At 39.4% G+C, this 57,671-nt stretch carries 50 protein-coding genes, 3 tRNA genes and 1 pseudogene (2 of these 54 cut by a window edge); 23 read left to right on the forward strand and 31 right to left on the reverse strand.

Going from position 1 to position 57,671, the window contains the following annotated elements; genetic code table 11:
- A protein-coding gene (locus AACH28_RS19805) for a LysM peptidoglycan-binding domain-containing protein (RefSeq protein ID WP_313532266.1) crosses the window boundary here: on the forward strand, window positions 1–1,154 show its 3' portion. 313 nt of this gene lie to the left of the window's left edge; the window shows 1,154 of its 1,467 coding nt (coding positions 314–1,467); the start codon falls outside the window, past its left edge; its stop codon occupies window positions 1,152–1,154.
- A 9-nt stretch (window positions 1,155–1,163) separates the two neighbouring features.
- Here AACH28_RS19805 and AACH28_RS19810 read toward each other — a convergent pair whose 3' ends face one another.
- A complete protein-coding gene (locus AACH28_RS19810; RefSeq protein WP_070563077.1) occupies window positions 1,164–1,676 on the reverse strand; it encodes a phosphoribosyltransferase family protein in 513 nt (170 codons plus the stop codon).
- Between the two features lie 105 nt (window positions 1,677–1,781).
- Window positions 1,782–2,363, reverse strand: a complete 582-nt coding sequence (locus AACH28_RS19815) for a C40 family peptidase (RefSeq protein WP_046671999.1) — start codon at window positions 2,361–2,363, stop codon at window positions 1,782–1,784.
- 537 nt (window positions 2,364–2,900) lie between these two features.
- Here AACH28_RS19815 and thrA point away from each other — a divergent pair.
- The 3 genes from thrA (at window position 2,901) to thrC (ending at window position 7,834) form a co-directional block, all read left to right on the forward strand.
- Entirely contained in the window at window positions 2,901–5,348 is a 2,448-nt protein-coding gene (thrA, locus tag AACH28_RS19820) for a bifunctional aspartate kinase/homoserine dehydrogenase I (RefSeq protein ID WP_341831294.1), read from the forward strand.
- 87 nt (window positions 5,349–5,435) lie between these two features.
- Entirely contained in the window at window positions 5,436–6,374 is a 939-nt protein-coding gene (locus AACH28_RS19825) for a homoserine kinase (protein WP_046672011.1), read from the forward strand.
- Window positions 6,375–6,526: 152 nt separating this feature from the next.
- A complete protein-coding gene (gene thrC / locus AACH28_RS19830; protein WP_312194917.1) occupies window positions 6,527–7,834 on the forward strand; it encodes a threonine synthase in 1,308 nt (435 codons plus the stop codon).
- 15 nt (window positions 7,835–7,849) lie between these two features.
- Here thrC and AACH28_RS19835 read toward each other — a convergent pair whose 3' ends face one another.
- Window positions 7,850–8,791 carry a hypothetical protein gene (locus AACH28_RS19835; RefSeq protein ID WP_341831295.1) on the reverse strand — a complete coding sequence of 314 codons (942 nt, stop codon included), beginning with the start codon at window positions 8,789–8,791 and terminating at the stop codon, window positions 7,850–7,852.
- A 58-nt stretch (window positions 8,792–8,849) separates the two neighbouring features.
- Between AACH28_RS19835 and AACH28_RS19840 the strand changes: the two genes are divergently transcribed.
- Together AACH28_RS19840 and AACH28_RS19845 are read left to right on the forward strand one after the other, a co-directional pair.
- Complete coding sequence (locus AACH28_RS19840; RefSeq protein WP_312194920.1) at window positions 8,850–10,037, forward strand: class I SAM-dependent rRNA methyltransferase; 1,188 nt, start codon at window positions 8,850–8,852, stop codon at window positions 10,035–10,037.
- 65 nt (window positions 10,038–10,102) lie between these two features.
- Window positions 10,103–11,299, forward strand: a complete 1,197-nt coding sequence (locus tag AACH28_RS19845; protein ID WP_312194922.1) for an MFS transporter — start codon at window positions 10,103–10,105, stop codon at window positions 11,297–11,299.
- A 69-nt stretch (window positions 11,300–11,368) separates the two neighbouring features.
- On the opposite strand, the gene AACH28_RS19850 is transcribed toward AACH28_RS19845, so the two are convergent.
- The 7 genes from AACH28_RS19850 to AACH28_RS19880 all read right to left on the reverse strand — a co-directional run bounded on the left by AACH28_RS19850 (window position 11,369) and on the right by AACH28_RS19880 (window position 17,193).
- The gene (locus AACH28_RS19850; RefSeq protein ID WP_312194924.1) at window positions 11,369–12,130 is read right to left on the reverse strand and encodes an SGNH/GDSL hydrolase family protein; all 762 of its coding nucleotides are present in this window, start codon (window positions 12,128–12,130) and stop codon (window positions 11,369–11,371) included.
- Window positions 12,131–12,164: 34 nt separating this feature from the next.
- Window positions 12,165–13,352: an aspartate aminotransferase family protein gene (locus AACH28_RS19855; RefSeq protein ID WP_112375506.1), complete on the reverse strand. Its 1,188-nt coding sequence runs from the start codon at window positions 13,350–13,352 to the stop codon at window positions 12,165–12,167.
- A 61-nt stretch (window positions 13,353–13,413) separates the two neighbouring features.
- A complete protein-coding gene (locus tag AACH28_RS19860; protein ID WP_231585177.1) occupies window positions 13,414–13,833 on the reverse strand; it encodes a hypothetical protein in 420 nt (139 codons plus the stop codon).
- Window positions 13,833–14,789, reverse strand: coding sequence for a hypothetical protein (locus AACH28_RS19865; RefSeq protein ID WP_341831296.1), 957 nt, complete (start codon window positions 14,787–14,789; stop codon window positions 13,833–13,835). The genes AACH28_RS19860 and AACH28_RS19865 overlap by 1 nt, the downstream gene beginning before the upstream one ends.
- 33 nt (window positions 14,790–14,822) lie before the next feature.
- Window positions 14,823–15,368 (reverse strand): RNA polymerase sigma factor, encoded by a 546-nt coding sequence (locus tag AACH28_RS19870; RefSeq protein WP_046671841.1) that lies wholly within the window; start codon window positions 15,366–15,368, stop codon window positions 14,823–14,825.
- A 21-nt stretch (window positions 15,369–15,389) separates the two neighbouring features.
- Window positions 15,390–16,343 (reverse strand): transketolase C-terminal domain-containing protein, encoded by a 954-nt coding sequence (locus AACH28_RS19875; RefSeq protein WP_333577649.1) that lies wholly within the window; start codon window positions 16,341–16,343, stop codon window positions 15,390–15,392.
- A gap of 1 nt (window position 16,344) precedes the next feature.
- Window positions 16,345–17,193: a transketolase gene (locus AACH28_RS19880; RefSeq protein ID WP_070563052.1), complete on the reverse strand. Its 849-nt coding sequence runs from the start codon at window positions 17,191–17,193 to the stop codon at window positions 16,345–16,347.
- Window positions 17,194–17,548: 355 nt separating this feature from the next.
- Here AACH28_RS19880 and AACH28_RS19885 point away from each other — a divergent pair, with 355 nt between their 5' ends.
- Window positions 17,549–19,780: a glycoside hydrolase family 3 N-terminal domain-containing protein gene (locus AACH28_RS19885; RefSeq protein ID WP_341831297.1), complete on the forward strand. Its 2,232-nt coding sequence runs from the start codon at window positions 17,549–17,551 to the stop codon at window positions 19,778–19,780.
- Between the two features lie 124 nt (window positions 19,781–19,904).
- Here the strand turns inward: AACH28_RS19885 and AACH28_RS19890 are convergent, their stop codons facing one another.
- The 4 genes from AACH28_RS19890 to AACH28_RS19905 all read right to left on the reverse strand — a co-directional run bounded on the left by AACH28_RS19890 (window position 19,905) and on the right by AACH28_RS19905 (window position 22,581).
- Window positions 19,905–20,459, reverse strand: a complete 555-nt coding sequence (locus AACH28_RS19890; protein WP_341831298.1) for a NifU family protein — start codon at window positions 20,457–20,459, stop codon at window positions 19,905–19,907.
- 72 nt (window positions 20,460–20,531) lie between these two features.
- Window positions 20,532–21,881, reverse strand: coding sequence for an adenylosuccinate lyase (gene purB, locus AACH28_RS19895; protein WP_341831299.1), 1,350 nt, complete (start codon window positions 21,879–21,881; stop codon window positions 20,532–20,534).
- Between the two features lie 125 nt (window positions 21,882–22,006).
- The gene (locus tag AACH28_RS19900; protein WP_088162907.1) at window positions 22,007–22,210 is read right to left on the reverse strand and encodes a hypothetical protein; all 204 of its coding nucleotides are present in this window, start codon (window positions 22,208–22,210) and stop codon (window positions 22,007–22,009) included.
- Window positions 22,211–22,356: 146 nt separating this feature from the next.
- Window positions 22,357–22,581 carry a hypothetical protein gene (locus AACH28_RS19905; protein ID WP_046671848.1) on the reverse strand — a complete coding sequence of 75 codons (225 nt, stop codon included), beginning with the start codon at window positions 22,579–22,581 and terminating at the stop codon, window positions 22,357–22,359.
- A 354-nt stretch (window positions 22,582–22,935) separates the two neighbouring features.
- Between AACH28_RS19905 and AACH28_RS19910 the strand changes: the two genes are divergently transcribed.
- Window positions 22,936–24,285, forward strand: a complete 1,350-nt coding sequence (locus tag AACH28_RS19910; RefSeq protein WP_341831300.1) for an acyl-CoA dehydrogenase family protein — start codon at window positions 22,936–22,938, stop codon at window positions 24,283–24,285.
- A gap of 115 nt (window positions 24,286–24,400) precedes the next feature.
- Here the strand turns inward: AACH28_RS19910 and AACH28_RS19915 are convergent, their stop codons facing one another.
- From AACH28_RS19915 to rplS, 5 genes are all read right to left on the reverse strand, one after another.
- Window positions 24,401–25,186 (reverse strand): META domain-containing protein, encoded by a 786-nt coding sequence (locus tag AACH28_RS19915; protein ID WP_341831301.1) that lies wholly within the window; start codon window positions 25,184–25,186, stop codon window positions 24,401–24,403.
- 118 nt (window positions 25,187–25,304) lie between these two features.
- Window positions 25,305–27,131 carry a membrane protein insertase YidC gene (yidC, locus tag AACH28_RS19920; protein ID WP_341831302.1) on the reverse strand — a complete coding sequence of 609 codons (1,827 nt, stop codon included), beginning with the start codon at window positions 27,129–27,131 and terminating at the stop codon, window positions 25,305–25,307.
- 39 nt (window positions 27,132–27,170) lie between these two features.
- Window positions 27,171–28,781 (reverse strand): CTP synthase, encoded by a 1,611-nt coding sequence (locus AACH28_RS19925; RefSeq protein ID WP_088162903.1) that lies wholly within the window; start codon window positions 28,779–28,781, stop codon window positions 27,171–27,173.
- A gap of 123 nt (window positions 28,782–28,904) precedes the next feature.
- Window positions 28,905–29,990: a carbohydrate-binding family 9-like protein gene (locus AACH28_RS19930; protein ID WP_341831303.1), complete on the reverse strand. Its 1,086-nt coding sequence runs from the start codon at window positions 29,988–29,990 to the stop codon at window positions 28,905–28,907.
- 297 nt (window positions 29,991–30,287) lie between these two features.
- Window positions 30,288–30,635: a 50S ribosomal protein L19 gene (gene rplS / locus AACH28_RS19935; RefSeq protein ID WP_075994123.1), complete on the reverse strand. Its 348-nt coding sequence runs from the start codon at window positions 30,633–30,635 to the stop codon at window positions 30,288–30,290.
- A gap of 342 nt (window positions 30,636–30,977) precedes the next feature.
- On the opposite strand from rplS, the gene AACH28_RS19940 reads away from it, so the two are divergent.
- Window positions 30,978–31,051, forward strand: a tRNA-Pro gene (locus tag AACH28_RS19940).
- Between the two features lie 46 nt (window positions 31,052–31,097).
- Here AACH28_RS19940 and AACH28_RS19945 read toward each other — a convergent pair.
- On the reverse strand, window positions 31,098–33,473 hold the full coding sequence (locus AACH28_RS19945) for an ABC transporter permease (protein WP_341831304.1): 2,376 nt from the start codon (window positions 33,471–33,473) through the stop codon (window positions 31,098–31,100).
- Window positions 33,474–33,909: 436 nt separating this feature from the next.
- Between AACH28_RS19945 and AACH28_RS19950 the strand changes: the two genes are divergently transcribed.
- The 5 genes from AACH28_RS19950 (at window position 33,910) to AACH28_RS19970 (ending at window position 36,522) form a co-directional block, all read left to right on the forward strand.
- A tRNA-Pro gene (locus AACH28_RS19950) sits at window positions 33,910–33,983 on the forward strand.
- A 137-nt stretch (window positions 33,984–34,120) separates the two neighbouring features.
- Complete coding sequence (locus tag AACH28_RS19955) at window positions 34,121–34,474, forward strand: transposase (protein ID WP_070569066.1); 354 nt, start codon at window positions 34,121–34,123, stop codon at window positions 34,472–34,474.
- Window positions 34,467–35,450, forward strand: a complete 984-nt coding sequence (locus AACH28_RS19960; protein WP_236586037.1) for a transposase — start codon at window positions 34,467–34,469, stop codon at window positions 35,448–35,450. The genes AACH28_RS19955 and AACH28_RS19960 overlap by 8 nt, the downstream gene beginning before the upstream one ends.
- A 302-nt stretch (window positions 35,451–35,752) precedes the next feature.
- A tRNA-Pro gene (locus AACH28_RS19965) sits at window positions 35,753–35,829 on the forward strand.
- Window positions 35,830–36,138: 309 nt separating this feature from the next.
- Window positions 36,139–36,522, forward strand: a complete 384-nt coding sequence (locus AACH28_RS19970; RefSeq protein ID WP_341831305.1) for an Arm DNA-binding domain-containing protein — start codon at window positions 36,139–36,141, stop codon at window positions 36,520–36,522.
- On the opposite strand, the gene AACH28_RS19975 is transcribed toward AACH28_RS19970, so the two are convergent.
- A protein-coding gene (locus AACH28_RS19975; RefSeq protein ID WP_140938745.1) for an IS3 family transposase occupies window positions 36,511–37,673 on the reverse strand; the annotation gives its coding sequence in 2 pieces (ribosomal slippage) (window positions 36,511–37,436 and window positions 37,436–37,673; 1,164 coding nt in all). The two genes, AACH28_RS19970 and AACH28_RS19975, sit on opposite strands and share 12 nt — an antisense overlap.
- Before the next feature lie 465 nt (window positions 37,674–38,138).
- On the opposite strand from AACH28_RS19975, the gene AACH28_RS19985 reads away from it, so the two are divergent.
- From AACH28_RS19985 to AACH28_RS20010, 6 genes are all read left to right on the forward strand, one after another.
- Window positions 38,139–38,519, forward strand: a complete 381-nt coding sequence (locus AACH28_RS19985) for a MobC family plasmid mobilization relaxosome protein (RefSeq protein ID WP_407073623.1) — start codon at window positions 38,139–38,141, stop codon at window positions 38,517–38,519.
- Window positions 38,509–39,465, forward strand: a complete 957-nt coding sequence (locus tag AACH28_RS19990; protein ID WP_341831307.1) for a relaxase/mobilization nuclease domain-containing protein — start codon at window positions 38,509–38,511, stop codon at window positions 39,463–39,465. The genes AACH28_RS19985 and AACH28_RS19990 overlap by 11 nt, the downstream gene beginning before the upstream one ends.
- 12 nt (window positions 39,466–39,477) lie before the next feature.
- Window positions 39,478–40,113, forward strand: coding sequence for a hypothetical protein (locus AACH28_RS19995; RefSeq protein WP_341831308.1), 636 nt, complete (start codon window positions 39,478–39,480; stop codon window positions 40,111–40,113).
- Between the two features lie 193 nt (window positions 40,114–40,306).
- Window positions 40,307–40,516, forward strand: a complete 210-nt coding sequence (locus tag AACH28_RS20000) for a SymE family type I addiction module toxin (RefSeq protein ID WP_341831309.1) — start codon at window positions 40,307–40,309, stop codon at window positions 40,514–40,516.
- Window positions 40,517–40,617: 101 nt separating this feature from the next.
- Complete coding sequence (locus AACH28_RS20005) at window positions 40,618–41,295, forward strand: hypothetical protein (protein ID WP_341831310.1); 678 nt, start codon at window positions 40,618–40,620, stop codon at window positions 41,293–41,295.
- Window positions 41,296–41,379: 84 nt separating this feature from the next.
- On the forward strand, window positions 41,380–42,009 hold the full coding sequence (locus AACH28_RS20010) for a hypothetical protein (RefSeq protein WP_341831311.1): 630 nt from the start codon (window positions 41,380–41,382) through the stop codon (window positions 42,007–42,009).
- A 275-nt stretch (window positions 42,010–42,284) separates the two neighbouring features.
- Here the strand turns inward: AACH28_RS20010 and AACH28_RS20015 are convergent, their stop codons facing one another.
- The 6 genes and pseudogenes from AACH28_RS20015 to AACH28_RS20040 all read right to left on the reverse strand — a co-directional run bounded on the left by AACH28_RS20015 (window position 42,285) and on the right by AACH28_RS20040 (window position 48,178).
- Window positions 42,285–43,313, reverse strand: coding sequence for a tyrosine-type recombinase/integrase (locus AACH28_RS20015; protein WP_070568781.1), 1,029 nt, complete (start codon window positions 43,311–43,313; stop codon window positions 42,285–42,287).
- Window positions 43,300–44,304: a tyrosine-type recombinase/integrase gene (locus AACH28_RS20020; protein WP_070568342.1), complete on the reverse strand. Its 1,005-nt coding sequence runs from the start codon at window positions 44,302–44,304 to the stop codon at window positions 43,300–43,302. Before AACH28_RS20020 ends, AACH28_RS20015 begins: the two co-directional genes overlap by 14 nt.
- Window positions 44,297–45,529, reverse strand: coding sequence for a tyrosine-type recombinase/integrase (locus AACH28_RS20025; protein WP_312339883.1), 1,233 nt, complete (start codon window positions 45,527–45,529; stop codon window positions 44,297–44,299). The genes AACH28_RS20020 and AACH28_RS20025 overlap by 8 nt, the downstream gene beginning before the upstream one ends.
- A 123-nt stretch (window positions 45,530–45,652) precedes the next feature.
- A pseudogene (istB, locus tag AACH28_RS20030) lies at window positions 45,653–46,365 on the reverse strand (IS21-like element helper ATPase IstB).
- A 26-nt stretch (window positions 46,366–46,391) separates the two neighbouring features.
- A complete protein-coding gene (gene istA / locus AACH28_RS20035) occupies window positions 46,392–47,687 on the reverse strand; it encodes an IS21 family transposase (protein WP_341833131.1) in 1,296 nt (431 codons plus the stop codon).
- 23 nt (window positions 47,688–47,710) lie between these two features.
- Window positions 47,711–48,178 carry a helix-turn-helix domain-containing protein gene (locus tag AACH28_RS20040; protein ID WP_341831312.1) on the reverse strand — a complete coding sequence of 156 codons (468 nt, stop codon included), beginning with the start codon at window positions 48,176–48,178 and terminating at the stop codon, window positions 47,711–47,713.
- A 69-nt stretch (window positions 48,179–48,247) separates the two neighbouring features.
- Here AACH28_RS20040 and AACH28_RS20045 point away from each other — a divergent pair, with 69 nt between their 5' ends.
- Complete coding sequence (locus tag AACH28_RS20045; RefSeq protein WP_341831313.1) at window positions 48,248–49,870, forward strand: ISL3 family transposase; 1,623 nt, start codon at window positions 48,248–48,250, stop codon at window positions 49,868–49,870.
- 336 nt (window positions 49,871–50,206) lie between these two features.
- Here AACH28_RS20045 and AACH28_RS20050 read toward each other — a convergent pair whose 3' ends face one another.
- Window positions 50,207–50,710 (reverse strand): helix-turn-helix domain-containing protein, encoded by a 504-nt coding sequence (locus AACH28_RS20050; RefSeq protein ID WP_341831314.1) that lies wholly within the window; start codon window positions 50,708–50,710, stop codon window positions 50,207–50,209.
- A gap of 29 nt (window positions 50,711–50,739) precedes the next feature.
- Here AACH28_RS20050 and AACH28_RS20055 point away from each other — a divergent pair, with 29 nt between their 5' ends.
- Complete coding sequence (locus tag AACH28_RS20055; RefSeq protein WP_341833120.1) at window positions 50,740–52,365, forward strand: ISL3 family transposase; 1,626 nt, start codon at window positions 50,740–50,742, stop codon at window positions 52,363–52,365.
- 295 nt (window positions 52,366–52,660) lie between these two features.
- On the opposite strand, the gene AACH28_RS20060 is transcribed toward AACH28_RS20055, so the two are convergent.
- A complete protein-coding gene (locus AACH28_RS20060; protein WP_341831315.1) occupies window positions 52,661–54,238 on the reverse strand; it encodes an LTA synthase family protein in 1,578 nt (525 codons plus the stop codon).
- A gap of 305 nt (window positions 54,239–54,543) precedes the next feature.
- On the opposite strand from AACH28_RS20060, the gene AACH28_RS20065 reads away from it, so the two are divergent.
- Window positions 54,544–55,437 carry an IS1595 family transposase gene (locus AACH28_RS20065; RefSeq protein WP_341831316.1) on the forward strand — a complete coding sequence of 298 codons (894 nt, stop codon included), beginning with the start codon at window positions 54,544–54,546 and terminating at the stop codon, window positions 55,435–55,437.
- On the opposite strand, the gene AACH28_RS20070 is transcribed toward AACH28_RS20065, so the two are convergent.
- A complete protein-coding gene (locus AACH28_RS20070; RefSeq protein ID WP_341831317.1) occupies window positions 55,427–57,046 on the reverse strand; it encodes a glycosyltransferase in 1,620 nt (539 codons plus the stop codon). The two genes, AACH28_RS20065 and AACH28_RS20070, sit on opposite strands and share 11 nt — an antisense overlap.
- Window positions 57,043–57,671, reverse strand: the 3' portion of a protein-coding gene (locus tag AACH28_RS20075) for a hypothetical protein (protein WP_341831318.1). It continues 439 nt past the right edge of the window; the window shows 629 of its 1,068 coding nt (coding positions 440–1,068); its start codon lies off the right edge, out of view; the stop codon is at window positions 57,043–57,045. The genes AACH28_RS20070 and AACH28_RS20075 overlap by 4 nt, the downstream gene beginning before the upstream one ends.

The raw sequence follows: 57,671 nt of genomic DNA on the forward strand, positions 1-57,671 counted from the left end.
ATAATTATAATCCCTATATGTGTAGGATGATGGGACTAGGACAATACTATTTCCCATTGTTTGATAAAATCATGGATGAAGTAGGAGTGCCGCGGGAACTCAAATATCTAAGTGTAGTCGAATCATCATTAAATCCACGTGATATCTCTAGTGCCGGAGCAACAGGATTATGGCAATTGATGTATTATGAAGCCAAAACTTATCATCTTACGGTGGACAGTTATACCGACCAACGTATGGATCCGATCGCTTCGAGCTATGCTATTGCAAAAATCCTAAAAGAAGCTTATGATGAATATGGCGATTGGTTGTTAGCGATAGCATCCTATAATGGCGGTAAAGGAGCGGTTAGCCGTGCGATCCAACGTTCGGGAAAGGAGAATGCTACTTTTTGGGATATCGCTCCATATCTAACGCAACAGACCCAAAACTATATCCCTAAGTTCATCGCAATGACCTATGCGATGAAATACGCAGACGAAAATGATATCAATGCTGCGGATACCGAACTTTCACTGAGAACTCAAGCATTGGATATCAATAAGCGTATTTCATTGAACCAAATAGCGGATGCTTTACAGGTGTCAAAAGAGACATTACGTGCATTGAATCCTAGTTTTAAAAGAAACGTGTTAAATGGCACTGAAGAGTCCCCATTGCGATTAGTTTTACCTGTATTGGATAAAAAGATTGCCGCAGAGGAATTGTATGCAGCGCTCAATACGCCAATATCTTCGGCAAATCCTAGTCAGACAGAAAATCCAAGCGAGCCTTTACAGAATGGGAAATATAAAGTGAAAGTTGGTGAGACATTCGCTTCCATTGCTGACAAGTTTGAAGTAACCGTACAGGATATAAAATCTTGGAATAACCTGCGTGGAAATCAGATTGTCCCTGGACAAAACTTACTGATAAAAAAGGAGGATGATTTCGTCAATGCGAAATTAGCTCGTAACACAGAAAGGTCTTCAAAGAAAAACCAACAACGTGCCGCTAGCGCCACGCGTACAGCTTACTATGTCGTTAAGAAAGGTGATACATTATCTGAGATCGCAGATAAAAATAGCACATCAGTCGGTCGACTTAAAAGTGAAAATGATTTAAATGGAAGCCGGATAAAACCGGGGATGAAATTGAAAGTCTCAAAAAAATAACAGCATGGTTTAAATTAACCATGCTGCATCTTCTTCTTTGTCAAATTCTTCAAGAGTAACGGTGACATGTTCTCTTAATATCGTTGAAAGCTTCGTACCATAGTAGTCACTAAATATAGGGAACTTATGGTGGCTTCTATCAATTAATACAGCCGTTCTCATTTTCTTCAATGGAACGTTTAAGAATACACCTAGTCCATAGGCTAAGGCTCTACCACTATTCAGTACATCATCGACTAAGATGATGGTCTTATCTTTTGCAATATCAACAGGTATGTCTGTGCTTGCACTCAACGATCTACTCGTTTTCTTCATAGTAACTTTAATCAGCAGGATTTCCTTCGTTGAAATCTCCTGTAAAATCGCCTGAAGGCGTTGTGCAAATACATAACCCCGGTCAGCAATTCCTACCAATACAAGTGTTTCATCTTCAAAATTGTCTTCCAAAATTTGATAGGCAATCCGAATAGATTTTTGTTTTATTTGTTCTTTATTTAAGATGAGCGTTTTCTTTGAAGACATAATAGTATTCCAATGATTATGGGGTAAAAATAGGATATTATATTGTATAAAAAAAGTCCAAAACGAGTTAAACGCTTTGGACTTTTCGAGACTGAATCAATCTTATTAATTCAATTTATTATCTTTTTCCGCTTTTAATATTTCAGCTGTAAGCGATCTATTATCTTCTGGTAAACGACCACCATTGTAATAATAACGTCGCCAGTATGGCTCATCTAAATTGCTAATCATAACTCCTTTACTGGACGAGGCATGTGCAAACTTATTATCGCCGATATAAACACCTACATGGGTAATACTTTTACTTCTAATTTTGAAGAATACCAAATCACCTGCTTTTAGCTCATTTTTTTCGACAGTTTTGACTTGAGAATATTGATTTCTGCTATTATATCCTAACGAAGTGTTAAATACTTTGTCGTATAATTCATAAGAAAATTTAGAACAATCAATGCCTCTTTTTGAATCTCCTCCTAAGCGGTATGGAGTTCCCAACCATTCGTAAACAAATTGATAAAGTTTGGTATTTGTTGTTGCTGAGACTGCAACTCCCATGATTTGTGAAAAGTATTCTTTCGCTAGATTATCAGGATCTGATTCTGGTTTGGAGTTTCTGTTGGTTTGTGCCTGCGACACTAGACATAAGCCGATAAATAGCATTGACGCTATAAATTTCTTTGTTTTCATTAAATCGCTTTTTTGTACAACATTTAACTTTTAAAAATTTAACACTGTCATCTATTTTGGACAGGACTGTTGCGAATATAATACAATATCAGTTTAGGGTCAAATTTATTTTAAGGTATTTAACGAAATTTTAACAATTTTAACATCTTCATAACGCCCATTTGGGCATATTGTACTTTAATAATTCTGTCAACGATCAACGACAGTGCCTCGACCACCTGTTCGAGTAAAAAACGGTCCCCTAATGTCAGAATGCCACTTGATTATATGTCTCATTGTGAATCTTAAAAAAAAATATTAATTTTCTTTGGTAAAGTGATAATATTTGTTCTATATTTACAAAACATAAGCAAAAGCAATGAACACAAATACAATTATTACATCGATTATTATTACCACCGGGATAAAACTCAGGAGGAAGTAGTTTCGTTGTATATAATTGTAGACACAATATTTAGAAGCGCTTTCCTCGACAAAGGAAAGCGCTTCTTTTTTTAGCATAAAAATCATCAATCTAAACAAACAGTATAAAACAGTATGAAAGTTTTAAAATTTGGAGGCACATCGGTCGGGACGGTAGAAAGTCTAAAGGCGGTCTTAAACATTGTAAAAAAATCTTACGATGCAAAGGAAAAACCATTGGTTGTGTTGTCAGCTATGTCAGGTGTAACAAACTTACTTACCCAACTGGCGGAGGACGCTGCCGAAGGAAAGTCCTTTTCGGATGGTCTAAAGTCCTTGGAAGATAAGCATTTTACGGTTGTCAAAGAGCTCTTGGCTGTGAAATATCAAAATCCTGTATTTACAAAGCTAAAGTTGTTTTTTAATGAGATAGAAGATCTCCTGCAAGGAATTTCTGCACTAAAGGAGCTGAGTAATCAAAGTAAAGATTTGATCCTTAGCTACGGTGAGCGTTGCTCAAATTATATGGTATCTAAGGTGATGGAACAATATATTCCCGAGTCTCTATTTGTAGATGCATCCCATTATGTGAAAACTGATTCAAATTTTGGTAATGCACATTTAAATGAAATGCTAACGGAGCAATTGGTGAAATCATTGTATATCACGCATGGTGATAAACTACTGTTTGTCACCGGTTTTATCGGAAGTAATGAAAATGGACGTATTACCACCTTGGGAAGAGGTGGATCAGATTATACCGCAGCGATCTTCGGGTCGATACTGGACGCAACAGCCATTGAAATTTGGACAGATGTGAATGGGATGTTAACTGCCGATCCACGTATTGTGAAGAAAGCGTTTTCCTTGCCTGTATTATCATACACAGAGGCAATGGAGTTATCTTACTTCGGTGCTAAGGTGATTTATCCTCCAACGATGATTCCGGCTTTCTTAAAGAAAATACCGATAGTTATTCGAAATACTTTTGAGCCTGATTTTTCAGGGACAGTGATTCAGTTTGATAGTGGAAAAACTGCGCTGCCAATCAAGGGGATTTCTTCGATCTCGGATATTTCTGTCATCAACCTGAGTGGATCAGGGATGATCGGTAAATCGGGTTTTAGCGGACGGCTTTTTACGCTATTGGCTCGAGAGCAGATCAATGTTGTGCTAATCACGCAATCATCTTCCGAACACAGCATCACATTTGCTGTCAATCCATCGGATGCCAAACGCGCTATACAATTGATCGAAGTGGAGTTTGAGCTTGAAATCCAGGCAAATAAACTGGTCGTTCCTGCGATCGAAGAAAACCTGTCGGTCTTAGCTATCGTTGGTGAAAATATGAAAAAAACTCCCGGCATGGCCGGTCGGTTATTTGCAGCATTAGGACGCAACGGTATCAACGTCCGTGCTATTGCACAGGGATCATCCGAATACAATATATCTGTAATTATTGGTAAAGAAGATTTAGCGAAGGCACTTAATGCCGTACATGATGCGTTTTTTGCAGAGCTAAAGAAAACGCTGCATGTATTTAATATCGGTACCGGTAACATTGGTGCAACTTTATTTAAACAATTGGAAAATCAACATGACTTCCTATTGGATAAAAATGATATCGAAATTAAAGTTGTTGGAATTTCCAATAGCCGTAAAATGCTTTTCAATACCGAAGGTGTTGATTTAAATAATTGGTCGGATGAACTTGCTAAAAATGGAACTGAATCAGACCTGGCATTGTTTATAGATCGAATGAAAGCGCTGAATTTGCCGAACTGTGTATTTATCGATAATACTGCAAGCAAATTACCTGCAACCTACTACGAAGATATCTTTAAATCCAATATTTCAATCGTCACCTGCAATAAAATTGCGAATTCAGGTAAATTCGAGCAATATAAAACATTACGCGATACTGCTCATCGACACGGTGTAGATTTCTTTTATGAAACAAATGTAGGTGCAGGATTGCCTATCGTCAGGGTGCTCAAAGACTTGATGCTGAGCGGTGACCGTATTCTGAAGATAGAGGCTATTCTTTCAGGGACAATCTCGTATATTTTCAACAATTTTAAAGCAGATGCTTCTTTTTATGATATCGTCAAACAGGCTCAGGAGCTGGGATACACCGAGCCAGATCCAAGGGATGATTTAGGTGGTGTAGATTTTATGCGTAAAATGCTCATCCTGGCGAGAGATGCGGGGTATGCTGTTGAGGCCGAAGATGTAGACCTCGGTGCAATATTACCTCCAGCATGTTTGAAAGCAGATACAGTAGATTCTTTTTATACAGAATTGCAACAGGAAAATGAATATTTCGAAGCAATGAAGAAGAAAGCAGCCAATGAAAATAAAGTAATCCGCTACATCGGGAAATTGGAAAATGGAAAGGTATCCATTGCGATTCAGTTTGTTGATGAAAACCATCCTTTTTATGCTTTATCAGGCAGCGATAACATTATATCGTTTACAACAGAGCGTTATAAAGAACGTCCCCTTGTCGTAAAAGGTCCTGGTGCGGGAGCTGAGGTGACAGCTGCCGGTGTATTTGCAGATTTGGTAAATGTTGGAGCATAAAAACTATTCAAGGAAAATAAAAATTACGTGATGGCCAATAATTTAAATGTGGAGTATCTGAAAGATAAGGTGATAAATTTAGACAGCATGCTGTCGGAAGTTCGTGTTTTTGCACCTGCAACTGTCGCAAATATGATCTGCGGTTTTGATATATTGGGTTTTGCTGTTGAGCAACCCGGTGATGAGGTGGTGATGCGACGTACGCAACAACCTGGAGTAACGATTCGGGAAATAACTGGAGACGATGGAAGACTGCCGCTCGATCCCGGTAAGAACACCGTATCTGCCTGTGTGCAATATCTATTACAAGCCCTGAATATCTCATCAAAGGTAGGTGTCGAAATCGAATTGCATAAACATATGCCAATTGGATCTGGACTAGGTTCCAGCGCAGCAAGCACCGTAGCTGGGCTTTTTGCCATCAATACCATGCTCGGAAACCCTTTGACAAAAGAAGAATTATTACCATTTTGTGTTGAAGGTGAGCGTTTGGCTTGCGGTACAGGCCACGCCGATAATGTTGCTCCAGCGCTTTATGGAGGCATCACATTAATCCGGGGAAATGAACCTTTGGATGTTATTTCTATCCCTTCCCCAAAAGAACTCGTAGCAGCAGTGGTTTTTCCACAGGTCGATGTTCCCACACGTGACGCAAGACAACTCATAAAGGATAAAGTGCTGTTGAAAGACGCCGTGACACAATGGGGAAATATCGCGGGATTGGTCGCTGCATTGTTCAAAGAAGATTACGATCTCATTGCACGAAGCATGAAAGATATCCTCATTGAACCAACACGTGCAATTTTAATTCCCCAGTTTTATGAAATGAAGGAGATTGCTTTGAAAAATGGTGCCTTGAGTTTTGGTATTTCTGGCTCAGGCCCCTCTGTCGTTGCAATAACACGGGACGAAAAAATAGCAAAGGATATCGCCGACAAAATTCAAACTCATCTCAAAGAAAATGAAATTGACAGTTTTGGCTATGTTTCCCGTGTCAATGTCGAAGGACCCAGGGTTTTAGATTAAAAATTATTTACGGACAGAAACGAGGTTTATAAATCTCAGGTCAATTGATAATTGGCTCAGAAAAGATAATAAAATGAAATATCCGCATTCTAAAGTGAATACGAATCAAAATAACAGGATATTTTATATGGCCTTGACAAAATTATTTACATATGAAATTTTATAGTACAAATAATAAAACATTAGAAGTCTCCTTTAAAGATGCGGTCTTCAATTCTCTCCCTGCAGACAAAGGATTGTATATGCCTGAAGAGATTCCACAATTGGACCCGCTATTCATTAAGAATATTCAACAGTATTCCTTGCAGGAGATTGCTTTCGAAGTAGCTTCTACACTATTGGGAAAAGATATTCCCAAAGGCGATTTAAAACAGATTGTGAACGATGCCATCAATTTTGATGCTCCTGTAAGATTCTTGACCGACAGCACGGCTGTGCTCGAACTATTTCATGGGCCGTCTTATGCTTTTAAAGATTTCGGAGCTCGGTTTATGAGCAGGGTTATGGGCTATTTTTCAAAGACTGACGATAAATTACTGGACGTGCTTGTTGCGACGTCAGGCGATACAGGAGGAGCTGTTGCATTGGGCTTTTTGGGCGTAGAAGGAACACGTGTGACGATCTTATATCCTAAAGGTAAAGTCTCGGAAGTTCAGGAACTACAATTGACCACCAATGGACAAAATATTCGTGCTATTGAAGTTGAAGGAACTTTTGACGATTGTCAGGCATTAGTAAAGCAAGCTTTTAGTGATGCAGAACTCAATGCTGTATTGCGTTTGACCTCCGCTAATTCAATCAATATAGCACGGCTGATCCCACAGACATTTTATTATTTTTATGCGTATGCACAATTGAAGTCACAAGGAATCAATGAGGCCGTGTTTACAGTGCCGAGTGGTAATTTTGGTAATATCGGGGCTGGTTTATTGGCCTATAAAATGGGACTTCCAGTGAAGCATTTTGTAGCTGCAACAAACGTCAATGATACCGTTCCTCGATTCCTTTCTTCCGGCAAATATGAACCACTGCCTTCTGTTCAAACCTTAAGCAACGCCATGGATGTTGGGAATCCCAGCAACTGGGTGCGTATACAGGATCTTTTTGGCGGAAATGTGGAGGAATTAAAAAATATGCTCTCTTCTTATACATTTACGGATGAAGAAACAAAAGAAGGAATGCAAAAATTATATGAAGAATCGAACTATATCGCCTGTCCGCATACAGCAATCGCCTGGCTTGGCGCTCGTGCTTATGCAAAGGAGCATCCAGGTCATTACGCTTCGGTTTTCTTATCGACAGCACATCCCTGCAAATTCCCCGACGCAATAGCAGCAGATGTATTTGGAAAAATAGTGTTGCCTGCCGGTGCAGAAACATTGCAAGGAAAAGAAAAATTAGCGGAACCTTTAAAAGTTGATTTCGAAGCCTTCAAAAAATATTTAATCAACCATAACTAAACACCGAGGGCTCCTTTAGGAGCCCTTTTTTATACCAAGATAGGCATCGATATAGTTCTTTAATTCAAGTTTTTTATCCTTATCTAAGATTAAGTCATAGATGGGGATAGGTTGCTCTCGCCCAAATCTTATGAAATCTCCATTTTCTTCCGTCAATGAACTTAACCATGCACTGACATCAATGGTATTTTTTATCGGGTGCATATCAAATAATCGGAGATTGGCACCTGAAACAAACGCTACAATTTTCCAATCTTTTATGACTTTGTCATCAAGCACAGTTTTTTTATCCAGGTATTTTATAAGATTTACGGACGCCCCTTTGGTGCAGCTCAAAATGAGATGTGTGCCATACTTTTTTACAATAAGTTCTGAACTGTTGTTCTGAACAAAATTAATGAAGTCTTGATTTTGAAATTTCGGATCTTTTACTGCAAAGAAAAGCATGCTGTATTGAAATCCTTCAGAATAATAGTTGGTTAGTTGCATTTTCTGGTCCGAGGGAATGCGTGCCAATGCATCTGTTTCCGTTGTAACGAGTTGCTCCCCGTAATGATCAAATTGTATTCTCAGACTTCTCAATAGTCCCTCCTTATTAATATCTTCGCTAAATGCACCACCACTTGAAAAGCCCGTTGTTCTAGAAATATAGGAAGATTCCTTTAATTTTTCGGTATCAATGATTTTTGCACGTAGCCCCTTATTGACAAAAAGTAGGTTTTCTTTTGCATCATATCCATAGCCGACCATAAAATATGGCTCAGCTTTAATTGCTTGGCTGACTTTCATTTCTGTTTTTTCAAATCTAGACAACTCGACAAGCTCAAGATCTTCCTCATTTTTAATTGTGAGTTCAGAATCTGATTTTTTACACGAAAAAAGCGAACAAATAAATGTTGTGGTTAATAATAAGTGTTTTAAATTCATTTTGTAAATATGCAAGAATAATTTTTTCATTTATTTTTTGACAAATAAAGAAGCAGGGTTTTACAATTAATACGTTAATTTTGCAACAATGAAATCAGTTTATTTGAATAAGGGTAAGGATAAAGCTGCCTGGCAATTGCATCCTTGGGTATTTTCTGGAGCAATTAAATCATTGTCCGATAAGATTGAAGATGGCGAAGTTGTTGGCGTTTACAATGCTGAACGTGAATTTATTGCCTATGGTCTATTTCACAATAGCTCGCGTGTAGCCATTCGTTTATTGGAATGGAACCCTCAAGCACAGATTGATGCAGATTGGTGGCGTGCCCGCGTTCAGAAGGCTGTAGCAGCAAGACAGCATCTGTTGCAAGAAGGTGTCACCAATACGGTTCGTTTAATCTTTGCTGAAGCAGATTTTCTTCCTGGACTTATTGCAGACAAATACGCGGATTTTATATCCATTCAGGTTCATTCAGTTGGGGTGGAAAAAGTCAAATCAGTTATTATCGATGAATTGAATGCTTTGCTGCAACCCAAAGGAATTTATGAGCGTAGTGATCTGAAATCTCGCGAACATGAAGGTTTACCTGATATCAATGGGCTTTTGTTTGGAGAACTTCCATCTGAATTTGTCGACGTTATCGAAAATGGCATTCATTATAAGGTGAACATTATTGATGGACAAAAATCGGGATTTTATTGCGACCAACGTGAAAATCGCCAGCTGACGGCCAATTACGTTTCAAATAAACGCGTCCTAGATTGTTTTTGCTATTCCGGTGGTTTTACGTTAAATAGCTTGAAAAGTGGGGCGGCAGAAGTCATATCTGTAGATAGTTCTGCACTTGCTATTGAAACCCTGGAAAAGAATATCATTGAAAATGGTTTTGAACCTAGTCGACATAGCGCAATATTGTCTGATGTAAACAAGCAATTGCGTAAATTCATTGATGAAGGGGAAAAATTTGATCTTATTGTCTTGGATCCACCGAAATATGCGCCCTCTCGATCTGCATTGGAAAGAGCGTCAAGGGCGTATAAAGACCTCAATCGCCGCGGATTGATGTTGTTAAATAGTGGTGGTTTATTAGCGACATTTTCTTGCTCAGGTGCGATGGACATGGATACGTTCAAACAAGTGCTCGCTTGGGCTGCACTGGATGCCGGTAAGGAAATTCAGTTTATCAGACAATTTCATCAACCTGAAGATCATCCTGTCCGGGCATCGTTCCCAGAAGGCGAGTATCTGAAAGGATTGTTGGTGCGCGTATTGTAATTATTATATGAAGATAGTTTAGGTTGATTTTAACAAATCAACCTTTTTAATTTTTGAACAACGTCATGATACAAGAGAAGACGAGTAGACCTATTTTTTCTATTTTGTTTGCCGTAAGCATGGTGCATCTTTTGAACGATATGATTCAGGGAGTGATACCGGCAACCTATCCCTTGCTCAAAGAAGAGCATCATCTAAGCTTTTCTCAGGTTGGGATGATTACAATGGTTTATCAGATAGCAGCTTCAATATTCCAACCCGTTGTAGGCTCATTTACGGACAAACATCCTGTACCATACTCTCAGATCATTGGGATGTCTTTTTCCCTTCTCGGTATGCTTTTGTTTTCGAAAGCACATAGTTATGAATGGATCTTATTTTCTGTTTTTCTGGTAGGGATTGGTTCTTCAATCTTTCACCCTGAATCTTCTCGTGTAGCTTATATGGCATCGGGAGGGAGAAGAAGTATGGCACAATCTATTTTTCAGATTGGAGGAAATGCAGGGACCGCAATGGCCCCAATCATTGTCGCTTTTTTGGTATTACCGAGAGGGCAGCAGGCGATCGCCTGGATGTGCTTATTTACGATTCTCGGCCAATTTATATCTTATTATATTGGTAGTTGGTATAAAAAGAGACTTCAAAGCTTTGCCAAATCAACGAAGAAAACAATACGCGTGCCTGATCTACCCCATAGCCGAATCGTCGTGACCGTTATTATACTCCTCTTACTGATTGTTTCAAAATACTTCTATATAGCAAGTATTACAAACTATTTCCAGTTTTATACCATCAAGAAATTTGGGATTAATGAAGTGGAAGCACAAGTCTATCTATTTTATTTTCTGATAGCTGTTGCGGTGGGAACATTACTGGGCGGAGTATTCGGGGACCGATTTGGTCGCAAATATGTCATTTGGTTCTCCGTCTTGGGCGTTGCACCATTTGCATTAGCATTACCCTATGTCGGACTTACGATGACGGGAATACTAATCGTGATTATTGGATTGATTTTATCATCAGCTTTTCCAGCAATTATTGTTTATGCACAAGAACTATTGCCTAAGAAGTTGGGCATGGTTTCAGGTTTATTTTACGGCTTTGCATTTGGAATGGGAGGGATTGGATCCGCTGTACTTGGCTGGCAGGCAGATCATACGTCCATCGAGTTTATTTATCACCTATGTTCCTACCTGCCATTGATGGGTATTGTGGCTTATTTTCTTCCCAATCTACAAAAAACACCTTACAAAGAAATCTAGATTTGGCATATAGGCGCATGTTAAACAAGAAAGAGCGGATTTCAATAAAATATCCGCTCTTTTTTGTTATTATTTGATGCAGTCCATCCAGGCTGAGGCCATCATCTGTGCGCCGGCAAGGGTAGGGTGTACACCATCTGCCGCCCAGTAGGCACCAGGAGCATTCTTTTGGGCATTGTCGAATATTTTTTGATAGGGAATTAGAATTGCGCCAAATTCTTTGGCGACCTCACGAGCGGATTCTTGGTAGGCCAAAAATTTTGGATACCACGCTTCAGTAATGTGACCTACGCCCTTTACTGCAAAAGGTTCTCCAATGATCAATTTGACATTTGGAAGCTTTTGTAAAGTCTCCTGCAATAGCTGTTGGTACTGGGATTTGTACTCTTCAACCGTAGTCTGTGCTCCTTGATCGATCGTGCGCCAGAAGTCGTTTACACCAATCAGAATACTTAATACGGTTGGTTTAATCGCTAGTGTATCTTCTGTCCAGCGCTTTTGAAGATCGGGTACACGGTTTCCACTAATACCTGTATTATATACCTTTAGTTTTTTTGCCGAATATTTATTTAAGAGCTGGCTGGCAGCCAATAGAGCATAACCATGTCCAAGTGCTGCGGTATCATTGGCATTTCTATTGTTTCTATCTCGGCCCACATCCGTAATGGAATCGCCCTGAAATAAAATGATGTCGTCGTTATTTAAACTGATTTTTGAGGAACTGGCGGTGGATTCGTGAGCGAATACATCGTTTCCCAGTATATTGGCACCAGTCAATAGACCGGAACCAATAATGCTTTTTTTGATAAATGATCTGCGGTTTGTGTTCATTATTAGGTTTTTGTTATGTTTAAAGTTACATACTTTAAGCATACTTTTCCAAACCTTTTATAATGATGTTACACGCTTTTTCAATTTCCAGATCTGTAATAGTCAATGGAGGAGCGACACGCAGTGCTGTTTCACAATGCAGATACCAATCGATCATAACCCCGTTTTCAGCACAATACTTACTCACGTTGTAAACCTGATCAAAGGAATCCAATTGCAGACACATCATAAGACCTAATCCTCGAATTTCTTTAATTGCAGGGTGTCGGAGTTTTTCTTTAAATAAAAGCGATTTTCGCTCGACCTGTTCTACCAATTTTTCTTCCTTGATAACAGCCAGTGAAGCCCGTGCTGCGGCACAACTTACGGGGTGGCCCCCAAAAGTCGTGATATGCCCAAGCATGGGATTATCCTTAATAACATCCATCACTTCTTTGGCTGCAACAAATGCGCCTAGGGGCATGCCACCACCGATTCCTTTGGCAAGCATCAGGATATCTGGGACGATAGCAAAATGCTCAAAAGCAAAGAGACGGCCTGTGCGGCCAAAACCAGTTTGGATTTCATCAAAGATCAGTAGGGTACCTGTTTCATTACAGCGTTTTCTGACGGCTTGCATGTAAGCGATATCCGGGACTCGGACACCCGCTTCCCCCTGAATAGCTTCGAGGATGACAGCAGCAGTTTGTTCCGTAATCTTTGTTAGATCGTCCAGATCATTAAACTCGATAAAATCTATTTCGGGAAGGAGGGGGGCATACGCTTTACGGTACGCATCGTTTCCGATAAGACTGAGCGCGCCTTGTGTACTGCCGTGGTACGCCTTTTTTGCAGCGATAATCTGCCTGCGACCGGTATATTTCTTTGCTATTTTCATTGATCCCTCTACGGCTTCCGTTCCACTGTTGGTGAGGTAAACCGATTGAAAATTAGGAGGAAGTTCTGCTAATAATTCTGTAGCAAATTGCACCTGTGGGGCCTGCACAAATTCACCATAAACGGTGACATGTAGGTACTGGTCCAATTGTGATTTTATAGCTTCCAAAACCTTCGGGTGACGATGGCCTATATTGCTGACATTGAAGCCAGAGACCAAATCCATGTATTCTTCTCCATTTGGGCCATAAAGGTAGACACCTTCAGCCTTAACTACTTCAACCAATCTAGGTGAGCTAGATGTTTGAGCGGTATTCATTAAAAATAATTCTCTGTTGCTTAACATGATCTTACAAATGTCCGAAAATAAAAAAGAAGTCTTCAAGACTTCTTTTTTATTTTCGAGATTATTTTCTTCTATTCTGCAGGGATTTGTATAGATGTTCCCTGAATTCCTGTTCTACTTCAAAAAATTGCGATGCTCGCGCATTGCCAATAACTTTGGCAAATTTGGCCCGATATTCTTTTTTGATCTCCACTTCTTTAGCATCATACTGTAAGACGTCTCTGGAGCCACCTCTAAAACTATTTTTTGGAGCACCATTCAATTTTTCTTTCCTGATATCCCAAAGCGTTTGGCTGTACTCATTATAGAGCGGGAAGAATTGCTGAGCCTCTCTCGGAGTTAAATCCAGTTCTTTAGTAATGTAAGCTATTTTTTCATTTTCTATAGCTTGAAATCGATTTTTGTCTTGCGCAAAGCCCAAGGCAATAGAAAATATACTAAAGAACAATGTTATCCATATGTATTTTTTATTGAACATCATTATAAGGTATAATTTAGATAATCTTCTATTTCTTGTTTAGATATATTACTTCCAAATCCCTTAGTAGGGAGATTTGCTTCGTCAGTATACTGGGCCATATAGATCATATCGTCACCAGAAGCCGACTCCGCAAGGTAATTAATGATTTCCTGCTTAGGAATTTCTGACAAATGCTGGCTTAACTGCTCTTCTGCAACAGCTTCTACAGGAGTCGTATTTTGCTGTTGATATTGATAACCCCAATATCCGCCTATACTCAACATAGCCGCAAAGGATGCCGCAACCGCATAACGAGCGTACCATTTTTTAGGTTTCCCAATCTGACGGATCGGTGTATTATCCTTTTCAAGCATTTGAACACGATCAATGATGCTGTCCGAAAGAATCTCAAAATAATGTTGTGGTACATCAAAACCTGCAGTCACAATCGTTTCTTTTAGTTTTTCTTCAGCAATACGAGCAAAAATTGTCGATTCAACTATTTCTTCGTAGCCAACAGGAGCTGTAAAACCATCTGTCGGAACTGTTTCCTTCAATTTCTCCGCCGCTAAACGGGCGAAGATGGAGTCTTCAAGGGTTTGATTATAAGCAGAAGGCATGGTAAAGCCATCCGATGCAATCGTTTCTTTTAATTTGTCTTCTAAAATTCGGTTGAAGATAGTTGAAGATAGTTCAGAAGCATAATTTTCAGGAATTTCAAAGCCGTCTGTAGTAACCTGATTTTTTAAACTATCTTCCGCAACCTTACACATTATGGCGTCAGATAAGCTATTAAAATATCCTTCTGGAACCTCAAAGATGGATTCTTCCTTGCATTCAACCAATTTGACTTGCGTAATTATTTTTGATTCTAAATCACTGAAATAATTTTCAGGTAAGCCAAATGGATTTTCACGCAACGATGCTGGAAGATTTGTAGGCTCCAGCCCATCATGATATGTGCCATTTTTCTTCATAGTATCTGTTAGAACCTAATTTCGCTAAAAGGTTTAATCGTTGTTGTTAAAAAATGCCTCTATTTTTTTGACAGCTAAATGATAAGAGGCTTTAAGCGCTCCGACACTTGTTCCGAGTACTTCTGAAATTTCTTCGTATTTCATATCTTCAAAATATTTCATATTGAAGACCAATTTTTGCTTTTCTGGCAAAGTCAACAAAGCCTGTTGTAATTTCATTTGAGCTTTATCACCGTTAAAATAATTGCCATCAGCAAGCGTTTCTGCCAAATAAGCAGTCGTGTCGTCATCCAACGACACGTTCTGCTTTTGCTTTTTCTTATTTAAGAAGGTAATACATTCATTTGTTGCGATACGATAAAGCCAAGTGTATAATTGTGAGTCTTCACGGAAATTCCCAAGGTTTTTCCATACTTTGACAAAGATATCTTGAACAACATCGTCCGCATCGTCATGATCGATGACCATTCTTCGCACATGCCAATAAATCTTCTGTTGATATTTCTTCAACAATAAACGGAAAGCTTCTTCTCGCGTACTCTCTTCGGCGAATTTTGCTATAATTAAAGCGTCATCCATATATTGACTTGCGTAGTTTTGTTATTTTCTTTTGATTACTTTTTGAACCGCAGCCACAATAGCCGCAGCATTCAAACCGTATTTTTCCATCAATTGAGCAGGAGTACCTGATTCTCCAAAACTATCATTTACGGCAACGTACTCTTGTGGAGTAGGTAACTCTCTTGTTAACACTTGAGCAACGCTATCACCTAAACCGCCAAGACGATTATGCTCTTCTGCCGTTACGACACATTTGGTTTTCGCAACAGATTTTAAAATAGCTTCTTCATCCAAAGGTTTGATGGTATGGATATTGATAATCTCAGCGTTGATACCCAACTCAGCTAATTTCTCGCCAGCTTGGATAGCTTCCCATACTAAATGACCTGTAGCAATGATCGTAACATCCGTTCCTTCATTTAATAATACCGCCTTACCAATCACAAATTCTTGATCAGCAGGAGTGAAGTTAGGAACTACGGGACGGCCAAAACGCAAATAAACCGGTCCATCATATTTGGCTGCTGCAATCGTAGCGGCTTTTGTTTGATTGAAATCACAAGGATTGATCACTGTCATTCCTGGCAACATTTTCATCAAGCCGATATCTTCTAAGATTTGGTGAGTTGCACCATCTTCACCTAAGGTTAGGCCAGCATGCGACGCTGCAATTTTTACATTTTTGTCCGAGTATGCAATCGATTGGCGAATCTGATCATAAACACGTCCTGTTGAGAAATTTGCGAATGTACCAGTGAATGGTATTTTACCACCGATCGTAAGTCCGGCAGCAATTCCCATCATATTAGCTTCCGCGATACCGATTTGGAAAAAACGTTCTGGAAATTCTTTGATAAAATCGTTCATTTTTAACGAACCAATTAAATCAGCACATAATGCAACTACATTCTCATCTTGCTTTCCTGCTTCTAGTAATCCCGCACCAAATCCTGAACGTGTATCTTTTGACTCTGTATAAGTATATTTTTTCATTCTAGTAATCTCCTAAAGTTTCTGTAAGCTGATTCAATGCCGACGCCAATTGTTCGTCATTTGGAGCAACACCATGCCATTTATGAGAACCCATCATAAAATCAACACCGTTACCCATTTCAGTATGCATCAGAATAATGACTGGTTTACCTTTTCCTGTGCGTGACTTAGCTTCTGCTAAACCTGCAACAACAGCATTCATATCATTGCCTTTAGCAATTTCCATCACATCCCAGCCAAATGCTTCCCATTTTGCACGAAGATCCCCAAGAGATAATACTTGATCTGTAGATCCGTCAATTTGTGCTTTGTTATAGTCAACAGTAGCAATTAAATTGTCAATCTTGTTGTGTGGCGCGTACATTGCAGCTTCCCAAACTTGGCCCTCCTGCAATTCTCCATCACCCATTAATACATAAACTAGATTATTGTCTTTATTCAATTTTTTTGCCTGTGCGGCTCCAATTGCAACAGATAATCCTTGTCCCAATGATCCCGAAGCAATACGAATACCTGGAAGGCCTTCGTGTGTTGTTGGGTGACCTTGAAGTCTGGAATTGATTTTTCTGAACGTTGCTAATTCGCTCACTTCAAAATATCCCGCACGTGCCAATGTACTGTAAAATACAGGAGAGATATGTCCGTTTGACAGGAAGAATAAATCTTCTCCTTTTCCATCCATGTCAAAGGAAGGATTGCGTTTCATTGCATTGAAATAAAGCGCCACAAAGTAATCTGTACAACCTAACGAACCACCTGGGTGTCCTGATTGACAAGCGTGTACCATACGTACGATATCACGTCTTACCTGTGATGCAATTTGTTCTAGTTTGTTAATATCTGCACTCATTTTTTTTGTTGGTTTCACAATTGGTCGTAAAGTTAACTATTTTTAAGCTAGATGCTTGTTAAAAAATGAATTTATATTGACTTATCCCAGATTGAAGAAATGTTTGATCTGCGAATTTTTATTTTTTTTGTACCTTGGTTCACTTTATAAAACCAACAATTTTCAGCATAATGCCTAATCAACTCAAAAGCTGCTTTATTATTTCAGCGCTCTCAGCCCTTTATTTACATTCTTCAGCCCAGCACATCAACATTTATCATAAGGATTGGATCGACTTTAACAAAAATGGGAAAAAGGATATTTATGAAGACTCCAAACAGAAAATAGCCAGTCGCGTGGGGATCTGTTGCGTCAAATGACTGTTCAAGAAAAGGCCAATCAGACGGTTACGCTCTACGGCTATGGGCGTGTTTTGACAGATGAGCAGCCTACTGCCGCTTGGGACAAAGAGATTTGGAAACACGGCTTGGCCAATATCGACGAAATGTTGAATAGCCTGGCGTATAATAAATCGGCAAGAAGTTCATTTTCGTATCCTTTCAGCCGCCACGCGCAAGCCTTAAATAATGTTCAAAAATGGTTTGTGGAAAATACACGACTTGGTATTCCTGTTGATTTTACCAATGAGGGGATTCATGGACTCAACCACGATCGGGCGACCTCCTTGCCGGCACCAATCAATATTGGAAGTACATGGAATACTTCACTGGTACGTAAAGCTGGCAATATAGTTGGTAGGGAAGCCAAATATCTTGGATATACCAATGTCTATACGCCTATTCTTGATGTTTCTAGAGATCCACGCTGGGGAAGAGTGGTTGAAACCTATGGCGAAGATCCGTTTCATATTGCCGAGATGGGGAAACAGGTTGTTTTAGGGATTCAACAAAATGGCGTCGCCTCCACATTGAAACATTATGCGGTCTATTCTGTACCCAAAGGGGGAAGAGATGGCAATGCACGAACGGATCCGCATGTTGGCTTTCGTGAGATGCATTCGCTTCACCTGTATCCATTTAAAAGGGTCATAAAGGAAGCCAAACCTTTGGGAGTCATGAGTAGTTATAATGATTATGATGGCTTGCCTGTAACTGCAAGTAGCTATTTTTTACAGGACTTACTCCGAAAAGATTATGGTTTTGAAGGGTATGTGGTGTCTGACAGTGAGGCCCTAGAGTTTATTTACAACAAACATCACGTTGCTGCAAACTATAAAGATGCTATTAAACAGGCATTAGAGGCGGGTTTGAATGTGCGGACAAATTTTGATCCACCGAGTACATATCTAGCGCCATTAATGGAACTCATCGAAGGGGGAGGTTTGGATACCAAAATATTGGATCAGCGGGTTCGCGAAGTCCTGACCGTGAAATTTAAACTGGGTTTATTTGATCATCCATTGATAGAAGATACGGCGATAGCCGATAAAAAGGTGCATACCCCTGCAGATGAAGAAGTATCTCTTCAAATGAATAGGGAGTCTATTGTTCTGTTGAAAAATGAACAGAATCTTCTTCCAATAGACGTGAATAAATACAAACGAATTTTGGTTACGGGACCAATGGCAGAGGCAACAAATTATACGACAAGTCGCTATGGACCTTCCAATAATCCGATCACAACCATCAAAGATGGGATTATAAACTATGCAAAAACAAAGGCACTTCGGGTTGATTATGCCAAAGGGGTAGATGTCGTGGATAAAAACTGGCCTGAAAGTGAGATTATTCCAACAGACTTGTCCGGCGAGGAGCTGGAAAAGATGGCCGAAGGTGTTCGTCTCGGTAAAGAATCCGACCTAATTATAGCCGTAATGGGCGAGTCGGAACGGGAAGTCGGTGAAAGTCGGTCGCGATCAGATCTAAATTTGCCCGGCAAGCAACGCGACTATTTGATGAAATTGAAGGAAACAGGCAAACCTATTGTGCTGGTACTTGTCAATGGCCGTCCACTTACTGTCAATTGGGAAAATAAGTATCTACCTGCAATTGTGGAGAGTTGGTTTCTTAGCAATCAGTCGGGAAATGTTCTTGCCGAAATGCTGTTTGGAGCGTATAGCCCTAGTGGAAAATTGCCCATTTCATTTCCAAAGTCTGTAGGACAGGTTGAAATGAATTTTCCGACCAAGCCCGCTGCACAGGCGGGGCAACCCGGGGTCGGACCCAATGGTTGGGGGAATAGTCGGGTTGTCGGATTCTTATACCCCTTCGGATATGGATTAAGCTACACAGATTTTAGCTTTTCAAATTTACAACTCACTAAGAAACAGATCAGGCCAACAGATTCTCTTACAGTTACGGTTGATATTGAAAACATAGGGAAGAGGAAAGGCGCCGAAGTTGTTCAGCTTTATATCAAGGATGTGCTTTCTTCGGTAACAACGTATGAAATGGATTTGCGTGGATTCGAAAAAGTTGAACTTAATCCAGGGGAGAAGAAGACCTTACAGTTTACGATCTTACCCGCCCACCTGGAACTTTTGGATCGCAACAACAACTGGACAGTTGAGCCCGGCAAATTTGAACTATTTATCGGTAATTCTTCTGTTAATCTCCCGCTTAAAGATTCATTTGAAGTGGTCAATTAGGTTTAAAATTGCCAGACCAAATAGATGACGGATGGCAATCCTTCCTTAGGACTTAGGGGATAAAAAAAAGGATTCAGCAAAATTAACTACTGAATCCTTTTTTTATTGTATCGAATAGCTGTGATTACATGGCCTCTGCCACTACTTCAGTCACTTCTGGAACCATGCGTTTCAACAAGCCCTCAATTCCTGCTTTTAATGTAATTGTCGAAGATGGACAACCACTGCAAGAACCTTTTAGTTCAACTGTCACAATACCTTCGTTGAAGGATTTATAATGGATTGCTCCACCATCTTGTTCAACAGCAGGTCTTACATAATCATGTAATACTTGTTGTATCTTCACTTCAGTTTCAGTACCTTCAAAATTGACCTCGTTATCGTGGTGTACCGTTTTTACAGCAAGTTCAGACTCTACAGCACCTTTTACAAAGTCTTTTAGCAAGGCTTCAATGTCTTCCCATTCCGCATCTTCTGTTTTGGTAATGGTCACGAAGTTACTTGCAAAAAATACCCCATTTACAAAATTAAATTTGAATAATTCAAGTGCAAACGGTGAATCTTGTGCTGCTTCTTTATTTGGATAATCCACACTACCGTTGATCAATAATTTATTGACCAAGAACTTCATTGTAGAAGGGTTGGGTGTAGACTCTGTATATACGTTAATCGTAGCCATGTAGTATCTATTTTTATTCCAAGCAAATATAGGTCAAAAGAAGCTTTGTTAAGGTCATCTATAAGTAAAAGCTTATAAAGTAACACCTGTGTAGTTCGAAGGGCTGATCGCTTTCAGTTCCTCTTTAACTTCCGCTGATACATTTAGATTATCAACAAATGTTGCTATCGTTTCTTTTGTAACATGTGTGTTGGTACGTGTTAGGTCTTTTAAAGCTTCATACGGCTTTGGATAGCCCTCCCTTCTCAAAATAGTTTGAAGTGCCTCGGCAACAACAGCCCAATTATTTTCAAGATCATTGGCCAATGCCTGATCGTTTAAGATCAATTTGCGTAACCCTCTCAAAGTCGATTTAAAAGCGATCAAGGTATGTGCAAATGGAACACCAATATTACGTAATACGGTAGAATCTGTTAAATCTCGTTGAAGACGGGAAACTGGTAACTTAGCCGCAAGGTGCTCAAAAATTGCATTTGCAATACCTAAATTTCCTTCTGCATTTTCAAAGTCAATTGGGTTGACTTTATGTGGCATAGCCGAAGAACCGATTTGACCAGCAGTGATTTTTTGTTTAAAATATTCCATCGAAATATATGTCCAAATGTCACGGCATAAATCGATGACAATATTGTTTATCCGTTTTAAAGCATCACAGCTTGCCGCAAAGTTATCGTAATGCTCAATTTGCGTGGTGGTTTGTGAACGGTCTAAGCCCAAGATATTGTTGACGAAATTATTTCCGAAATCGACCCAATTTGTTGCCGGATAGGCAACGTGATGTGCATTAAAATTACCAGTTGCACCACCAAATTTAGCCGAATACGGTACTTGGTGTAATAGTTGCAATTGACGTTCTATGCGTTCAATGAAAACATAAAGCTCTTTGCCCAAGCGAGTTGGGGAGGCCGGCTGTCCATGGGTACGAGCCAACATTGGGATGTCTGACCACGAAGTTGCCAAAGATTTCAATTCATGAAGCAACTCTTCAATTGCAGGCGTATAGCTCTCTTTAATGGCTTCTTTCCAGGAAAGTGGAATGGCTGTATTATTGATATCTTGTGAAGTCAAACCAAAATGAATGAATTCAAGGTAGTCTTGTAATCCCAATTTTTCAAATTGATCCTTTAGAAAATATTCAACAGCTTTAACATCATGGTTCGTAACTTTCTCTGTGTTTTTGATCCAAATGGCATCTTCTTCAGAAAAATTCCGGTAGATATCCCGCAATTTTTCATTGAGCGTTTTGTCAAACTGTTGCAATTGAGCAATGCCCGATTCACTTAATGCAATAAAATATTCGACTTCTACGCGTACACGATATTTTATTAAAGCAAATTCGGAAAAAAATGCTGAAAGTTCATTGGTATTATTGTAATAGCGTCCGTCAATAGGCGTAACTGCTGTTAAAGATGATAAAGCCATAGATTGAATGATTTTTGGCAAAGGTAAAAAAATGCTTGGAGCTTAGCAATTTAATTGGTGTAGATATAAAAAAAGCTTCCTTGTTGAAGGAAGCTTTCTATACGATGTAAATTCTTTTCAGAGAATTAGTGAGCAGCTTTAGTTGAATCAACTTTAGCAGCAGCTGAATCTACAGCAGTTTTTGCTGAATCCAATTGGGTGTTAGCTGAATCTAAAGCAACGTTAGCTGAATCAGTAGCAGCGTCAGTTTTTTTAGCAGTTTCACCACATGATGCGAAAGCCAATGTTAAAGCTAAACCTAAGAAACCGAATTTGAATGCGTTTTTCATTTTATTAAAATTAAAATATTTTTAAATCTTGTTATTTAGGAGTTAATACCACTAAACCAGAAAGGTAACCCCTGTATTTATTTTTTTTGAAAAAAAGAAAGGCCTTTCGTAAAAAAGGCCTTCCAAAAGCTCTATTCAGTTCTAAATTATTTTTTAGTAGCAGCTGAATCAACTTTAGCAGCAGCTGAATCAACTTTAGCAGCAGCTGAATCAACTTTAGTAGCAGCTGAATCTAATGTGTTAGCAGCTGAATCAACTAAAGCAGAAGCTGAATCTGCAGCACCTTCAGCTTTTTTCTCTGAATTGTTACAAGATGCGAAAGCTACAGTTAAAGCTAAACCTAAGAAACCGAATTTTAATGCGTTTTTCATTTTCTAATTTTCTAATTTAAATTGAAATAATTTTCTTTTTCATCTCTTAATACACGTAACCAAAAAAGGTAACCCAAAAAATATGTTTTTTTTAAAATATTATATAAATAGCTGATTTTAAGTTGTTTAATTTATTTAAAATAAAATGTTATCCCACAAGTCTCGGCTTGTGTCATCCTTTAGCTTAACAAGGGCTAAGAAAGGGTGATCGTTGTGCCGTTCTTGTGTGTTTGTTGTGCTGAGCTTGTGTGAACTTATTTTTAGCCAATCTGGGGATAAGATGGTACTGATAACAAACAATTTTCGATTATTTTGCTTATTTTAAGAAGTAAACGCTTAAAAAGAATTCGCAATATGTTTGATAAAGTAAAGAATATAATGGATTTGGCAAAATCAATAGACTTTGGCAAATTGGAAGAAATATCGAAGAAAGTGGATTTGGGAGCAGTAATGGATGCTGTATCAAAAATGGATGATAAACAGCTTCATGGTTTAATGAAAATGCTGAGTGCAGGAAAAGAAAAAAAAGAATTACCTCCTATTAATGGTGACTTCTATGCTATGGATAGCAAATTAAACGATGTAGACCGTGCATTGCAATTGAAAGTAAGGGATTTTATGGAGACAGAAGTCAAGCCAATTGTCAATAAATATTGGCTAAGGGATGAATTCCCTTTTGAAATAGTACCTAAACTTGCGGCTTTAAATATTTGTGGCTATACCTACGATGGATATGGTTGCATGGGGGGAAGTTCCTTGATGGAAGGAATTATAGCGGCGGAGATAGCACGGGTAGATGCTTCTGTAGCGACTTTCTTTGGCGTACAGAGTGGTTTGGCCATGGGATCAATTTATATTTGCGGATCCGAAGAGCAAAAACAGGAATGGTTGCCCAAAATGCAGCAGATGCGAGTGATCGGTGCTTTTGGTTTAACAGAGCCTGAAGTAGGGTCGGGAGCAGCGGGCGGATTGACAACAACCTGTAAGAAGACTGCCGAAGGCTGGGTGTTAAATGGTCAGAAAAAATGGATCGGGAACTCCACCTTTTCGGATATCACCATTGTTTGGGCTAGGGATCTTGATGATGGCGAAGTGAAAGGTTTTATTGTACGAAAGGATAATCCAGGTTTTTCAGTTGAGAAAATTAAAGATAAGATGGCTTTGCGCATTGTGCAGAACGGCCTTATTACTTTAGCGCATTGTATCGTTCCAGAAAGTGATCGCCTGCAACATGCGAATTCCTTTAAAGATACAGGAAAGGTTCTTCAGATGACGCGAGCTGGTGTCGCTTGGATGGCCGTAGGATGTGCGCGGGGTGCCTACGAAAATGCCTTGGATTATACGCGGAAAAGGAAGCAATTTGGTAAACCAATCGCTGCTTTTCAGCTTATTCAAAATCACCTGGTTGAAATGTTGTCCAATTTAACAGCTATGCAAACGCTTGTCTTCAGATTATCTGAATTACAGGATAAAGGTGAACTAAAAGATGAACATGCCTCGCTGGCTAAAGTCTTCTGTTCTTTACGTACGAGAGATATTGTTTCCAAGGCTCGAGAGGTCATGGGTGGAAACGGTATTCTGTTGGAGTATAATGTCGCACGGTTTTTGGCCGATGCCGAAGCAATTTATTCCTATGAGGGGACAAAAGAAATCAATTCACTCATAGTTGGTAGAAGTATAACTGGATTTAGTGCCTTTGTTTAGGCGAGATCCGGCTGGTTTTTGACTTCCTGTTGCCAAATATCGATTAATACATAAAAAGGGCGTTGTTTTTTAAACAATGCCCTTTTTACTTCAGTTGGAGCAAAAAAGCAATTTTCTATTTCCGTTTAAATCGCATAATAGCAATATCTCCCATGATAAATGTCAAGGTATTCTCGCTTACACTATAGGTGTTTACCTTTTCCAATGTCGAAAAGAAAGTTGCTTCACCATTACCTTCGCAGGCCATCTTTGTCGACATAATGGGGCCAAAATTAATGGTGTTTCTATTCGTTTTAAAAGTCATATTGTAGTTATTACAGCTGCTATTTCCGTTTATTTTACCACTGGAAACATCAAATATCATGGTTGGTTTACGATTGGGATATAGGCCATCGAAAGCAATCCGTGGGCCGGATATATAATCAAGTTCCCAAGTTCCACTAAGTTGTTGCTTATTGTCCTGAATCAACTTAAATTTTGCCAGGGGAGCCATTTTCGCTTTGTTCAAGCTAAGAATATCATCCTTAACCGTATAGTTATCTGCAGCAATCAGGTTTTTGGATAAGGCTTGTTCAATAGACATATCCGGACAGGCCATCATCGTAGACATACCCTGAGCAAATTTAACCTTTCCATTCTTTGATAAAGTCAATTCTCCACCGATGCCATTACATCCCCCACTTGCACTGTAACTTTTTTCGTCCAGCTGGAGGTAAGGCATTTTACCGTTGATTTGATCTGCTACTGGCTGTCCATTGATTTCAATCAATTGCCATTTTTTTCCAATTACTGACGACAGGCTACTTTCTGTGTTCTGCTCATTCGCGTTTTTCTTCATCACAGAGCAACTTCCAAGACTAACGATTAAGATGGCCAGTATGGCGATGTTTTTAAAGTTCATATTCTAAATTTTAACCTATTAACACCCTTTTTAACGTTTGGTTTGACGAAATGCTACAAAAGTTCACAAACAAAGAAGGCTTCCAATTTGGAAGCCTTCTTTATCAGTAGGATAAATCTTACGATTTGTTTTTATTTTGTTGTGCTTGTTGTTGTGCACGCATCATCTCTTCCATTTTCGTTTGGAAGCTCGATTTTTTATCTGCTTTTGGATTCCTTTTATTTTCCTCCAATTTAGCTAAGATTTTCTCATCATTCACCATGGTGCGAATAACCAACTGAGTCAAGAACGTAAATAATGCACTTAAGAAATAGTAGTAGTTCAAACCTGCTGGGAAGCTATTCAAAACAAAGAAGAAAATCAAAGGCATGATATAGCCCATGTATTTCATTTGTCCTGTAGCACCAGATGTAGCGTTGTTATACCAAGTCGTTAACAATGTTGTCAATGTCATCAAGATACACATCAACGAGATGTGGTTGAATGATCCAAAAATAGGTGCAAATGTAAACAGCGTATCATAGGTTGACATATCCTTCATAAACAAGAAGCTTTGTCCTCTCAATTCAAATAAATTTGGAAAGAAGTAGAAGAACGCAATTGTAAATGGCATTTGTAGGACAAGAGGAAGACATCCACCAAGTGGATTTACACCAACCTGTTTGTACAATTTCATTTGTTCCTGCTGCATCAACATTTGATTGTCTTCACCCACTTTTGCTTTGATCTCATCCAGCTGCGGTTTTAATACACGCATTTTTGCCATAGAGACATAAGACTTGTAGGTCATTGGTGAGAGGATCAGCTTCAACATCAATGTTAATAAAAGGATAACGATACCGTAGCTCATATGGAAACCATCCAGGAAGTTAAATACAGGTACTGTAATCCATTGGTTGATCCAACGCATAGGGCCCCAACCCATATTGATGATCGATTGGTAGTCATTACCCTCGGCCTTCAATACATTGTATTGATTTGGTCCAAAGAAGAAGTTTAAGGAATAGTTATTGTCCTTATGATTATCAAATGCCAATTCTGCGTTTGTATTATAGAATTTGACGATGTCGGTTTCTGACGCATGTTTTACATCCACTTTTGCATTGACAAAGCCATCTTTAGTGCTGAGGATATTAGAAAAGTAATGCTGCTTGAATGCAATCCATTGTACTTTTTTCTCCAATGCTTCATCCGCATCTTTTGATTCTGAAAGATGATCTACTTTATTATCTTCTTTATAATAAAGTGTAGATTTCTGTCTTTCAGATTCTATGTTTTGCTCTTTTTGTCTCAACGCGGTGTTCCAGTTAAGGGTCAACGTTTTTTGACTCTGCGGAATTAAATTCTGTATCCCTTTTGTGTTAATATCCAGTCCAACATTATAGCCTTTACCAGCAATCGAGTACACATATTCAATATACTGTTCGGCACTGTAATTTAGTCGGAATTTTACAGATTGTTTACCTTCACCAGAAACTTGGATATCCGAAGATTCTGTATTGAAGTATAAATCATTTGTTGATACGTTTTGACCAGCTGCGTTAAATTGAAAACCAAACTTATTGTCCTCACCATCAAAAAGCATCAAAGGTTTTCCATTGAAATTCTTTTCGCCTTTTAGTTCTACGGATTTAACCTTACCACCTTTTGTACTGATTTTGGCAATGATTTTCTCGTTTTCAATCGTAATGACTTTCTCCGTTCCAAATTTTGTCGCACCAAAAGGCTTTTTCAATTCCGCCGAATCAGCAATCACTGCTGTTTGTGCTGCTTTGGCTTTAGCGGTAGAGTCACTTTCGGCAGGCAGTCCTTTTTCTGCACGAGCTTTAGCCTCTTGTCTCGCTTGTTCTTGTTTGATTTCCGATTCTGAAGGCTTCATCAGGTAAAATGAACCAGTGATGATAGCAAACATCAGGACCAAACCAATTAGGGTATTTCTATCCATTTTTAATAATTAAACTTAATTAATTGTATCCTTCTATTACTACTTTGATTTTTTGTTGGCCAAAGCAGCGGCTACAAAGCTAACAAAAAGTGGGTGAGGATTTGCAACAGTTGACTTTAATTCTGGATGAAATTGTCCGGCAACGAAAAATGGATGGTTTTTCAATTCGACAATTTCAACTAATCCAGTCTCCGGATTGAATCCTGAAGCAATCATTCCAGCTGCTTCATATTGTTTTAAATAGTCATTGTTAAATTCGTAACGGTGACGGTGTCTTTCGGAGATTTTTGTTTTACCATAAATGGCAAAGGCCTTGGTTCCTTTTTTAATTTCACAGTCGTAAGCACCTAAACGCATTGTACCGCCCATATTGGTGATATTTTTTTGTTCTTCCATCAAATTGATGACCGGATTGCTGGTATTGGCATCCATTTCAAAACTGTTGGCATCTTTTAATCCCAATACGTTTCTTCCGAATTCGATGACCGAACATTGCATACCTAAGCAGATACCAAAGAACGGAATATTATTTTCACGAACATACTGAATAGCATTTAGCTTACCATCCAAGCCGCGTTCACCGAAACCCGGAGCAACCAAAACTCCATCCATACCTTTCAGCTTTTCAGCAACATTTTCTTTTGTAACACTTTCAGCAGCAATATAGCTCACTTTTACTTTACATTCGTTTGTTGCGCCCGCATGGATAAATCCTTCGATAATAGACTTGTAAGCATCTGGAAGCTCAACATATTTTCCGACCAAAGCAATATTAACTTCACTTGTCGGGTTTTTGAGCTTACCTAAAAAGTTTTTCCAGTTTTCTAGATCAGGCTCATTTTTGTTGGAAAGTTTTAGCTTTGTTAATGCTGTTTTATCAAGATTCTCCTTCAACATCAATAATGGGACATCATAAATCGTCGACGCATCGATAGATTCTACGACGGCGTTGATGTTGACATTACAGAATTGCGCTAATTTTTTACGGATTTCTTGCGATAATTTATGTTCAGTACGACATACTAGAATATCAGGTTGTACACCATATTCCAATAATGTTTTTACGGAATGCTGGGTAGGTTTTGTTTTAAGCTCACCAGCAGCAGCCAAATAAGGGACTAAAGTCAAATGGATAACCAGTGAATTATTGGCTCCTAATTCCCAGCGAAGCTGTCTTACGGCCTCCACAAACGGTAAGGACTCAATATCGCCTACAGTTCCGCCCAATTCAGTGATGATAATGTCATATTTGCCGGACTCACCCAACAGTTGCATTCTGCGTTTTATCTCATCGGTGATATGGGGAATCACTTGAACGGTTTTTCCTAAATATGCACCTTCACGTTCTTGTTGGATAACGTGTTGATAGATGCGGCCTGTCGTGACGTTATTTGCTTGTGAGGTAGGGACATTCAGGAAGCGCTCGTAATGACCTAAGTCAAGGTCTGTTTCAGCGCCATCTTCTGTAACATAACATTCTCCATGTTCATATGGATTTAATGTTCCTGGATCGATGTTAATGTAAGGGTCGAATTTTTGAATGGTAACTTTATAGCCACGCGCTTGGAGAAGTTTAGCAAGGGAGGCAGCAATAATACCTTTCCCCAACGACGAAGTAACGCCGCCCGTAACAAAAATATATTTAGTCATAACAATTAAAGGATTTTCAATTTTATGTGGTCAAAATGACCAATAATAGTTGCTCTATGTACGGGATACAAAGATAGCAATTTTTATTCAAAATCAGAATTGAAGATGGCTCGATTAATTAAATTAAAAATAGATATTACCTTGGCTATCTATTGTTGTCTTTAATGTAGGCTGTGCTTTTGACTTGATTTCAATGCGATAGAAATTATTACTGTTTGAAAATACAATCTCATAATTTTTGTGCTCATTTATAATTTCAGGATATAATTTGCTTAGCTCCTGAATTGACGTTGCATAGCGTTTTTTATCCTTTCTATAGATCTGTTGCAGGTAAAAGATATTCCAGGTAACTTTTTCGAGTGCGAGGAATTGCTCATCGATAGGTTGATGGTCTGTGTCGTTAACAAATTTTATATGTCCCCATCGCTCAGGGTAATGCATATTAACGAGGCCGATTGGAGACCATACCCAGTTCTCTTCAGCGAGCGTCTTACCCGTGTTGTCTTTTCTCTTGCTGTAGGTTGTTTCGGTGTTGTCATAATGCCACTGAACACGTGAGAAGTTTATCTTCCAGGTTTCATTTGCGTTAATCTGATTTCCTTCGCCAAAGTATTTTAGACTTTTTACAGGTATTTTCATTTCCACAGTCCAAAATTCATCCTTGTCTTGAGGATTGTTGATGGACCCAGCATGATAGACTGCACTTTCCATATCTTTTGTGTCCCAATTTAGATTAGCCCTGCCGCCAAAGCGATAACGTTTAGTCATCAAAAGATCCATTACGGTATTTAATGCGTTTATTTCAATCTCTATATATTCTGGCGATAATAGATTTGGCTTGAGAAAGATCTCAAAATCATTGTCATGATAGATGATTGTATCTTTTTGTCTTAAATATCCCTTGATATGGGGTTCTTGAAGCTTAGCAAAAATGTAAAGATTTTCTTTGTCCCAAAGCATCTTGACTTGTGTCTTAAAAGTAGGGGCAGGTTTATTTGATCCCTCAATATCCTTAAAAGAATCTGTCCATATCGCTTTTGACCAGGAAGCTTCACTGTCCTTTCCGTCAATCGTGATCGCATCTGTTACTGGAAGTACATAATACGTTTGAGGGCGCGACTGTAGCTGAAGAAATTCATTCAGATTTCGTTGTGCAAAAATAAAGGTCGGATAGATGATAAAAGTAAGGATAAAAGCTATAGTTCTCATCAAGATACAGTTTGATTTTTAGCGGTAGCCAAGTTGGGATGAAACAATACCAGTTTGTTTTCCGCTATTGTAATCATCTACGATTCTACCTTTCAGATACGGTGCTAAAAGTAAGTAAAATGTTTTAGCGCGGCAAAAAGAGGGTTGGGATTTTGAAGGACATTATCTAATTGTCCTAAATTTATTACAGAAGGAAGTTGGTTGTGCTGTCTGCGTTTGAGAAGCCAGGGCAATATAGTCAATAAAAAAAGGCTTTGAATATATTCAGAGCCTTTTTTTATGCTGTAATAGTCGTAATTAGATTCTTTTCGATTTAATACGAGCAGCTTTACCAGTAAGGCCGCGTAAATAGAATAATTTCGCGCGACGAACTTTACCGTAGCTGTTTACTTCAATTTTTTCAATGTTTGGTGAGTTTACAGGGAAAATACGTTCAACACCTACACCGTTTGAGATTTTACGAACGGTAAAAGTAGCGTTAGCACCTTCGCTGTTTAATTGAATTACTACACCTTGGTACACCTGTACACGCTCTTTATTTCCTTCGCGAATTTTATAATGAACGCTGACGGTATCTCCAGCTTTGAAAGCGGGAATTTCATTCTTTACTACCGCTTGTTCTTCTACAAATTTTACTAAATCCATGATTTCGAGTAATTATTAACGATTTATATCCTGTAAAAATCGGAATGCAATATTACGACTTATTTTCTGAATATAAAAATACTTTTTTAAAAAACTATTGACTGATATTCAAATCGGATGCAAAGATATGAAAATGAAATGGATAATCTAAAGATATTTTGAATATTCCTTTGTAGGCTATATGGAGAGGGTTTTTAATTACTAAATTCAATAGAATATGTGCTTTGTGTAAAAATATTGTGCAATCAATCAGCTATTTAGTGATTAATTTTCTGCAGGGTGTTGACAAAGTCAAAAAATGATTCGATATTTGTGCCACACAAAACAAAGGTGATACCTTTTCGGGGTGTAGCGTAGCCCGGTATCGCGCCACATTTGGGATGTGGAGGTCGTAGGTTCGAATCCTGCCACCCCGACTTAAAAGCTCTAACGAACGTTAGAGCTTTTTTTGTTTCCTTCCTTTTATTCGTCCCGCAAGCTGTTTACAGGATTAGCTATGGCTGTTCTGATAGCCTGCCAGCTTACCGTAATTAATGCGATACCTATTGTTACCAGTCCCGCTAGCACAAACATCCACCATTGGATCTCGATGCGGTAAGCAAAGTCTTCCAGCCATTTGCTCATGGTTAGCCAGGCGATCGGCGAGGCGATTATCAAAGCAACTAATACGGGTTTTATAAAATCTCTGGACAATAATGTAGTAACGCCCGATACCGAAGCGCCAAGCACCTTGCGGATTCCGATCTCTTTGTTTCGTTTGGCGGCCGTAAATGAAGCTAAACCATATAGACCTAGGCAAGCGATAAATATGGCTAATCCAGAAAAAAGACTGAGTATGCGTTGTTGCCTAAGGTCCGTTTTATACAGCGTATCAAATTTTTGGTCTAGAAAACTGTATTCAAACGGATATAATGGAGCTGCTTTCCCAAATGCGGCTTTAATAGTTTTTAACGCTGTGGGAAAATCTTTTGTGTTTAATCTAATAAGGGCTACTCTCAGGTCAGTAGAAGGGGCAATAACTAATGCATCCATGTTTTCTTTTAGGGATAGGAAGTTAAAATCGTCTACTACCCCAATGATTGTCCGGGGGGATTGATCGCGGATCGTATTTTTTATCCATTTGCCAATGGCCTGTTCGGGAGTAAATCCAAGCATCGATGCTGCGGTACGATTAACTAATACAGCGCTAGTGGAGTCGGTCGGGTGTTGTGTTGAAAAGTTTCGGCCTGCTATTAGTTTAAGTTTCAGTGTGCTTACATAGTCAAAATCGGTGAATTCCGTTCTTGATTTCCACTTCTCAGCATTTTTTCCTTCGATCTCAAATGTGTGACTATCGAAGAAGCCCCCTGGTTCACCGGACATAAAGGAGACGGACGCAATGTCACTGCTCGCAGATAATTCATTTTTGAATGTACGGAGGTTGTTGTACAGTTCTTCACTGTCTATTGGAATAACCACAGTCTGTTGGTTGTCATACCCGAGCCACAGTTCTTTTACATATTTCATCTGTTTGGAGATAATCAGTGTACCGATGATAAGTAAAATAGATATGCTGAACTGGAACACAACTAGCGCATGCCGGAACAATGTACCGCTCTTGCCTAAGCGCAATTTACCTTTTAATGCCTGTATTGGGGAAAAGGTTGAAAGGTATAGGGCTGGGTAACTTCCGGCTAATAGGCCTACTATAAAGATAATTGCAATCAAAAAAATATAGATCGGCCAAGAATTCCATGGGACTGTAAGGGTGTATCCCAGTAGTTGATTGTATACAGGCATGAGTAGGTGCAATAGACACATGGCAAGTATACAGGATATGGTCGTTAATAAAATGGATTCTCCGATAAACTGCCCCATTAATTGGATACGTTGTGCTCCAAGTACCTTTCTTAGGCCAACTTCTTTCGATCGGTCAACTGCACGTATTGTTGAGAGATTCATGAAATTGATGCAAGCGATAACCAATATAAGTATGGCGATGGAGAGAAAAATGTAAATAACTTTTTTGTCACCATGTTTTGCGCTGTCAAATGCGCTGTGGGATTCAAGATAGACGTCTCGTAGCGGTGTAAGCGCAAGATCAAAATGAATGCCCATATTGGTAGAAACTGCTTTCATATGCCTATTCATGAAATCAGGAAACTGCTTTTCCAATTGCCTAGCATCCTTATGTTCGTCAAGTAAGATGTAAGTGAATAAATTGTTGTTTTGCCAGGCTTTAAATGGTTCGGTATTGAGATAATTGGATAAGGGGATAATGAGATCAAAATCCAGATGTGAATTGACCGGAAGATCTTTAGCGATCCCAGTAACGGTTAATTGTTTATTTTTATCAAGCTGCAGTATTTTACCGATAGGATTTTCATTTCCAAAATATTTCTTCGCAGTTGTTTCCGTGAGCACAACACTTGTTGGATTTTTTAAAACAGTCGTTGGATTCCCTTTGATTAGCGAAAAACTAAATAGTTCAAAGAAATCGTCATCTGCAATAAAGAGTTTCTTTTCATTGAATGCAATGTTGCCAACAGAGAATAACCCATTGGCAGGCATTACCCGTACAGCTTTTTTGATATCATCGGGATAATCGGTTAATAAGGCCGTGGCATAGGGTGCAGATAAATAAGGGGCGCGGTCCTTGGTGTTGTCAAAACCTCGCATCACACGATAGATGTGATCGCCTTGGTTGTGAAACTTGTCAAAACTAAACTGATTGGCGATAAACAGGAATATCATTGCACAGACCGCGATGCCTATGGTTAAGCCTAGGATATTGATAAAGGAAAAGACCTTGTTTTTCATGAGGTTTCTCCAGGCGATTTGGAAATAGTTCTTTATCATACTTTTAGTTATAAGTGTTTGTTTCGACCTTATTTAGTAATCAATCAGATAGAAGGTCCGTCTAATTTTTTTGAAAAAACACGTTCAATGCAGGTTAATTCCAAAAAAACTGCCAAATGGCTAATATGTTTATAGTCAGTGTTTTATGTAGTGTTTTTGTTGTGTAAGTGTTTGGATTCGAACACTTTGTGTTCATATTCGAACATCCTGAGGTCTGGAAATCAAAAAAAGTTTTATTTACAGGATGGTGCCTTATGTGGGTAAGGAATATGGAGAATAACATTGGGTTTGATTTTGTAAAGGAGGGTACTACGTCATATGAGAAAACAGTATGTCGCAATGTAACAACTTATTAGTTTTATTTTGCGTTTTTCATTTGCAAATAATTTGTAAGAAGCGTATATTTGTGCCACACAAAACAAAGGTGATACCTTTTCGGGGTGTAGCGTAGCCCGGTATCGCGCCACATTTGGGATGTGGAGGTCGTAGGTTCGAATCCTGCCACCCCGACTTAAAAGCTCTAACGAAAGTTAGGGCTTTTTTTGTTTCAGGGCAAGGAGCGAACCTAGGGCCTTTAGGGGACCAAGCAGACTTCTTGGGGGAATATCAAAAATTTCCTAGTTTAGCATCTTTAATACAGATATCCCTTGCAAGACGCCGAACGTAAATTACTATCGCTATTGATGCCCGAAGGGCTTTTAGAATACTTTCAGATTTTAGAAGTCGATCAGGTTGACAATCAACTCCACATTTATTTAGACGAGCTTAATATTTCTCCAACAGGCTATGAGAACAGCAAGCTGGAGTCAAAGGGCTTTATGCCTTCTACAGAGATTTCCGACTTTCCCATTAGAGGTCAGAAAGTTACATTACATATCCGCCGTCGTCGCTGGACAGTCTTAGATACGGGACAGATTATCACAAGAGATTGGAACCTGGTCCGTGAAGGTACCCGAATGACAACTGAATTCGGGCTTTTTTTAAAGAAGATATTTGGATAACTATCCTGTAAGTGCCCAATTGGTAGGATTATTCTTCCAGATGGACGGCAAGCAACTTCAGGATCAATACAAGAACCATCTCAGTGACTTCCATGATTGGGGCCAAAAGCCACATGCAGAGCGATGGACTCTTTTTCCCGGGAATATCTCCGAACGCTTGAGCATCGATGAGACCAGTTTTAGCAACGGTGAATTATATACCATTGTTAGCAGTAAATCGGCAAAAGGGCGTAAAGGGACGATTTTGGCAACTATCAGGGGCACAAAGGCTGAGGATATCATGACTGTTCTTGAGCGAATACCTTTACGTTCAAGGAATAAGGTAAAGGAGGTGACCATGGATATGGCACCGAACATGGCTAAGGCAATCCGTAGATGTTTCAGGAATGCCAGGCGTGTGGTCGATCGGTTCCATGTCCAAAAGTTAGCTTACGATGCAGTGCAGGAACTCCGTATCAGGTATCGTTGGGAAGTATTGGATGCGGAAAGCAAGAAGATAATGGAATCTCGAAAGCGAGGAATCCCATATGAACCCGAGTTGTTACCTAATGGAGACACGCTCAAACAGCTACTGGCTAGATCCAGACACCTCTTGTTCAAGCATCCAGGCCGATGGTCCGAAAACCAGAAACACCGAGCTGAACAGTTGTTCATACGGTTTCCCAAACTAAAGCTCGCTTATGACCTTGGAATTGCCCTGGGTGACATATTCAATAAATGCAGAGACAAAAAGATAGCATTTACCAAGCTGGGACTGTGGCATAATCAGGTTGAGAATGCGGGCATCGCCTCTTTTGAGAGCGTAGCAAGATCCATTGCGGCACATCATCAATATATCCTACACTACTTCGACAACAGAAGCACCAATGCTTCAGCAGAATCTTTCAATGCAAAGCTCAAAGCTTTCAGGAGTGTCTTTCGTGGCGTAAGAGACACCACATTCTTCTTATATAGAGTAATGAAACTGTATGCTTAAAAACTTTACCCCCCAAACTTTCGGTATGATCCCCTTTAGGATATTATTAAGTTTGATCCGGAGTAGACTTAGTCAGGGCCAGCCAATCCCACTATTTTAGCTACCTAACCGATAACTTCGCTATTCAGGGCAGTCATGCGGGTTTTTATAATTATTTTGGATCGAAATCGACATGTGTTTTAAATGTTTTGTAAATTATTTTACAATAAATCAGCTTGTTAGGTGTTATGTGAAGAATATTTTTGAAAAAAACATATTTTTAGTTTACTTTTGTGCCACACAAAACAAAGGTGATACCTTTTCGGGGTGTAGCGTAGCCCGGTATCGCGCCACATTTGGGATGTGGAGGTCGTAGGTTCGAATCCTGCCACCCCGACCAAGAAGCCTACAAAGGCGGTCAAAACCCCTCTAATCGTATGATTAGAGGGGTTTTTCTTTTTTTCTTACCCCAATTTGTTCAAGTAAAACCAAAGAAAATGAGACCTATTCGGTTACCCATTTTCTATACCTAATTTTGGGTCACCGAAATAGGTTCAAATATCTAAAAATCAGCTTTTTGTGCTTGTTTGTTTTGATGCTTTTTGTGGTCGTTTGATACGCGGTTTCTACCTGTTAGTGACCTGTTACATTATCAAATCCAAGCAGATAGCATCAAAACACGGATATGCAACCATTAAAGTTAGTTGATATGAAAACACAAAATTGCACATTCGGGGTTATCTTTTACCTCAAGAAGCAGAAAACAACAGCACAGGGAACAGCACCTATCTATGCAAGGGTAACGGTGAACGGCAAACGTACGGAAATATCCGTCAAACGTTCGGTAGCTGTTTTGGGATGGGATGCAAAAAAGGGCTTGGCAAAGGGAAGCCGTGAGGAAACGGCGGAACTTAACCGATTTCTTGCCCGCTTCAAGGCAAAAATCATTGACGCCTACCAAGAACTGGTATTGTCGGGAAATACGGTTGACGGCGCGGTCATCCGTGAACGGGTAACGGGGTCTGCACAGTCGGGGCGGACACTCGGCAGTCTGGAATTGCAACTTAAAAGTGGAGACTTTTTATGCTGCTAATTTCTGTTTTGATCGGTAGAACATTTCCATTTCATTTGGAGTTCTATATCCAATCGCAGAATGTATCCTTTTGGCGTGGTAAAATCCTTCAATGTACCTGAACACCTCTAGCTTTGCAATCTCCCTGTTGACAAATTTATGATGGTATATACATTCTGTTTTTAGTGTTTTGAAAAAGCTTTCAGCTACAGCGTTATCCCAGCAGTTACCTTTACGGCTCATGCTCTGTTTTATATCACTTTTACTTAGCATAAGCTTAAACTCATCACATGCATATTGGATCCCTCTGTCGGAATGAAATATCAGCCCCGGTTTTATTCCCCTATTTTTTATAGCCATTGCCAATGCCTTAACCGTGGTATTACCTGCAGTCATGTCATTACTAAATGACCATCCAACAACTTTCCGATCAGCCAGATCAATAACCGTAGTAAGGTAAGTCCACCCGGAAGCAGTCTTTATATAGGTAATATCACCAACCCATTTTTGGGATAATGCACCCGCTGAAAAATCTCTACCGAGGAGATTTTCCGCTACCCCGTACTTATGGCTGGAATCGGTAGTCACTTTATATTTCCTTCGTATCTTGCTCCTTAAATTCAATTTCTTCATTAAGCGCGCTACATAGGACCTGGATACCTGCTTGTTCTTTTTCTTCAGTTCCTGGGTAATGCGGGGGCTTCCGTATATCTGATGGCTGTTCTCATATTCCTGTTTTATCAGAGCAGACAGTTCCGCGGTCCTTTTCTCCCGCATACTTTGTGGTCTGATAAGCCACTTATAAAATCCGCTGCTGCTAACTTTGATCGTATGGCACATCTTTTCAACTGGAAAGGTATTTATATGTTCACGTATGAACTCGTATTTTCTCAGTCTCCCTTGGAAAAGATGGCCACCGCCTTTTTTAAGATAGCGTTCTCTAATTCTGCATCCCGTAATCTCTTCTTTAGTTCCCTGATTTCTTGCTCCTCAGGACTCAATTTGTCGTTTTTAGGCAATACGGTACCACCATTATATCTGGGATCCATGCGCCATTTACTTAATCTACTGGCATCCATGTCCAGTTCTTTTGCTGCTTCTAATACCGAACCTTTGCTGTAAGAAAGCTCTACTGCCATTTTCTTAAAGGAATCGTCAAATACTCTTTTCATGTGTTAACAAATTTAAATCTATTTCTCAAATCTGTCTCCACTCAAAGGTAGCAACTCCACCTACGTGTGAACGGCACATTGCCATTCAAGAAAATCGGTGGACTGATGTACTACAGGTATGAGGACATCCAAAAGCTGATGGAGGGAGGTGAAGATGGAGAATAGCATCTGCAAAAAGCGGAAACGGGATGAAATGATGGTATCTAGAAACAATGATATAGTTATATATCCAGCTATACCGTTAACCACTTATCTGCTTAGGCAGATAAGTGGTTGTTTCTGTCGGAAAGACCACTGGAAAGACACACTATCCGCCGTCAGTTCTTCAAAGGTAAACCTTTGTCGCCCTGTAGGGAGCAAGTTTATTTTTTTGCAATGCAAAAAACCGTTTCCCCACGCTCCGCCGTGTGGGGAACGGCGGATGCTCCCGATGGTCGCAGTCCGTAAACTTGGGGAGGTTTGCCAATGAAAAAATTGGCAAAAGAAAAAGGCACGGACGGCAAAAAGCGCACACGTGGAAGACCTAAAAAAGCCATCACCCGAAGCGTTTCGCTCGTGGTTAGGATGACCCCAACCGAACGTTTGGCGATTGCAGGGAAAGCGAGAAACGCAGGCATGCGGATAAGCGATTGGTTTCGGCAGTCCGCAAAGGTCTCCGTGATAAAACCGAGGCTGTCAAAAGAAGAAACAGGACACCTGCGCACATTGTCTGGCATGGCAAATAACTTAAACCAGTTGACCAAACTTGCACACAAGGGAGGGCTTGTGTCAATCATGGCGGATCTGCGCAGATTACTGAACGAAGTGGAGCGGTTAATGGAAAGGATTGGTAAGGATGATAGCTAAGGTTATTACGGGCAAGAGTTTTGGCGGTTGCGTTCGTTACCTGTTGGAACGTGAGCAGTCCGCCGTTCTGGATTCGGCAGGTGTTAGGGATTATGACATCAAGGCGATTATTGCCGACCTCAACGCACAGCGCAAGATGCGCCCACAGCTTGGCAATGCCGTTGGGCATACCGTCCTTAGCTGGAGCAACGAGGACAGGGCAAAGCTCACCGTGGAGAAGATGGCGGAACACGCAAGGGAATACATGGAAAAGATGGGCATCATGAATACCCAATACGTGACCGTACTGCATTCAGACAAAAAGCATCCGCACTTGCATATTGTCTACAACCGAGTGGACAACGATGGAAAGACGATAGGCAATTTCAACCATTGGCACAAGAGCCGAAAGATATGCAGGGAGATGACGGAGCGGTACGGTTACCATCTCGGCAAGGGTAAGGCACAGGTAAACAGGCAGGCGTTGCGTGGCAACGACAAACTACGTTATGCCATACACGATGCCATTAAATCCGTCATGGCGAAAGCCACCACATGGAAGCAGGTTGAAACGGTGCTTGCAAGGCAGGGCATTGGCATCCATTACAAGTACCGTAGCGGTACAAATGAAGTGCAGGGCATTTCCTTTGAAAAGGACGGCGTGAAGTTCAAAGGCTCGGCTATTGATAGAAAATACAGTTTCGCCAGTATGGAGAAACAGTTAAGTGAAAATCGAGGAACCGAAATATCACAATCGGTGACCGACAACCGTCCGCTCGCTGAACAGATTAGGGAGATATTGCAACAGCCACAGCAGTCGCACACATACGAACCGCAGGGATGGGGATTGCTCGATGCACTTCTGGACACTTTCACACCACCCGAACCCGAAAGCATGAGCGATGCGGAAAGGCGCAGGCGGAAAAGGAAAAAGCAGGAAGCACAGTCAAGAGGGATAAAACGATAAACAAAAAAGAACATGAACGAACAGGATTTACAGACCACTCTAAAAGACTTACAGGAAGTAATGGTAAGTATGGATGACCGTTTTCAACAAATGGAGAAACATCAATCCGAAACCAAAGACTATTCGGCAGAATTGGCACAAATAAACAAAAAATTGGAACATATCATAAAGGATGAAACGCTTGTCGGACTGAAAGCATCCATCCTAAAACATGTCGAGGCAACGGGTCACCTTGTGACGGCAGTGGATGAACAAAAGAAACTGATAAGTGAAATGCCACAGAAAACAAAGATGACCGTAGAGCATCGCATTACGGGCAGACAGCGACCGTATATTATTACGGGTGCTATCCTGTTACTTGTGTCGGTGCTTTCTCTTTTCGCCAGCATACAGCTTTGGCGGTCAAACTCGGCTCTGCACGACAGCGACATTAAAATCCGAATGGTGAGGTTGTTTTATCCGCAGGTATCATTGGATATAGATTCCATCTATAACAATAATCCCAAACAACTTAAAACTTGGGTGGAGCAGGAGGAAGAAAGGTTACTTGCAATCAGAAAAGCCGAAGAAAGTGCGAGGCAATCCGAGGAACAGGCGGAACGGGCAAAGCAAGAATTGGAACGGCTGAAAGAGCAAAAAAGAAAGTAGTCAATAAACCGTTCTTGTTTTGATGGATTGAGGATATTATATTTGTAGTGCGAATACATAAGGAGCAATCCTAAGAAAACTTTAATGTTTAACAATATGCCTGGCAGAGAGCAGGTGCAAGTCCTGCACATATCAAGTCTTCTTGTGTGTTCGCAGCACTGTCAGGCTACTTACTTAAAATCTTCATAAAGTTATGCGAACACACAAGAAGAAAGTAAGCGAACGACCCGAGGTCAGAAGCTTAAAAATTCAGCCAACCATCAAGTCTAATCGTTGGAGTGAAACCACGGTTCCCGTTATCAGATTAAGAGGGCTATGGCTCGACAGATTGGGATTTTCTCCCAAAAAACGAGTAACAGTCACAACAATGGACAAATTGCTCATTATTCGATTGGACGAATAAAAAGTAATAAAGCCGTCGGTTCAAAACGAATTGACGGCTTTATTATTCTTCTAATTCTGCCTTTTACTTCCCATTGGATAGCAGTCTAAGTAAGGCATAAAATGATTAGATTTGTAAAAGGAATCAATACAGACATTATGAACCTAAATATATCCAATTCACTTATCGAAAGCATTTTTTCTCCCAGTTCTAAAGATTTATATATAGATGTGGCGGATGCTTTATTAGAATCAAATATTGATAAGGAAGTCTTAGAAAACATCCCTATAGTAAGCTCTATTTATAATTTATATAAATCGGCCGTTTCAATTTCAGACAGGATGTTTCTGAAAAAAATATTAAGTTTTCTTTCAGAGCTAGACAAAATTGAAAAAGAGAAAATTTCTTCATTTTATCAAAAAATCAACACGGATGAAAAGTTTAAAAAAAAGGTCGGTGATAAATTGATGTTCATTGTCGACAGATGTGAGGACGATGAGAAATCTAAAATTGTAGCTAAAATTTTTGGTGCATATATTTGTGAGAAGATTAAATATAGTGACTTTTTAAACTTGGCTAGAGCAATCGAATTCCTTTCTCTTGATGATATTGAACATCTTTTGACAAGTAAATATTGGGATTTTAGTGGAGACGCAAATCTTGTTAATGCAGGACTTGTGTGGCAAGAGTTGACTTTGGGAGACGAGCGTGAAGATAATTTACAGTTTGTTATCCATATGCAACTGTCTCAATTGGGAGAAAAGCTAAAGACAATTTTATCCGATAAGAACCCGTATTAAGTAACAGAAATATATGTGAGCATTGGATGAAAAACGAAAAAGTAAACCAAGGTAAATGTGTTTCCTGAAAAAACTATTAAATATATGATTAATGTGAAGATGTCAAACAAGTTACTTTTCTTAATATTCCTTTTTATTATAGCGATAAATAACTCAAAAGCTGACCAAGGAGACCTAGAGAAATTGTATAGAGCGGTTTCCAAAGAATTAAATATCGGTACTTATCAGGACTTCAAAGCGAAAATGCAAACTGTCGATGAGAGAAGACGCTTTTATGATAAGGTCGACCAACTAGGGTATGACTTAGGTCCTTATGAAGTTTATGAACAAAGACTAAAAAGTGTTGGTTCTAATCAATATTCAAAGAGGGATTCTATCAAACTTGCTCGCCAAGCTGTTTATAAGGACATGGTTCAAGAATCAGCGGGTATTTCTTATGATAAATTCATTGAAAACTTATCTAAGGATGAAAACGTAAGACGTTCAGTATACCATGATATGGGATTTGCGGAAGAGAATATAAGCTATGAAAGGTTTCTCAATAAAATGGGGCTTGACTATAAAAGACAATTATGGGAAGACCTAAATAAAAAAGGATTTTACACAAAATCATTTGAAGAATTTGAAAATCAATTCTCTACGCCTGATAAAGTCCAAACTCTTTTTAATAAGCTTGTTGATGGGAATAATAAAAGCATAAGCGATTTTTTCTGAAAAATCTCAATTATGTTAGTCTTATAAACTTAAGTGGATATTCTGGTAATGTTGACCCCTTTCTGGCAATATTGACCCCCTGATTTTTGGTTTACAGGATTGCCTACAAATGGCCTGACAATATTACTTCTTTTTTCTTAGACTTTCACCTGTGTTATGGAAAGCTTTCCATAAAAAAGGCTATGACAACAATATGGATATGTAAAGTCCATTGAAAGGTACATTGATTCACAGAGCATTGCGTTACGGCTTTACATTTGGACTTTACATAATCGTTATTTCTTACCCAGCCCTTTCAGCCAAGTTATCAAGTTACTGTTATCGATCCATTCTCCGGTAACCTGGTTAGGTGTAAGGCATTCCGATGCCTGTTCTATAGCCTCTCTTTTCTGTTTTGAGTCGGCCCTTGCATATATCTCTGTGGTCTGGACCGAGGTATGCCCCAAAAGATCCCTTATCCAAACCAGATTTACACCAGATTGCAACAGGTGGATTGCGCGACTATGCCTTAACTGATGGCAACTGGTAACCTCGGGAATAAGATTAGAATCGTATATACGGGCCATATCTGCATATTTCTTTAAGATATAGGTTATACCGGCTCTGGTGAGTTTATTCCCCGCGCTATTACAAAAGATCGGTCTTTTTATATCAATCTCGTAGTCAACATTGTACCTTTCCATATACTTCTTGAGTATTACGACGACATGCTCAGAAAGCGGTACTATTCTCACTTTTCTTCCTTTTCCATATACCTTGATCGAGTATGGCTGATACTGTATTCGCATTGACTCTACCGTCAGGTCAGCCAGTTCCTGTACCCGACAACCTGTATCATACATCAAAGCAAGGACCGTAAGGTGTCTCAGCCCTTGATAAGATGCACTATCCGGTTGTTCAAGTAGAAGCTTTATTCCTTCTTTTGTAAAGTATACCGGGGTAGGATGTGCTTTTTTCAGATTTCCAATCTTCAGGACTTTTTGCCACTGATCCAGGTATTCGATGCTATCATACTGAAGATATGCTACAAAGGAATGTATCGCTGCCAATCTATTATTGCGCGTCGCAATACTGTTTCCCTGCCGCTCAATCAGCCATCGTAGATATTCAACCACATTATCCCTATTAATATCTGACAAAATCGCATTTTCAATCTTTATCTGTTTCTCATCCCTCAAGAAGGAAAAAAAGGAGACAAAACCATCGCGGTACGCGGATATGGTATTGGGGCTGACGTTTCGCTCGTGCGGAAGATACACACCAAGGAAACCTGTGATATATTTTGCTATGTTATTCGTTGCCATCTTTTTGGGGATATATAAATTCATTGAGGGAAATACACATTTCCAATAGTTCGGGATATTCGTTGCAGGTGAGTCTCACATATTCTTCGGTGGATGTAAGAGACTTGTGTCCCAGACAAGCAGCCAGTAATGGAAGGGCAGTGTACACATCAAGCCCTTTTCTTATCATTTTTGCAAGAGAATGCGTTGCCATGGTGTGTCTTATATCATGCACCCGAGGACCAAAGCATTCACCTTTATATGCAATTCCACATTTCGTATATACCTTTTTGAACCAGTTGTATGCGTTGGCGGAAGACACGGCTGTACCATTCAATTTAATGAAGAATGGACGTTCGCTATCAGTAACGCCTTTTACGGGGAGCATGCTCCTGTAATGTAAATATTTCAGAAGGGCCTCCTTTAAAGAGCTGCATATGGGAACCAGGCGTTCTTCTCCATTTTTAGTATTGCCCCAAGTGCCAACCCTTAATACATTCCTGTCGGGATCCACATCCTTGTTTCGCAGCGAGGTTGCTTCTGTGATTCTTAGGCCTGTACTATATAAAAGTCGAAAAAGACAGGGTAGGGATATAATTGGGTCATCTTTTCGATGGCTTCCTCGCTGAAGCCCGTCAGATTCCCGGAATATGGCCAGCATCTGCTCTTCAGTGAAGATATAGGGTACAAAACCACGATCGTTCGTACATTTTGGCAAAGGCATGATATATGATTTAACCCCGTGCTCATTCATGTATTTCGCCAGTTGGGCCAGACGGGAGCATTTTCCATAGAATGTTCTACTACAATCATTTTCCCTGGACTTTGCCCAGGCACCTATCAGATCTTTCGTGATAACTGGATTTGATAAACCATATATTATGGTGAACTCGTCAAACTCTTTGTAAGTCCATTTGGTTGATAGCACGGTGGACCCACAGGATTCTTTGATCCGGATCAGGGCTTTCATATAAGGAGCCAATACTCCCCGATAGTCAAATGGATCAGTCATAGAACCACCCTCCTCTCTGCGTATAAAAGCAATCGCTGGATTCCGGAACATCTAGTACGCATCCCAGCATATGTGACAGGTCTATCCGGACATAGGTTCTTGTTGTATCTGCTTCGGAGTGACCCAGTGTTTCCGATATAATTGAGATTGGCGTGGATTTGTCCAGCATTCTTTGCGCCAGACTGAATCTCAATGCATGCCCTCCATGATGCCTGTTCCCGAATTCGATTCCAGAAGACTTAAAAACAATTAAGATGGCTCCATGAACCGCTCCTCCATTAAGTGCCCCATATGGAGGACGACAACTTAAAAACACTTTGTCTGACATGGATTTTGGGCGTGCATACCGAACATAGTCGATAATGGCATTACCAACTATAGGTAAAAGTGGAAGTGTCAATGGATTTCCGGTCTTATATTGCACAAGCGTTATTTTATTGGTTTCCCAATTTATGTCGCTAAAACTCAAATTGGCTATATCCGAGACGCGCAGCCCTAGACGGGAGCATAATAATAGCATAGCATAGTTGCGTTTTCCAATATTGCTTGAACGGGAAATCGATGTCTCTATCTTCTGTACTTCATCTGGAGCATAGAACGAAGGGGCCTTTACACGCTTGATTTTTTTACCAAGTGATTTTAGCATATAGGAATAGTCCTTTGCAATTATATTTTCGCGGAAGAGAAATAATAGAAAGCGGCGCGTAGTATCAATATACTCCTTCTGTTGATATTCGCGACTCTCAACATACCTCACTATAGCTTCTTCGGTTATTCCCGAACGATTGTCTATTCCCAGTTCGAGTAGATATTCTATAAAGTTGCTCATTGTTTTTCTGTAACGCTGAAGTGTCTTCTTCTCATTTAAGCCCAGGGATTTCAAGTATTCAAGATACTGAATAGCGGCGGCGCCGATGTCACCCCGTAAGGGATGTTGTACCACATGCTGTCTTCTCCCTCCCAGATTGCTATCCAACAAAACATGGGTCAACACTTCAATACTTTTAATAAGGTCGCGATGATGGAATGTAACGTTGAAACCATCACGGCACGTCAGCATATATTCGTTGCCGACGTTTTCGTCGTAGTCAACCAAGCCTCTTGAGTGCATATAAACAAGGATGCCTTTCTTCCACAACCAATTATAGGTGTAGATACGACTGCCTGAATATCTGGCCTCTTTTAAAAGTTGGTTAGTACGTTCAATAAGATTTTGAATTTCCATAACTTTTACTATTTATGTTGATATATTGTAATATGCAACACTAACGTTATGGAAAGCAATTATGTGTAGTCGTATTAATAATTGGCTATAAATGAATTTTGAGAAGAGATCTGATAATGGACTTTACATATCCATATTGTTGTCATAGCCTTTAAGTTCAATCCGATGGGATGTGTGAACTATCCGGTCCAGAATAGCATCTGATAAAGTATCATCCCCGATCACAGCATGCCAACTGGCCACAGGTAGTTGGCTTGCAATGATCGTTGAACATTTGGCGTGTCTGTCCTCTATGATTTCCATCAGGTCAATTCTTTGCTGTTGGTCGAGGTTTACCAGACCGAAGTCATTATAAGCAGTTCTACCTTGGAAAGTTTCATAAGAAGCTTGTGGATCGATCCATCCAACCTGGCCATTTTTGTTCTCAAAAGCAATTTTTGCATACTGAAGTAAGCGACTCTCTTACCTTGGGCACAAGCCCTGAGCCCCAGAGCAGACGCCATGAAAGATTTTCCGCAGCCTGTTGCACCAACGATAATGATCGGCTCGGCCCTTTCGATATATTGGCCTGTGGCCAAGTCCATCAATTGGATCTTGTCGATCCCCCTGGATGGATCCATATTGATCTCTTCAAGAGAGGCCTGGTAACGGAAGGCTGCATTCTTCTTTAACCTCTCGAACCGCAGTTCGAAGCGACTGTCAGATTCGGCCTGCAGCAACAGGGTAAGTCCTTCTTCCAGAGTTAGTTTTCCGATCTGCCGTGTTTCTTTCATCGCTTTCCATTGACGCTCCATTCCATGGAAGCGGAGCGTGTTCAATTGTTGTTCTACATTCATCTGTTTCTAAGTTTTATAGTTCATTTTTATGAGTAATAGGATGCTCCCCTGATATTTTCATGTTGTGGCAATTGCTTGTTATCCGCCCCCTCTTGCTGTTGCTCCACCATTCCGTTTTCCAATATTCTTTGTAGGAACTTATAGGACAGCATGTCGTTCCTTAAGGCAATTTCACATGCTTTGAAGAATGTTTCCCCATAGCTACGGTGCAGCCTAAAGAGTCCTTCGCACGTTCTGTAGAGTTGTTCCGGATATCGGTCGCTTTGTCCAAAGACCCGAACGACCAGTAAGTGAAAGTCCGGATGGATATCCAGAGCGCGCTTGATATAATAATCTGGCGAACGGGTGCCATACTGCTGGTGCTTGGAAGCAAGGTGTTCGGGATGCGTCGAGTATTTGTTGGCAACAAAACTCCTGCTGTGCAGGGCTACCTGTACGTTCTCAATATAGATGTGGACTAAACGCTCAGTATAGACCACTAGGGCCTGTTTGCCAATATGGACATAAGGAACGCTATAGGAATGCCTGTCCCTTTTGAGATGTACATGTCCATTGGTTCCCACTTTGAGGGTCGTATAATATTTCATCGAAAAGCGGTCCCGAGGAAGTGGTCTGAGACTGGACAGCTCGTTGCTGAGAAACCGTTCCTGACGGCAATAGTTCCTGTCCTGCATTCTGGTCTGGTTCAATCTCTCGATACACTCTCCGATAGCAAGGTTGAGTGAGGGGAGATCAAAAAACTGCCTGTTGCGTAACCGGGCAAATACCTGGGTATAGATGATCTTCACATGGTTCTCTACGGCACTTTTATCCCGGGGCCTGGCAGGCCTTGCAGGCACTACGACCGTATCATAATGGTTTGCCAGATCTTCCATGGACCTGTTGATCTCTGGTTCATACCGATCGGTTCGTATGACGGCTGACTTGAGGTTGTCCGGGACAATCGCTCTGGGGACCCCTCCAAGAAACTGCAGGCAGCAGTCCAGTGCATAGAGAAAATCGGGGGATCGCTGACTGGGAACGGCCATGGCAAAACAATAGTTGGAATATGGCAGGCACGCAACAAATATCTCGCATAAAATGATCTCACCAGTCTCATGGTCGATGTAACCCAGCTTCTTGCCGGAGAAATCGATGAAAAGCTTGTCACCGGGTTCGTGGTCCAGTATCATGCTTCCATCGCGACGTGAGACCAGTAATTGCTTTAGATGGAAACAGAACTGGGCATAGCTATATCCCTGTGGATGAGCTACTAAATACTCTTCCCACAAAAGTCTCCGGTTTACACCTGTATATTCCGTTGATATGGGTTCTTCGTCAATTTTGGTGAAAGTATGTTAAATAATTACACTTTATAAACTAAACCTTTTTTCTTTTCAAACACAATTCCAACCTTTTCGAGCAAGTTATAGACTTGTGCCTTTTGATATGCTAAGCCATATTCTTTATCAATCCATTGAGCCAAAAGAGGGCCTGTCCACTTTACTGATTGATATCCATGATCCGAGGGTTTTTCGTTTATGACCAAGTTTTTGATTCTTTCGAGTTGTTCGTTTGATAAATTGCTCCGTCTACCGCGCCCTTTCTTATCTTTTAATCCTTCAATACCTTCTTTTTCAAATCTATGAACCCAATTTGTTATCTGCTTGAAGCTGATATTATGTAGTTCAGACAACCGTCTGCTCGAATAGCCTAATGCAACAAGATATACCATGTATAGCCTTATACCAACGGTATAAGCATCATTTGCATTTAATAATTTCTTTATCTCTGTTGCGTCTGATCGCTGAATTTGTAAGACTGATTTTCCCACTGTAATTTATTTTTTCTAAACAACAAATATATAAATTATTATGTGTAATTTAATATTATACTTTTAGTTATGATTCCAGAATTTGTACTTCCTCCCAATTTACAGTTAAAAGCTGAAACAACGTACACCTCTCTAGGAGAGCTTTATATTAGTACGTACGCTTATCAAAAACACTCAACATGCCCTATTTGTGGCATTACGAGTGATAGGGTTCATAGTAGATATTTCCGAACTCTTTTAGACCTTCCTGTTTCCGGATATTTAGTAAAAATCAAGCTCAGGGCTAGGAAGTATTTTTGTGATAATTCAGTCTGTCATCGAAAGGTTTTTACTGAACGCTTCGATTGTGAAATCAGGCCATATTATAGAAGAATGATTCGTTCAAATGAACTTCTTTTTAAAATGGGGCTTGAATTGGGAGGAATTAGAGGTTCAGCAATTAGTCGCTATGTTGGACTGCCGGTTAGCTCCTCCACTATGTTAAGAGTGATTCAAGGAGTAGATATACAACCTAAGGCTTTGACATCTGGGGTAATTGGCGTAGATGATTGGGCATTCAAAAAAGGAAGTACCTACGGAACCGTTATTGTGGATTTAGAACGGAAAGAAGTGATAGATTTACTTCCGGATCGTGAATCGGATACGCTGGCAGAGTGGCTGAAGAATCATCCAGAAATAAAAGTAGTATCCAGAGATCGCTATGGCCCATATGCTTTGGGTATAAAAACAGGGGCCCCTGATGCCATTCAGGTAGCCGACCGCTTTCACCTAATTATGAACTTAGGGGAAGCAGCTAAAAAAGTCTTACAATCAAAAGCAAAAGAATTGAAGGAAATATTTAAGCTTTATAATGATCCCAAAAGGAAAGAACCTACATTAACGGAAGTTACCGGGCCTGTTGAAGCAAATTTAGAAGTTCTAGCAACGATTTCTACAGCAAACATTGGTGCACATAAACAATATCTATTCGACAAGGTTAAAGAGCTATATGCCAATGGTATTACGCTGAGACAAATTGCCAGAATTACAAACCTGGATCGAAAAACAGTCGCAAGGTATGTATCCGTGGAAAAACTTGAGAAAAGACAGTCCAGAAACTCCACCAACCTGGAATCCTTCATTAATTATCTTTTGAGCGAAGAGAACCACGGAAAAACATATAGAGAACTACATAACACTATTGTTCAGATGGGATTCAATGGTAAGTATACCCAGTTTTGCCACAAGATGAATGAAGTTTATAATATGCCGGGGCTTAGTAGAATGAAATATAAGCCGCAGGTGGTGGTAGCAAAAACTTGGTCGCCAACCAAATTATCCTTAATGCTCTATAGGGAGTCAAAACACCTTAAGGAAGATGATAAAGAATTTTTAGAATTATTATTTGAAAAGCTTCCTCAAATAAAACAACTGGAGCAGTTGATAAAGGACTTTAAACAATTGTTTCTTATCAAGAAAGACGGAATGTTACAAAAATGGATTCAGGAGGCATCAACATCAGAGTGCGGGCTTAAAAATTTCGCTAAAAACCTTTTAAGGGACTATGAAGCAGTGAATAATGCAGTAGTAAGAACAGTAAGTAACGGCCAGGTTGAGGGACAAGTGAATCGAATAAAAAATATAAAAAGAAAAATGTACGGAAGGGCAGGATTTCAGCTATTGAGGAAAATGATACTTGCAAAATCAGCATAATTCACCAAAATTGACGAAGAACCACTTTGGAGCGGAATGGTGGTGTAGTATGGTTCGGAATATGCAGGCAATAAAACAAAAAGCACAGACAAGACCACTATCCTACTGGGTGCATATGCTCCGGAATCGTTATATTCTCCGTCCCAAAAGCAGGTGTAGCTGTCAAATCTGGGTGCATTTGCTCTGGAATCAACCCTGAGCCGCATCAAGATCCGAAACATGGGTGCATATGCTCCGGAATCAGGCGAACCATCGACCGTATCTAACCAAAACCAGAGGTCCAATCAACCGTTTTGGGTGCATATCTGCCGGAATGTCCGGGATAAACCCCTAATTTCAAGCTGGATCAGATCGCCGATTTTGGGTGCATATGCTCCGGATTATGCATACACCTATTCGTGATAGTTCTTTTTCAAAATAAGGAAGCCTTTCTTTTAGATACTCGAAACGCTCGTCCCGATAGGCGGGGTTCCCCGATCTGAGCATCCGCTCAAGAACTGGATCTTCCAGCTCCAGTATCCTTTCCAGAGATAGATTCAGGTCCGTTACCTTCTTTAGATAGGACTTTACCGTATTCTTGCTGATGGAAAGATGACGGGCTATTGTTTTAATGGGATAATTCTCCCTGTGCAATCGTATTAACTGTTTGATCTGACTCATGGGTCTTGATTTACCGGCCATTGGAATATATCGATTAGGTCTAGCCCAAATAAACCAAAAAACAGAAACCCATGAAAAATGAGTGTATAAGGGGTCAACATCGTCCAGAATAAAATGACCATATCTCGAAAGAGGGGTCAGCTTGCGGTTCTTCCGCACTTTTGGTGGTAATACCATCATATTTGTCTTCAATTAGCGTTCATATTTTAATGAATGCATCAAAACTTGTTTTTTCGGACGATGGTGATAACTTTAGGATTATATCAGTAGATAACCAGCAAGATGTACTGGTAGTTTATGTGCAGAGTACTACCCGAAGTGCTGTCTGCCCAAACTGCTGCATCACTTCGAAAAGAATCCACAGCTATTACACCCGCAAGATCGCAGACCTTCCTGTCTTTGGTAAAACTTCCAGAATTATTCTTCGCTCTCGTAAATTTTATTGTCATCAAGACGAATGTCCGTTCAAAATATTCACCGAGAGGTTCGAGAGTCATTTCAGGCCATATAAACGGAGGACTGAGCGTCTGGAAAGTAAGATCAGACAACTTGGGCTTCTTGCCGGAGGAAGGCCTGCTCAGCGGATTTGTACCATATTGTCGATACCCACTAGCGATACGACTATACTACGGTTGATTGAAAAAAGCGATTTTTCACCAGCAAAAGGTGTAACCGCCATTGGCGTAGACGATTGGGCTTACAAAAAAAGGAAAAGTTACGGTAGTATTTTGGTCAATCTCCACACAGGGAAAGTGATAGATCTATTACCAGACCGTGAACAGGAGACATTGCGTAAATGGCTACAGGAACGTCCAGAGATTGAAGTAATGAGCCGGGATAGATACAGTAACTATCAAAAAGCAATTACTTTGGGTGCTCCCCAATCTATCCAGGTCACCGATCGTTGGCACTTGTTGAAAAATTTAAGTGAGGCGGTACAGAAAGTTTTGATTAGGCATTACAGCAAAGCCACAGCTTTGTTGGCCAATAAGCAGTTGCGGGTTGACGATCAACAAATAGCTGAAAATCAAAGCTCACTATCTGAAAACAGAAGCTCTCCGGATTCAGCTCATGGCGGGATCCGCTTAAAGCGGTTTGAGCAACTGAAGGAATTACAGAAAAAAGGATATTCCATACGTGCCATGGCACGGCATCTGTGCATGCACAGACAAACCGTCAAAAACTATCTGGACATGGAGACCTTGCCCCGGAAATCTCAATGCAAGATTAATCCGCTTGAAAAATTCTTTACGCATATAAAAAAGCGTATGGAGGAAGAGCCGAGCATATTGATCACCACATTGTGGCAGGAGCTCAGAACCCAAGGATATAAGGGAGCCTATTCAACTTTCTCAGAAGGCTTGAAATTCTATGGGATCCGAGTGGGCAAAAAAGCTGGGTTCACTAAAGAATTACCGAATCATGGTGCAGCAACTTTTAAACCATCATCAGCGGCGATATGGTTTCTGTCAGATCAACAAAATCTGTGGGATGACCAACGGAATATCATCCGCGAATTATGCAAATCCTCCAAAGAGCTGAATAAGACTTTTATCCTAGTGCAATCCTTCCGTAAAATAATGGCTGAGAAGTCGGGCGATACAAAATTGAGGGAGTGGATCGAGAAATCAAGCACCTCGGGACTAAAAGAAATAGCATCATTCGCAAAAGGACTGCTCGCCGATTGCCCCGCTGTTGAAAATGCGCTCACCTTACCATGGAGTAATGGTCCCGTGGAAGGAAACGTGAACCGACTGAAAATGATTAAGAGGCAGATGTATGGTAGAGCGGGGTTTGACTTATTGAGGAAACGTGTATTATACGCTCCGTCTTGACCACCAAAAGTGGGGAAGAACCAGCTTACTCCAGAATATCCAATTACTGAAGAAGTTGGGTCCAGGTCCAAATTTCATTTGTTGTGTATTGCGTACAAGCCATTTATATCCTGAGAAGTTTATTATTCTATCTTCAGTTTCGCTCTTTGATATTACTCTTTTCATAGTACATTGGCTCAATGTGAATAATACTATTGACATAAAAAAAAGGGTTACAATATTCTTCTTCACATGCATTACATTCTATTAAACAAAAAATTCATATAGTTATACCCAGCCCGAAACAAGGCAATAACTAATTACTAAAAAAATTATGATATACTGAATCTGGTAATAGTGCACTGTTAGATATCAATTTTTGATTCTTCCTTTTAAAAATATCAAATCGCTCTTTAAGCATGGTTGAAGTAGATTTGCTCATATCACTCTCCTCACTAAGATGGTCATTAATTTTAAAAAGTTGATTATTTGAAATATGATATCCTGCATATACAAAATCTTCTTGTTGAGTTTTACTTTGCATAATTGGGATTCCGTAACCATTAGCAGAGGCACCTACATCTAATCCTTTACCATTCCAGGTTATTTGTAAAGGAGTTTTTAATCCATATTGCGTGCGGTAGTAAGCCATTAACGAGGGGGCTAGATCAAAGTGACTGACTATGTTTTTAAACGATTTGCTTGATTTTATTAACGGTGAATATATAATTAGAGGAACGTGGTATCTATCTAGTTTGTTTTGTAATACAATTTCAGGCATACTATGATCTCCTGTAATGACAAAAATAGTATTTGAAAAATCTGATCTTTTTTGATAGGTGTCAAAGAAAGTTTTTAACGCGTGGTCTATGTTCATTACCGAGGCTAGTTGCTTTTTGTATGAAATAGCCAATTTTGCATTATCTGCACTCAGATTTAGCTCTTTAATTCTAATGTCAACCTGTTTATCAAAATATTCTTGATCATTAATAAGAAATGGGCTGTGGGTTGACAAAGTTAGTACCGTATTCATATAAGGTTTATTTGCATCTAAGGTTGTCTTGAGCACTTTATCTAATACAGCTTGGTCGTCATAACCCCAACTTTCCCCGTTTTGAGCAGGCAATTTTTTATATGGTTCTTCAAAAGATGTCAAATCGATTAAATTATCCACCTTATTGAACTCCATATATTTTTTCATATTATCAAATGAGGCATCTCCTCCGTAAAAAAATCCTGTTTCAAAACCATTGTGTTTAAATATGTTATTAAGATTAAAGTGAAGTGGATATTCGTTTTGTTCTAAAAATCCATTCCGTGAGAAAGGAAGAGAACCTAGAATGGATGGTAATACAGAGAAAGTTCTTCCTGAGGTACTTAGGCAATTCTCCCAGTTAAGAGATTTGTCCCTTAAAGAATGCAGAAATGGTGTAAAATTACCAATGTAACCATTGGGAGAGCTATATGCATTCCCTAGGCCTTCAATGATTAAAAATACTAAATTGGGTGGGCGATCAGCTTTGTTAAAGTAACTTCCTAGAAAGTCTTTTGTTTCTTCTGATCTCAGAAAGGGATACATCCCAAAATCGTTTATGTTTTCTTTATTGCTGTCGTTCCATTTATTGGCCCATTCGAAGTGATCATCCATATAATTCTTAAAATTCGTGTTTAAGAAATATCTCCATTTACTTACTGAGGCGTGCGAATAGAATTCATTTTTATCATCCACATTAAAGGTAAATTTAACGGGTAAAATGACTAATATCAATCCTAAAATAATGAGTATAGCTCCTGCATATGCGTTTTTTAATTTGAATCGACTAATAAAAGTTAATGGAGCAGCGGCAAACAATATAATTAAAAGAAGAAATGCTATATTTTTTAAGTTTAACATTCCACTGCTTTTAATAATGTGTTGAATTTCCTCATAACTGTAAAAGAAAAGGTCAGCGCCTAACAAGTTCTGTGATTCAGTGAAATAAAGGAAAAGAACAACTTGAAAAAGTATGAATATTGAAAAGGTAGATATTATAAATATATTTAAGTAATTAAACCCAATATATACTAACAATACATATACTAAGCTGCATGCTGCTAGAAACTGTAATATAAAAACCAGATTATCAATAAATAAATTGATTGACCTATCCTTTTGCTAAATAATTTAGTTTTCTTATCTTTAGGTGATTAAATTTAGGTATGGTAGGCAATAAAGAAAAAGAGTTGAGTTTGTTCGATTTTCAGTCGCAATTTAGCAGTGATGCTGATTGTTTAGCTTATTTATCGGCTTTGAAATGGCAAGATGGTTACAAATGTAAGAAATGTGGTTACGGGAGTTTTTGCAAGGGAATAAAAGAGCATGACCGTCAGTGCAATCGCTGCCGTTATTTGGAATCTCCTACAGCAGGCACCCTATTCCATAAGGTTAAGTTTCCTTTAGTTAAAGCCTTTTACGCAGTATACTTCATAAGTACAAACAAAAAGGGTATTGCCAGTACCGAGCTTGGCAGGAAGTTAGGGATCAAGCAAAAAGTAGCATGGTTATTCAAACGCAAAGAGATGAAAGCGATGGAGAGCAGCGGTAAATTTCCTTTGCGTGGAGTTGTGGAAGTTGACGAAACATTTGTTGGCGGTCAGGATGAAAATTCCAAAGGACGTAAAAAAGGAAAGAAGAAGCTTGTGGTGGTTGCTATAGAAAAGAAAGGCAACGGAGTTTCGCGCTTTTACGCCAAGGTGATAGACAAAGCCGATGCGATCAACTTAGGTAGCTTCATGAAGCAAAACATAGAGCCACAGGCTAAGGTGACCACCGACAAATGGACAGGTTATAAGCCGATATTGAAAGATTTCGAAAATATGGAGCGTGTCAAATCTGGTAAGAAAGGTGAGAACTTCCCAGAACTACACAGGGTTATCATGACCTTTAAAAGCTGGTTGAGAGGAATGTACCATCACGTTGGAGATCTACAGGAATATATTAATGAATATACCTATCGATTCAACAGAAGTTTTATGAAAGGGAATATTTTTGACAACCTAGTATATCGGATGATCTGCCATAAACCAGAACAATATAATATGATTATTGCTTAAAGGAATAGGTCAATAAATTGAAATATATAGCAGAATAGATTTGTTCTTGAAATTTTGTATTATACCAGTAAGCTTCCAATCCTACATTGGCCATATAAAGAAGCATAAATACAAATGCAATAGGAGTATAATTCCTCAAGGACCAAACAATTGTGGCTTTGATTTTAGACCATGCACTTTCATTTTCCTGAGATTGTTGGAAGCCTTGTCTAGTCATCTCTCCCCAACTGTGCTGTTTTCGGAAATAGTCTTTTAAACCTGAAACTCCAGCCATTACTACTCTTCCATGAAAAAAGAACGGTTCAAGTATGGCCGTACCTATTAATATTAATAAGTCTTTTCTTTTAGTATAAACTTGATGTGACATTAAATCAAGTAGAATCGCATAAATTGAATATAATATTCCTGATGCTACTACTAAAATAAATAAGGTAAAAAAGAAAGGCCAATTGATTATTCCCAATATTAGGAATATAATAAAAATGCAGTATCCTAAAAATTCAACCAAAGGGCCCAGGAACTCAAAAAAGAACCAGTACGGTATACTTACCATACCTAATTTTCCATATTTTGGGTTAAACATAAGTTTACGATGTTTCCATAGTGTTTCTATAGTTCCTCTCATCCAACGGTTACGCTGTTTTTTCAAAATATCAATGGATTCTGGTACTTCAGTCCAACATAGGGGGTCAGATATGTTTAGCACTTTATATTTCAAATTCTGCTCCTCCATATATCGTCTCATTCTTACAACGAGTTCCATATCTTCGCCGACTGTCTTAGGATCATATCCGCCACATTTTAATACTAAATCTTTATCAAAAGCGCCAAATGCACCTGATATTAAAATTAGTCCTGAAGCACGTGACCAGGCCATCCTTCCCAATACAAATGCGCGTATATATTCTAGAGCTTGGAATCTTCCTAACCATTTTTTTGGTAAATTAACTTCAACCACTTTCCCGTTAACAATTTTACAATTGTTAGCTAGACGGATTACACCTCCACATGCTATGACCCGCTCGTCAGTTTGGTCCATAAAGGGTTTAGCCAATTTTAACAGTGCATCTTGTTCTAATATACAATCAACGTCAATGCATACAATATATTTACCTTTTGATACATTAATTCCAACGTTTAGTGCATCAGCTTTTCCACCATTGTGTTTATCAACAACTATAAGTTTTTTGAATGCAGGATTTTTACTTTTGTATATGCCTTTAATCTCCTTAGTAGGTATAACTTCCACTAAATCAAAGTTTACGAGCTCTAGGTTGTAAGCTTGTACTAATTTTTCGATGGAATCATCTTTACTGCCATCATTTACTATTATTATTTCTAAATTGTTGTAATATAGCGAGAGCAATGACCTTACATTATCGACAATTGTCATACCTTCATTGTAGGCTGGTGCAATTATGCTAAAAGCAGGTGCATTTGGGTTAGTAGCAATTAGTTTATAGTCTGTATATTGGTTAAGATCTGTATATGTCCTGAGTGCTCCAAAGGCATAAATCCCTACCCATGAGTATATCAAAAATATCATTGTAGAGTATATGAGAAATAACCATACTACAATTTCATATATAATATGCGAAAAATCAATCATAATTGTTTAGATAAGGCATTTTGCAAAACTTTACGTAGTTTAGGGTCAATGCTGCTATCGTTAGATTTTAGTTGTAAATAATCGTATTCTTTATACTTTTTAAGTAGGTTCACTGTTTCTATTTGGATATATATATCATATTCATTTTCTAATATAGTTTTAAGAAAAGAATTATGATTTCTATTTCCTGCACGGTCAATAAATTTTAAAATTTCAACTTTTACCAAATCCTCTTGCTGGTTAAAGCAATCAAGCAAAAAACCTAATGTGTCAGTACTTTCAATAGTTTGAAGCGTTTTAATAGAATTAATTCGAATGTCTACTGATTGGTGGCTAAGTAAACGAGCAACATTATCATGTAATGTGTGAATTCTAAATTTTCGTATTAAGGATAGTGCAAAACTTATTACAGATAAATTTAAGCTTTCAAGCCAAAGAGCAATTGAATCATAATCTGGTTCTGATACAGTTTTAATAGCTTGGTTCAGGCGCATCTGTTGCCATTGAGATAATGGTTTGTCTAAAGTATCTAAAAATTTAAGTCCCTTAAAACCATTAAAACGAACAACACTATATTGCGCCTCGGAGTACACATATGGATTCTTATGATTTAAATGGTGAGTAA

This window comes from Sphingobacterium thalpophilum, from assembly GCF_038396785.1.
Classification (GTDB): domain Bacteria; phylum Bacteroidota; class Bacteroidia; order Sphingobacteriales; family Sphingobacteriaceae; genus Sphingobacterium; species Sphingobacterium thalpophilum_A.

What these genes read in the sequence shown, in the direction of transcription:
- AACH28_RS19810 (WP_070563077.1), bottom strand. Translation starts at nt 1,676, where the DNA reads ATGTCTTCAAAGAAAACGCTCATCTTAAATAAAGAACAAATAAAACAA.
- AACH28_RS19815 (WP_046671999.1), bottom strand. Translation starts at nt 2,363, where the DNA reads ATGAAAACAAAGAAATTTATAGCGTCAATGCTATTTATCGGCTTATGT.
- thrA (WP_341831294.1), top strand. Translation starts at nt 2,901, where the DNA reads ATGAAAGTTTTAAAATTTGGAGGCACATCGGTCGGGACGGTAGAAAGT.
- AACH28_RS19825 (WP_046672011.1), top strand. Translation starts at nt 5,436, where the DNA reads ATGCTGTCGGAAGTTCGTGTTTTTGCACCTGCAACTGTCGCAAATATG.
- thrC (WP_312194917.1), top strand. Translation starts at nt 6,527, where the DNA reads ATGAAATTTTATAGTACAAATAATAAAACATTAGAAGTCTCCTTTAAA.
- AACH28_RS19835 (WP_341831295.1), bottom strand. Translation starts at nt 8,791, where the DNA reads ATGAAAAAATTATTCTTGCATATTTACAAAATGAATTTAAAACACTTA.
- AACH28_RS19840 (WP_312194920.1), top strand. Translation starts at nt 8,850, where the DNA reads ATGAAATCAGTTTATTTGAATAAGGGTAAGGATAAAGCTGCCTGGCAA.
- AACH28_RS19845 (WP_312194922.1), top strand. Translation starts at nt 10,103, where the DNA reads ATGATACAAGAGAAGACGAGTAGACCTATTTTTTCTATTTTGTTTGCC.
- AACH28_RS19850 (WP_312194924.1), bottom strand. Translation starts at nt 12,130, where the DNA reads ATGAACACAAACCGCAGATCATTTATCAAAAAAAGCATTATTGGTTCC.
- AACH28_RS19855 (WP_112375506.1), bottom strand. Translation starts at nt 13,352, where the DNA reads ATGTTAAGCAACAGAGAATTATTTTTAATGAATACCGCTCAAACATCT.
- AACH28_RS19860 (WP_231585177.1), bottom strand. Translation starts at nt 13,833, where the DNA reads ATGATGTTCAATAAAAAATACATATGGATAACATTGTTCTTTAGTATA.
- AACH28_RS19865 (WP_341831296.1), bottom strand. Translation starts at nt 14,789, where the DNA reads ATGAAGAAAAATGGCACATATCATGATGGGCTGGAGCCTACAAATCTT.
- AACH28_RS19870 (WP_046671841.1), bottom strand. Translation starts at nt 15,368, where the DNA reads ATGGATGACGCTTTAATTATAGCAAAATTCGCCGAAGAGAGTACGCGA.
- AACH28_RS19875 (WP_333577649.1), bottom strand. Translation starts at nt 16,343, where the DNA reads ATGAAAAAATATACTTATACAGAGTCAAAAGATACACGTTCAGGATTT.
- AACH28_RS19880 (WP_070563052.1), bottom strand. Translation starts at nt 17,193, where the DNA reads ATGAGTGCAGATATTAACAAACTAGAACAAATTGCATCACAGGTAAGA.
- AACH28_RS19885 (WP_341831297.1), top strand. Translation starts at nt 17,549, where the DNA reads ATGACTGTTCAAGAAAAGGCCAATCAGACGGTTACGCTCTACGGCTAT.
- AACH28_RS19890 (WP_341831298.1), bottom strand. Translation starts at nt 20,459, where the DNA reads ATGGCTACGATTAACGTATATACAGAGTCTACACCCAACCCTTCTACA.
- purB (WP_341831299.1), bottom strand. Translation starts at nt 21,881, where the DNA reads ATGGCTTTATCATCTTTAACAGCAGTTACGCCTATTGACGGACGCTAT.
- AACH28_RS19900 (WP_088162907.1), bottom strand. Translation starts at nt 22,210, where the DNA reads ATGAAAAACGCATTCAAATTCGGTTTCTTAGGTTTAGCTTTAACATTG.
- AACH28_RS19905 (WP_046671848.1), bottom strand. Translation starts at nt 22,581, where the DNA reads ATGAAAAACGCATTAAAATTCGGTTTCTTAGGTTTAGCTTTAACTGTA.
- AACH28_RS19910 (WP_341831300.1), top strand. Translation starts at nt 22,936, where the DNA reads ATGTTTGATAAAGTAAAGAATATAATGGATTTGGCAAAATCAATAGAC.
- AACH28_RS19915 (WP_341831301.1), bottom strand. Translation starts at nt 25,186, where the DNA reads ATGAACTTTAAAAACATCGCCATACTGGCCATCTTAATCGTTAGTCTT.
- yidC (WP_341831302.1), bottom strand. Translation starts at nt 27,131, where the DNA reads ATGGATAGAAATACCCTAATTGGTTTGGTCCTGATGTTTGCTATCATC.
- AACH28_RS19925 (WP_088162903.1), bottom strand. Translation starts at nt 28,781, where the DNA reads ATGACTAAATATATTTTTGTTACGGGCGGCGTTACTTCGTCGTTGGGG.
- AACH28_RS19930 (WP_341831303.1), bottom strand. Translation starts at nt 29,990, where the DNA reads ATGAGAACTATAGCTTTTATCCTTACTTTTATCATCTATCCGACCTTT.
- rplS (WP_075994123.1), bottom strand. Translation starts at nt 30,635, where the DNA reads ATGGATTTAGTAAAATTTGTAGAAGAACAAGCGGTAGTAAAGAATGAA.
- AACH28_RS19945 (WP_341831304.1), bottom strand. Translation starts at nt 33,473, where the DNA reads ATGATAAAGAACTATTTCCAAATCGCCTGGAGAAACCTCATGAAAAAC.
- AACH28_RS19970 (WP_341831305.1), top strand. Translation starts at nt 36,139, where the DNA reads ATGAAAACACAAAATTGCACATTCGGGGTTATCTTTTACCTCAAGAAG.
- AACH28_RS19985 (WP_407073623.1), top strand. Translation starts at nt 38,139, where the DNA reads ATGAAAAAATTGGCAAAAGAAAAAGGCACGGACGGCAAAAAGCGCACA.
- AACH28_RS19990 (WP_341831307.1), top strand. Translation starts at nt 38,509, where the DNA reads ATGATAGCTAAGGTTATTACGGGCAAGAGTTTTGGCGGTTGCGTTCGT.
- AACH28_RS19995 (WP_341831308.1), top strand. Translation starts at nt 39,478, where the DNA reads ATGAACGAACAGGATTTACAGACCACTCTAAAAGACTTACAGGAAGTA.
- AACH28_RS20000 (WP_341831309.1), top strand. Translation starts at nt 40,307, where the DNA reads ATGCGAACACACAAGAAGAAAGTAAGCGAACGACCCGAGGTCAGAAGC.
- AACH28_RS20005 (WP_341831310.1), top strand. Translation starts at nt 40,618, where the DNA reads ATGATTAGATTTGTAAAAGGAATCAATACAGACATTATGAACCTAAAT.
- AACH28_RS20010 (WP_341831311.1), top strand. Translation starts at nt 41,380, where the DNA reads ATGATTAATGTGAAGATGTCAAACAAGTTACTTTTCTTAATATTCCTT.
- AACH28_RS20015 (WP_070568781.1), bottom strand. Translation starts at nt 43,313, where the DNA reads ATGGCAACGAATAACATAGCAAAATATATCACAGGTTTCCTTGGTGTG.
- AACH28_RS20020 (WP_070568342.1), bottom strand. Translation starts at nt 44,304, where the DNA reads ATGACTGATCCATTTGACTATCGGGGAGTATTGGCTCCTTATATGAAA.
- AACH28_RS20025 (WP_312339883.1), bottom strand. Translation starts at nt 45,529, where the DNA reads ATGGAAATTCAAAATCTTATTGAACGTACTAACCAACTTTTAAAAGAG.
- AACH28_RS20045 (WP_341831313.1), top strand. Translation starts at nt 48,248, where the DNA reads ATGATTCCAGAATTTGTACTTCCTCCCAATTTACAGTTAAAAGCTGAA.
- AACH28_RS20050 (WP_341831314.1), bottom strand. Translation starts at nt 50,710, where the DNA reads ATGATGGTATTACCACCAAAAGTGCGGAAGAACCGCAAGCTGACCCCT.
- AACH28_RS20055 (WP_341833120.1), top strand. Translation starts at nt 50,740, where the DNA reads ATGAATGCATCAAAACTTGTTTTTTCGGACGATGGTGATAACTTTAGG.
- AACH28_RS20060 (WP_341831315.1), bottom strand. Translation starts at nt 54,238, where the DNA reads ATGTTAAACTTAAAAAATATAGCATTTCTTCTTTTAATTATATTGTTT.
- AACH28_RS20065 (WP_341831316.1), top strand. Translation starts at nt 54,544, where the DNA reads ATGGTAGGCAATAAAGAAAAAGAGTTGAGTTTGTTCGATTTTCAGTCG.
- AACH28_RS20070 (WP_341831317.1), bottom strand. Translation starts at nt 57,046, where the DNA reads ATGATTGATTTTTCGCATATTATATATGAAATTGTAGTATGGTTATTT.